The sequence below is a fragment of the Pseudocalidococcus azoricus BACA0444 genome, from assembly GCF_031729055.1.
Taxonomy (GTDB): Bacteria; Cyanobacteriota; Cyanobacteriia; order Thermosynechococcales; family Thermosynechococcaceae; genus Pseudocalidococcus; species Pseudocalidococcus azoricus.
The window spans coordinates 171,526-213,979 of the sequence record NZ_JAVMIP010000004.1 but is presented as its reverse complement, the minus strand read 5'-3'; the positions used below and the strand labels follow the sequence as shown (position 1 = coordinate 213,979).

The 42,454-nt window shown below is 47.6% G+C and carries 41 protein-coding genes and 1 pseudogene (1 of these 42 cut by a window edge); 32 read left to right on the top strand and 10 right to left on the bottom strand.

Annotated features, from left to right (window positions below; all coding sequences use genetic code 11):
• Positions 1–30 precede the first annotated feature (30 nt).
• Positions 31–336 (bottom strand): type I restriction enzyme subunit R domain-containing protein, encoded by a 306-nt coding sequence (locus RIF25_RS07085; protein ID WP_407682356.1) that lies wholly within the window; start codon positions 334–336, stop codon positions 31–33.
• A gap of 49 nt (positions 337–385) precedes the next feature.
• Positions 386–1,103 (bottom strand): annotated as a pseudogene (locus RIF25_RS07080) (type I restriction endonuclease); the annotation flags it as partial.
• A 205-nt stretch (positions 1,104–1,308) separates the two neighbouring features.
• Here RIF25_RS07080 and RIF25_RS07075 point away from each other — a divergent pair.
• Positions 1,309–1,677, top strand: coding sequence for a YccF domain-containing protein (locus RIF25_RS07075; RefSeq protein ID WP_322877846.1), 369 nt, complete (start codon positions 1,309–1,311; stop codon positions 1,675–1,677).
• Here the strand turns inward: RIF25_RS07075 and uvrA are convergent.
• Positions 1,674–4,676 (bottom strand): excinuclease ABC subunit UvrA, encoded by a 3,003-nt coding sequence (gene uvrA / locus RIF25_RS07070; RefSeq protein ID WP_322877845.1) that lies wholly within the window; start codon positions 4,674–4,676, stop codon positions 1,674–1,676. The two genes, RIF25_RS07075 and uvrA, sit on opposite strands and share 4 nt — an antisense overlap.
• 317 nt (positions 4,677–4,993) lie before the next feature.
• Here uvrA and RIF25_RS07065 point away from each other — a divergent pair, with 317 nt between their 5' ends.
• Positions 4,994–5,548, top strand: coding sequence for a glutathione S-transferase family protein (locus RIF25_RS07065; RefSeq protein ID WP_407682355.1), 555 nt, complete (start codon positions 4,994–4,996; stop codon positions 5,546–5,548).
• Positions 5,548–5,973 (top strand): DUF3531 family protein, encoded by a 426-nt coding sequence (locus RIF25_RS07060; protein WP_322877843.1) that lies wholly within the window; start codon positions 5,548–5,550, stop codon positions 5,971–5,973. Before RIF25_RS07065 ends, RIF25_RS07060 begins: the two co-directional genes overlap by 1 nt.
• 382 nt (positions 5,974–6,355) lie before the next feature.
• Here the strand turns inward: RIF25_RS07060 and RIF25_RS07055 are convergent, their stop codons facing one another.
• On the bottom strand, positions 6,356–7,984 hold the full coding sequence (locus tag RIF25_RS07055) for a peptide chain release factor 3 (protein ID WP_322877842.1): 1,629 nt from the start codon (positions 7,982–7,984) through the stop codon (positions 6,356–6,358).
• A gap of 247 nt (positions 7,985–8,231) precedes the next feature.
• Between RIF25_RS07055 and RIF25_RS07050 the strand changes: the two genes are divergently transcribed.
• Complete coding sequence (locus RIF25_RS07050; protein WP_322877841.1) at positions 8,232–8,699, top strand: class I SAM-dependent methyltransferase; 468 nt, start codon at positions 8,232–8,234, stop codon at positions 8,697–8,699.
• Positions 8,692–9,108 (top strand): VOC family protein, encoded by a 417-nt coding sequence (locus tag RIF25_RS07045; RefSeq protein WP_322877840.1) that lies wholly within the window; start codon positions 8,692–8,694, stop codon positions 9,106–9,108. Before RIF25_RS07050 ends, RIF25_RS07045 begins: the two co-directional genes overlap by 8 nt.
• 38 nt (positions 9,109–9,146) lie before the next feature.
• On the opposite strand, the gene RIF25_RS07040 is transcribed toward RIF25_RS07045, so the two are convergent.
• Together RIF25_RS07040 and RIF25_RS07035 are read right to left on the bottom strand one after the other, a co-directional pair.
• On the bottom strand, positions 9,147–10,262 hold the full coding sequence (locus tag RIF25_RS07040) for a glycosyltransferase family 4 protein (RefSeq protein ID WP_322877839.1): 1,116 nt from the start codon (positions 10,260–10,262) through the stop codon (positions 9,147–9,149).
• A gap of 25 nt (positions 10,263–10,287) precedes the next feature.
• Positions 10,288–11,046: an HAD family hydrolase gene (locus RIF25_RS07035; protein WP_322877838.1), complete on the bottom strand. Its 759-nt coding sequence runs from the start codon at positions 11,044–11,046 to the stop codon at positions 10,288–10,290.
• 202 nt (positions 11,047–11,248) lie between these two features.
• On the opposite strand from RIF25_RS07035, the gene RIF25_RS07030 reads away from it, so the two are divergent.
• The 3 genes from RIF25_RS07030 to RIF25_RS07020 all read left to right on the top strand — a co-directional run bounded on the left by RIF25_RS07030 (position 11,249) and on the right by RIF25_RS07020 (position 16,005).
• Positions 11,249–12,796: an NAD(P)H-quinone oxidoreductase subunit N gene (locus tag RIF25_RS07030; protein ID WP_322877837.1), complete on the top strand. Its 1,548-nt coding sequence runs from the start codon at positions 11,249–11,251 to the stop codon at positions 12,794–12,796.
• A 141-nt stretch (positions 12,797–12,937) separates the two neighbouring features.
• Complete coding sequence (locus RIF25_RS07025) at positions 12,938–15,382, top strand: endonuclease MutS2 (RefSeq protein WP_322877836.1); 2,445 nt, start codon at positions 12,938–12,940, stop codon at positions 15,380–15,382.
• A 59-nt stretch (positions 15,383–15,441) separates the two neighbouring features.
• Complete coding sequence (locus RIF25_RS07020) at positions 15,442–16,005, top strand: Uma2 family endonuclease (RefSeq protein WP_322877835.1); 564 nt, start codon at positions 15,442–15,444, stop codon at positions 16,003–16,005.
• Positions 16,006–16,117: 112 nt separating this feature from the next.
• On the opposite strand, the gene RIF25_RS07015 is transcribed toward RIF25_RS07020, so the two are convergent.
• Entirely contained in the window at positions 16,118–17,119 is a 1,002-nt protein-coding gene (locus RIF25_RS07015; RefSeq protein ID WP_322877834.1) for a phosphoribulokinase, read from the bottom strand.
• A 361-nt stretch (positions 17,120–17,480) separates the two neighbouring features.
• Complete coding sequence (gene nrdJ, locus RIF25_RS07010) at positions 17,481–20,996, bottom strand: ribonucleoside-triphosphate reductase, adenosylcobalamin-dependent (protein ID WP_322877833.1); 3,516 nt, start codon at positions 20,994–20,996, stop codon at positions 17,481–17,483.
• A gap of 70 nt (positions 20,997–21,066) precedes the next feature.
• On the opposite strand from nrdJ, the gene RIF25_RS07005 reads away from it, so the two are divergent.
• Positions 21,067–24,966 (top strand): Eco57I restriction-modification methylase domain-containing protein, encoded by a 3,900-nt coding sequence (locus RIF25_RS07005; RefSeq protein WP_322877832.1) that lies wholly within the window; start codon positions 21,067–21,069, stop codon positions 24,964–24,966.
• Positions 24,967–25,001: 35 nt separating this feature from the next.
• Here RIF25_RS07005 and RIF25_RS07000 read toward each other — a convergent pair whose 3' ends face one another.
• On the bottom strand, positions 25,002–25,373 hold the full coding sequence (locus RIF25_RS07000; protein WP_322877831.1) for a HesB/IscA family protein: 372 nt from the start codon (positions 25,371–25,373) through the stop codon (positions 25,002–25,004).
• A gap of 271 nt (positions 25,374–25,644) precedes the next feature.
• Here RIF25_RS07000 and wecB point away from each other — a divergent pair, with 271 nt between their 5' ends.
• The 3 genes from wecB to RIF25_RS06985 all read left to right on the top strand — a co-directional run bounded on the left by wecB (position 25,645) and on the right by RIF25_RS06985 (position 27,318).
• A complete protein-coding gene (wecB, locus tag RIF25_RS06995; protein ID WP_322877830.1) occupies positions 25,645–26,766 on the top strand; it encodes a non-hydrolyzing UDP-N-acetylglucosamine 2-epimerase in 1,122 nt (373 codons plus the stop codon).
• Between the two features lie 151 nt (positions 26,767–26,917).
• On the top strand, positions 26,918–27,094 hold the full coding sequence (locus tag RIF25_RS06990; protein WP_322877829.1) for a hypothetical protein: 177 nt from the start codon (positions 26,918–26,920) through the stop codon (positions 27,092–27,094).
• 2 nt (positions 27,095–27,096) lie between these two features.
• Entirely contained in the window at positions 27,097–27,318 is a 222-nt protein-coding gene (locus RIF25_RS06985) for a hypothetical protein (RefSeq protein ID WP_322877828.1), read from the top strand.
• 97 nt (positions 27,319–27,415) lie between these two features.
• Here the strand turns inward: RIF25_RS06985 and RIF25_RS06980 are convergent, their stop codons facing one another.
• Positions 27,416–28,333, bottom strand: coding sequence for a ChaN family lipoprotein (locus tag RIF25_RS06980; protein WP_322877827.1), 918 nt, complete (start codon positions 28,331–28,333; stop codon positions 27,416–27,418).
• A gap of 157 nt (positions 28,334–28,490) precedes the next feature.
• Between RIF25_RS06980 and RIF25_RS06975 the strand changes: the two genes are divergently transcribed.
• The 20 genes from RIF25_RS06975 to RIF25_RS06885 all read left to right on the top strand — a co-directional run.
• Positions 28,491–29,792 (top strand): DHH family phosphoesterase, encoded by a 1,302-nt coding sequence (locus RIF25_RS06975; RefSeq protein WP_322877826.1) that lies wholly within the window; start codon positions 28,491–28,493, stop codon positions 29,790–29,792.
• Positions 29,793–30,301: 509 nt separating this feature from the next.
• On the top strand, positions 30,302–32,092 hold the full coding sequence (typA, locus tag RIF25_RS06970; protein WP_322877825.1) for a translational GTPase TypA: 1,791 nt from the start codon (positions 30,302–30,304) through the stop codon (positions 32,090–32,092).
• A 205-nt stretch (positions 32,093–32,297) separates the two neighbouring features.
• Positions 32,298–32,735 carry a hypothetical protein gene (locus RIF25_RS06965; RefSeq protein ID WP_322877824.1) on the top strand — a complete coding sequence of 146 codons (438 nt, stop codon included), beginning with the start codon at positions 32,298–32,300 and terminating at the stop codon, positions 32,733–32,735.
• A gap of 115 nt (positions 32,736–32,850) precedes the next feature.
• On the top strand, positions 32,851–33,858 hold the full coding sequence (locus tag RIF25_RS06960; RefSeq protein ID WP_322877823.1) for a DUF262 domain-containing protein: 1,008 nt from the start codon (positions 32,851–32,853) through the stop codon (positions 33,856–33,858).
• Between the two features lie 84 nt (positions 33,859–33,942).
• Positions 33,943–34,374, top strand: a complete 432-nt coding sequence (locus RIF25_RS06955; RefSeq protein ID WP_322877822.1) for a DUF2442 domain-containing protein — start codon at positions 33,943–33,945, stop codon at positions 34,372–34,374.
• Between the two features lie 70 nt (positions 34,375–34,444).
• Entirely contained in the window at positions 34,445–34,720 is a 276-nt protein-coding gene (locus tag RIF25_RS06950; protein WP_322877821.1) for a BrnT family toxin, read from the top strand.
• Positions 34,683–34,958, top strand: a complete 276-nt coding sequence (locus RIF25_RS06945) for a BrnA antitoxin family protein (RefSeq protein ID WP_322877820.1) — start codon at positions 34,683–34,685, stop codon at positions 34,956–34,958. The genes RIF25_RS06950 and RIF25_RS06945 overlap by 38 nt, the downstream gene beginning before the upstream one ends.
• A 121-nt stretch (positions 34,959–35,079) precedes the next feature.
• Positions 35,080–35,319 (top strand): antitoxin, encoded by a 240-nt coding sequence (locus RIF25_RS06940; RefSeq protein WP_322877819.1) that lies wholly within the window; start codon positions 35,080–35,082, stop codon positions 35,317–35,319.
• A gap of 9 nt (positions 35,320–35,328) precedes the next feature.
• Positions 35,329–35,733 carry a type II toxin-antitoxin system VapC family toxin gene (locus tag RIF25_RS06935; RefSeq protein WP_322877818.1) on the top strand — a complete coding sequence of 135 codons (405 nt, stop codon included), beginning with the start codon at positions 35,329–35,331 and terminating at the stop codon, positions 35,731–35,733.
• Between the two features lie 25 nt (positions 35,734–35,758).
• Entirely contained in the window at positions 35,759–35,890 is a 132-nt protein-coding gene (locus RIF25_RS17210; RefSeq protein WP_407682354.1) for a DUF2442 domain-containing protein, read from the top strand.
• A 146-nt stretch (positions 35,891–36,036) separates the two neighbouring features.
• On the top strand, positions 36,037–36,591 hold the full coding sequence (locus RIF25_RS06930; protein WP_322877817.1) for a restriction endonuclease: 555 nt from the start codon (positions 36,037–36,039) through the stop codon (positions 36,589–36,591).
• Positions 36,588–37,139 (top strand): hypothetical protein, encoded by a 552-nt coding sequence (locus RIF25_RS06925; RefSeq protein ID WP_322877816.1) that lies wholly within the window; start codon positions 36,588–36,590, stop codon positions 37,137–37,139. Before RIF25_RS06930 ends, RIF25_RS06925 begins: the two co-directional genes overlap by 4 nt.
• A gap of 9 nt (positions 37,140–37,148) precedes the next feature.
• Complete coding sequence (locus tag RIF25_RS06920) at positions 37,149–37,625, top strand: DUF2442 domain-containing protein (protein ID WP_322877815.1); 477 nt, start codon at positions 37,149–37,151, stop codon at positions 37,623–37,625.
• Between the two features lie 192 nt (positions 37,626–37,817).
• Positions 37,818–38,108 (top strand): hypothetical protein, encoded by a 291-nt coding sequence (locus RIF25_RS06915; protein WP_322877814.1) that lies wholly within the window; start codon positions 37,818–37,820, stop codon positions 38,106–38,108.
• A gap of 126 nt (positions 38,109–38,234) precedes the next feature.
• Positions 38,235–39,533 (top strand): threonine synthase, encoded by a 1,299-nt coding sequence (gene thrC, locus RIF25_RS06910; protein WP_322877813.1) that lies wholly within the window; start codon positions 38,235–38,237, stop codon positions 39,531–39,533.
• 48 nt (positions 39,534–39,581) lie between these two features.
• Positions 39,582–39,857, top strand: coding sequence for a MoaD/ThiS family protein (locus RIF25_RS06905; protein ID WP_322877812.1), 276 nt, complete (start codon positions 39,582–39,584; stop codon positions 39,855–39,857).
• A 13-nt stretch (positions 39,858–39,870) separates the two neighbouring features.
• Positions 39,871–40,029, top strand: coding sequence for a hypothetical protein (locus RIF25_RS06900; RefSeq protein ID WP_322877811.1), 159 nt, complete (start codon positions 39,871–39,873; stop codon positions 40,027–40,029).
• A 38-nt stretch (positions 40,030–40,067) separates the two neighbouring features.
• Positions 40,068–40,493 (top strand): BLUF domain-containing protein, encoded by a 426-nt coding sequence (locus tag RIF25_RS06895; protein WP_322877810.1) that lies wholly within the window; start codon positions 40,068–40,070, stop codon positions 40,491–40,493.
• Positions 40,494–40,534: 41 nt separating this feature from the next.
• Complete coding sequence (locus RIF25_RS06890) at positions 40,535–41,062, top strand: YceD family protein (RefSeq protein ID WP_322877809.1); 528 nt, start codon at positions 40,535–40,537, stop codon at positions 41,060–41,062.
• Between the two features lie 19 nt (positions 41,063–41,081).
• Positions 41,082–42,454, top strand: the 5' portion of a protein-coding gene (locus RIF25_RS06885) for an AAA family ATPase (protein ID WP_322877808.1). Its footprint extends 127 nt past the window's final position; 1,373 of the gene's 1,500 nt are visible here — the first part of the coding sequence; it begins with the start codon at positions 41,082–41,084; the stop codon falls past the right edge of the window.

Sequence of the window (42,454 nt, the reverse complement as noted above, 5' to 3'; positions counted from 1 at the left end):
TAGGGTTATCCAAGACACATTCTTATTTTCTCATATTTGAAAACGGATTGCTATATCCAGCTTTTTCATAGATGTTGCTAACTTCGAGATCACGACCGGAGCCGGATACACCAGCCAGATTTCCCTTGCCTTCTCCTTGAAGTTGCCCGAAAATAGCTCAATGGCCTGGTTCACCGCTTCCTGCTGCTGCCGAAAATCGAGGATATTACCGTAGGGCTTCGTGTCATTGAGGATGCGATTGGTGCGGGAGAAGGCCTGGATCAGTCCGTCATACTTCAGGTTTTTATCCACATAGAGCGTATTCAAAAAGGGCGAATCAAACCCCGTTAGCAACATATCCACCACAATAGATTTGGTAGGGCCGCATCATCATCAGCTTTTGTTAACTGGCCACCAGTACCATGTAGCGGCTAATCATCTGCCCCAGCGTACATTTAGCCAAAAAGGTTTCAGCAAAGCTATCCAGGTGGGTGATTTTCCGATTGTCCTGACCCGCAAATTGATAGAGGGGTAAAAATTGCTCATCGGCATTAAAGCTAAAGTGGCGGGGGTTATTGTTGGCAAAGTACCACGTATCACTACGGTTGCTGACGATGAACAACTGGATAAAACAAAGCAGCGTCCGAGTGTAGCCATTCCCTGGGTCATTTTTGTAATCCACAATCTGCTGCATCGCCCGCCGGGGGCTAATGGTTAGGGTCTTGAGTTCAATGTGAACCGCCGGAACCCCATTAATCAAAAGGATTACATCATAGCGGTGGTGACTGCTGGCCGTATTGATCCGCAGTTGGTTCACCACTTCAAAGGACTTCTTACACCAATCTCTGATGTTGACCAGAGTGTAGAACAACGGTGTTCCATCATCTCGCTCAAAGCTATTCCGTTCCCGCAAATGTCGGGCCGCTGTAAACACATCGGACGTAATGATTTGGTCTAAAAGTCGGGAAAACTCGCCATCACTCAGGTGGACTTGGTTTAAAGCTTCAAACTTGGCCTGGAAATTCTGCTCTAGTGCGGCTAAATCTCGAATATTGGGGCGGTTAGGTGTACTTCAAGTCACCCAGCTTTTCGATTAGGGCTTGTTCAATTTGCTGCTCTATCATACAAGCAATTGGAAAGTCATTGATTGGAAGCGACTCAGTCTAGATTGAACGATAAAATAAATGGTTTAAGCCTTATTTTAGATACTTTAAAGCTTTGATGTCCCAGGCCTGGATCGGCTGTCCCGACTATCGCTAAATTTCTAGGCTTGACGGGGAAATTATAGAATGAGAGTCAGGGTGTTAAGTTCATGAGGAAAGTCGGACAATGAGCTTAGTTGGGAACATAATCTGGTTGATCTTTGGTGGTTTTATCAGCGGCGTAGCTTACATTATTGGTGGTATTAGTCTTTGCATTACCATTATTGGGATTCCCTTTGGCTTAAAGGCGATTGACTTGGGACTCAGTACATTCTTACCCTTTGGAAAGGAGGTGATTGAGAAGCCCGCTGCCAACAGTACCCTAGGAATGATTTTTAATATAATTTGGTTGGTTGTCTTTGGTTGGGGAATTGCCTTGAATCACCTCGTCTGGGGATTGATTATGGCGATTACGATTGTCGGTTTACCCTTTGCTCGCCAGCATTTTAAGTTAATGATTCTGGCTCTGCTGCCTTTTGGACGGGAACTGAGTTAATCTGCCCGGGGTGGGTGTTGGCCCAGAATAGTTTTGAGGTATTGGCCAGTGTAAGAGTTGGGGTTGATAGCCACTTGCTCCGGTGTCCCAGTTGCAACCAATTGCCCCCCCCTTGCCCCGCCTTCCGGCCCGAGATCAATAATCCAATCGGAGCAGCGAATGACATCCAGGTTATGTTCAATCACCAGCACCGAGTTACCTTTATCCACCAGCCGTTGGAGGACATCTAGGAGCTTGTGAACATCGTAAAAGGAGAGTCCTGTGGTTGGCTCATCAATTAAATAAAGGGTTTTACCTGTGGCCCGCCGTGAGAGTTCCGTAGCTAGTTTGACCCGTTGGGCCTCTCCCCCCGAAAGAGTGGGTGCAGTTTGTCCGACTTTGACGTAGCCCAGGCCCACATCCACTAAGGTTTGTAATTTACTCACGGCTTTGGGAATATTGATGAAAAACTCCAGGGCTTCAGCGGCGGTCATTTGCAAAACATCGGCAATGGATTTCCCTTTGAACTTGACTTGCAGAGTTTCCCGGTTATAGCGCGCCCCTTTACAAACATCACATTGGACATAGACATCGGGGAGGAAATTCATCTCGATCACGTTTACCCCTTGTCCGCCACAGGCCTCGCACCGCCCCCCTTTGACATTGAACGAGAATCGGCCGGGTTTATAGCCCCTGGCTTTGGCTTCTACGGTTTCGGCAAAGACCTCTCGGATCACGTCAAACACGCCAGTATAGGTGGCCGGATTAGAGCGGGGTGTGCGGCCAATGGGAGACTGATCAATCACAATGGCTTTATCTAGGGCGTTCAATCCCTTAATTCCGGTCATTTCTTTGGGCAGCGGAACCTTATGACCAAAATGGTGTTGCAAAGCCGGGTAGAGGAGTTCATTCATCAAGGTGGATTTACCGGATCCGGACACCCCCGTAATGCAGATCAATTTGCCCAGAGGAATTTCCACGTCAATGTTTTTCAGGTTGTGGCGATGGGCGTTTTTAATTTCGATGCTACGGTTATTCCCCGGCCGGCGCTCTCTGGGCGTTTCAATCGCACTCCGACCCGATAAATAAGCTCCAGTCAGAGATTCGGATGATTCCAGAATGTTTTCTAATTGCCCTTGGGCGACTATTTTTCCGCCATGCACCCCAGCCCCCGGCCCAATATCAACTAAATGATCGGCGGCGCGAATCGTTTCTTCATCGTGTTCAACCACAATCAGGGTGTTGCCCAAGTCCCGCAGCTTGAAGAGAGTGTTGAGGAGTCGGGTATTATCGCGCTGATGCAGGCCAATGCTCGGTTCATCCAAGACATACAAGACCCCCGTTAAGCCTGAGCCAATCTGAGTCGCAAGTCGGATCCGTTGGGCTTCTCCGCCTGAAAGTGTGGCCGCACTGCGATCCAGGGTTAAATAATCCAATCCGACATCCAGCAAAAACTGCAACCGGGCCTGGACTTCTCGGAGGGCTAAATCGGCAATCTGGGCCTGGCGCGGCGAAAGTTTCAGATTTTGGACTCGCTCTTTGGCTTCGAGAACCGACACACTGGTTAAATCCGGTAAGGCATATTGACCCAAGCGCACCGCCAAGGCTTCTGGTTTCAGACGTTTTCCTTCACAGACTTCACAGGCCTGGTCAACGAGATACTGCTCTAGCTTTTGCTTAAATAACTCTGAGGTGGTTTCGTCATATTGATTTTGGAGGATGGCCAACACCCCCGGAAATTTTTTGTAATAGCCGCGCCGTTCCCGATAGCGAGAATCCACTTCGACAAAAATGGGGTCTTTAGTGCCGTAGAGTATGATTTCCTCTTGGAGTTTAGTGAGTTTGTTCCAGGGGGTCTGAATATCAAACTCAAAGGCCTGGGCAACACTATAAAGCAAGGAAAAATAGTAACTGTTATCTTTCTCGGCCCACGGCGCAATCGCAGCATAAACGGGGAGTTCGGGGTTGGGAATGATCAAATCCGGCGAAAAACAACGCAAGGATCCCAGGCCATGGCAGTTCGGGCAAGCTCCATAGGGGGAATTAAACGAAAATAACCGCGGCGACAACTCATCCATGACGGCCCCATGTTCGGGACAGGCAAAATTCTCGGAAAAGACCAACTGAGTTGGGGTCTGATACTGGCCTGGGGGTTCCGCTGCCGTTAAGGTGATCAGGTCTTCGGGATTGGGTGACTCGCTGGATGCGGAAACAACCGTTAATTGGAGTTTGCTCTCAGTCATTAAATCAATGATGGCAATCCCTTCGGCGTGTTTCAGGGCGGTGGCTAAGGAATCGGTGAGGCGTTCTTGAATCCCCAGTTTTTTAATCAGGCGATCAACGACAATTTCAATCGTATGGCTGTGGTTTTTGTCCAGTTCAATCGAGTCGCTCAGTTCCCGGATTTCCCCATTAATTCGCACCCGACTGAAGCCCTCACTGGCCAAACTGGAGAGGAGTTTTTTATGAGTCCCTTTCTTGCCCCTGACCATCGGCGCGAGAATCAGAAACTTTTGTCCATCCGCCAGGCCAAGAACTTGATCCACCATCTGATCAATGGTTTGGGGAGAAATGGGCCGATCACAATGGGGACAATGGGGTTCACCGGCCCGGCCATAGAGCAGACGCAAATAATCATAAATTTCGGTGACGGTGCCCACAGTTGAACGGGGGTTATGGCTGGTGGACTTTTGATCAATAGAAATCGCCGGACTTAAGCCCTCAATCGCATCCACATCCGGTTTATCCAGTTGTCCTAAAAACTGTCTGGCATAGGCACTCAAGGACTCCACATACCGCCGCTGCCCCTCGGCAAAAATCGTGTCAAAGGCCAAGGAAGATTTTCCCGACCCCGAAACCCCAGTAAAGACAATCAACTGATCCCGCGGGAGTTCCAAATCAACATTTTTGAGGTTGTGTTGGCGGGCCCCTCGAATCCGGATCAAATTAGGAACAGCAAGCAAAGCAGGTGTGTTCAGGGTTGCGTTGGGTGCTGGTTGAGACTGGCGGTGTTTGGGCATAAGGAATTCTTGGCCAACAAAAGACGCGGTAAAGCTAGAACAGTTCTCTGGGGCTAGGGAGAATATACACGATTTGTAGAATAATTAACCGCGCTCTGTAGATTATAGAGCATTCCCCACTGAGGGCTGGTTTGGAGCTAGTCAAGGGGGGGCATCAGACCTGTCTAGCAAAATAAAATGTTGCTTGAGCGGAAAAAGGCTTCTTAGTCCGTTGCGGCAAACTCAAACTGAGGCGGATCCCAAAGAAAAGATTGTGACTGTCATGCTGTGGCCTGGTTTGCGGTAGGTTAGCTATGGCGCAGTTCAAGGGAGTTTTTATGATTCAACTGTATGGTGGCCAACAAACCCGAGCCGCAATTGTCCGCTGGTACTTAGAAGAACTGGGCATTCCCTACGAATTTGTCGTCATGGACATGAAAGCTGGGGCCCATAAACAGCCGGATTTTCTGGCCATTAACCCGATGGGCAAAGTTCCGGCCTTGGTGGATGGCGAGGTGAAACTTTGGGAATCTGGGGCGATTTTGCTCTATCTCGCTGACTCTCAGGAGAAAATGCCAGAGGATGCAGGGGCACGTGGACAAGTTTACCAATGGGTGCTTTTTGCCAATTCCACTCTCCCCCAGGCCATGACGGGAGAAGCAAAAGAAACTCAACTCCCCAAACTCCTAACAGCCTTAGATGCAGCGTTGACTGGAAAAGAATTTTTAGTGGGAGATACCTTAACAGTAGCCGATGTGGCAATGGCTAGTATCCTTAGTTATGCTCAGATGCTCTTTCAGATAGATTTTTCTCCCTATTCGGCAGTTCAATCCTACTTGGGGGGGATGACTGAGCGGTCAGCATTTCGGAAAGGGATTATGGGGCAAGACTAATGGAGATCCAGTTTCGGGAATTTAACCCCTTTGATGTCTGGATTTGGGTCGAGCTGGCGGATTTTCCCACCCCCGTTGAGCAACAGTACCTGGAAGAGGTCTTTAATTCCTGGTTTTTCCTCGGCAAGTTGGGTGGATTTAATGCCGAAAACTTACAAGTCCAAGATACGGGCCTGGAACTGAGTTTTATGGACTATGACAGCCAGGCCCAATCCCATTCCTTAGTAGCCTTAATGCACAATATGGGCGAGTTTGAATATCAAGACCTCTGGGCTAGATGTTGGTTTGATCTCGGTACCAGTGACGCTTTGGCTCTGGATGTTTTGATTAATGCCCTGAATCAGTTTAGTTTAGATTACCTACCCTTAAGGCGACTGATTATTGGGGGTGAAAATGCGGATTGGCCGATTGAAGAACCTTCCTAACCTGTTCCCCATCCAGGATTCTCATCGCATCGGATAACGTCTGTAACTATAGCGTTACGCAGGCTGTTCTGAGGGAGTAGAAATGTCAAAAAGACTGCCCATAAAGCATTTTCTGACTTGTCCCCATCTCATCCTAAATGAGTAACCCTATATCTGGCTGAAACCGACCCTGAAAATTTTGCCCGATGGTTAATCTCAGATTCAAAGGCAATTAGATTCTGCTTAAAATGCCTATTCTCAGAGTCACATGCACCAAGCTTTATAGCGTTACACAGACTGTTCTGACGCGTGAAAATGTTCAAAGTTTCACCAGTGAGAGGTTTTCTGACTTGCTCTTAAGCGGCCCTAGAGGTCAAATTACTAACTACTAAGATACCCATCCTTAACGACTTCTGACGGCTTCACTGGCGAACCCAATCGGGGCAATCCGACTTAATCGTAACTTAGGATGATCGGTTTCCATCTGTTGGACATTCCATTCATTTTTGAACAGTAAAACCGGCCGCTCCCAATTATCCTGAACTGTTAAGGCATTAAAAATCCGTCCCGCCGCTTCCAAAGCTGGCCAGCCATCCACAACCCAACGGGCCACGGTATAGGGCAAGGGGTCTAGACGAGTTTCCACCCCATATTCATTCATCAAGCGAAATTGTACAACTTCAAATTGGAGTTGCCCCACCGCGGCTAAGATGGGTTCTCGTTTGGTTGGATCCGTGGCATACATAATTTGCACCGCCCCCTCTTCCCGGAGTTCGTTCACCCCTTTTTGAAATTGTTTGAATTTGGAGGGGTTGGGGTTGCGGAGATAGGCAAAAATTTCCGGGGAAAAACAGGGAATCCCTTCATACTCCAGTTTGGGGCCGACATAAAGCGTATCGCCAATCGCAAACATTCCCGGATTGTTGAGACCAATGACATCCCCCGGATAAGCGGTTTCAATGGATTCCCGGCCTTGGGCAAAGAGTTTTTGAGGACGGGATAACCTGAGGCTTTTGCCAGTCCGAGCATGGGAGACGTTCATATCTTTTTCAAACTTGCCGGAGCAAACCCGAATAAACGCCACCCGATCCCGATGTTTTGGATCCATGTTGGCCTGGAGCTTGAAAACAAAGCCGGTAAAGTTTTCGGTGGTAGGTTCAATGGCCCCCTTGCTGCTGCGATAGGCAATTGGTTTCAAGGCTTTTTCAAGGAAATGCTCTAAAAACAACTTCACGCCAAAATTAGTCATGGCACTGCCAAAGAACACCGGAGTCATTTTGCCCTGATGGATTAAGTCTAGATCTAACTCAGCCCCGACTCCATCCAGTAACTCTAACTCATCCTTAAGTTGGTGATATAAATGGGGTTCTATAAGCTGATCAATGCGGGCATCCCCCATCGGAATAATCGTTTCTTGGGCTTCTTTACGGCCATGCTCGCTGCGTTCAAACAGATGAAATTCCTGTCGCAAGCGATCATAAACCCCGCGAAATTGATCCCCAATCCCGATTGGCCACAGGACTGGAAAGGTTTGCAGGCCGAGTTCTTGTTCAATTTCATCAATCAGTTCCAAGGATTCCTGCCCCGGCCGATCCATCTTATTAATAAACGTAAAAATCGGTAAAGCCCGCAACTGGCAGACTTCAAAGAGCTTCCGAGTTTGGGGTTCCAGGCCCTTAGCCGCATCCACCAACATCACCGCATTATCCGCCGCCGCCAGAGTCCGATAGGTATCTTCACTAAAATCTTGGTGGCCGGGAGTATCGAGGAGATTGATTTGATAGCCTTGATAGTCAAATTGCAACACGGTTGAAGTAATCGAAATCCCCCGCTGTTGTTCCATTTCCATCCAGTCTGAGGTGGCATGGCGTTGGGCGCGGCGGGCTTTGACGGCTCCGGCCTGGTGGATGGCTCCCCCGTAGAGCAAAAGTTTTTCGGTCAATGTGGTTTTACCCGCATCGGGATGGGAAATAATCGCAAAGTTACGGCGGCTGGCGACTGCGGCTTGAATTTCCTGGGCTAATTCGCTCATTGTCTCTATTTGGGTGCTCTAATCCGGTTGCTACTCTTTCTTGAACCTAGCAGATCTGGGGATAGACTTTGTTAAGATGATTTTCTCGGTCTTAATCTTTATCGCCCTAGCCCCAATTACAATTGGCCTGGGGAATAAATCGTGATCCTTGGTCTGTCATGGGTTAGAATTCAACCTCGTCTAAGCTGATATTGTCGGATCGTCGTTAAATCATGTCGCCGGGACTCAATTAAAGGACTTGTGATTCATGCTCAGTAAAGCAGAAACCATCACCAAAGTGACCACTATGTTTAACTCTGCTGCTGATTATTTTGATGCTCCGGCCCTATCGTTTTGGCATTGTTATGGGCAAAAAACCATTGATTACCTTGCGCCCAGGCCTGGGGATCGGGTTTTACATGTGTGCTGTGGTTCGGGGGCTTCGGCAATTTCCGTCCCGCGTGCTGTTGGGGCTTCTGGGCGGGTGTTGGGCGTTGATTTGGCTGAAGCCTTACTGGAGTTAGCCCGGCAAAAGGCCGAATATCAGGGCCTGGCAAATATTGAGTTTAGGGCCGGAGACTTTGAAAATTTGGGTTTACCGGATACCAGTTTTGATCGGGTGATCTGTGTTTTTGGCATCTTTTTTGTCCCAGATATGGCGGCGGTGCAATCGAGGTCTGATATGCAGTTGCTCAAAAATCTAAATTCGCAAACAGGACTCAACCGTGATGATTGATATTGGCCTGACTCATGTCGCGCTCCCGGTGACTGATGTTGAACAAAGTATTAGGTTTTATTCGACATACGCTGGAATGCAGGTTATTCACCGCCGCATTGATCAGGAAACAGGTGTTAATTTTGTCTGGCTTTCGGATAGCACCCGGCCGTTTGCCATTGTGCTCATTCAAACCAACCGATTACAAACGATTTTGTCGCCCCTGGCCCATCTCGGAGTTGGCTGCCCAAGTAGGGAGATGGTGGACTCTCTTTGTTCAAAAGCAAAACAGGAGGGTATCCTCATTCAGAAACCACAAGACTCAGGCTATCCAACCGGATATTGGGCTTTTTTGCGAGATCCGGATGGTCACACCCTTGAATTATCCTATGGACAAGAAATTGGATTGACTCTTGAACAATCTTCATAAAAGGATGCTCTAATGTCCAGTCGCCATCTTGATTGGGGTCAACAGGATGCAATAACCTTCATCGCCTGCTGGACTGAATTTTTCCAAGTCAGGGCCTGGGCTTGTTCATATCCTTTGCGGCGTAACTCTCGTTGTAGTTCTGGATGATTAATCAGTTTGATAATGGCTTCTGCAATCGTTTCTGGAGAACTGGCCTGGCAATAGATCGCAGCCTCCTGACAACGCTCTTTCAAAGCAGGAATATCCGAGACAATCACTGGACAACCACAGGCCATGGCTTCCAAGGGCGGCAATCCTGAAGCTTCATAAAAAGAGGGATAAACCAGGCCTTGAGCGGCTTTGTAATAACTAATTAACGTCCGATCATCGACCGTGCCGACAAAATGAACGCGATCTTTTAATGATGTGGGTAGCTCTAACTGAATGGCTTGATAAATACTTGGCCGGCCCCCAACCATGACAAAATCCAAGCTCTTTTGTTGATTGACCTGTTCCGCCGCCTTGAGAATGCCAGTTAAATTCTTCCGGGCTGACAGCGTTCCCACCGCCAACATAAACGGGCGACCGATTGGTTTCATTGGAGCAATCGCTTCTAAATCTAAATCATCAGGCCAGTGACCATTGGGGATGGGGTATAGGCGTGACTTGGCCTGGGGATAGACATCTAAAATTGCCTTGGCTTCGGTTTGCGACACGGTGAGCATAGCATCAGCTCTGGCCATGATCAGGGGAGTGAGGAGGTTATAGGTCAACTGATACAGCCTTGAGTAGGATTCGGGAAATTTTTGGAAGGATAAATCATGGATGGTTACGACTGTCTTTTGGGGACTGATTAATGACAGGATCGGGGCCATATTGCCCAAATTAATTAAGACCTGATCACGGGCATAAAGGGGTAACTCCAACTGCTCCCAGAAATAACCATTGCTAAAACCAACTTGTTTAATTTGAATTGCTTGAAGATTTAACTTACCCAGGCCTGGTTTAATATGCTGCCCCCTAGGAACATAGAGAGTAACCTGCCAATCCGATCCGGCAATTTCCCCAGAGATCAAGAGGTGATCAAGGGCTTTGACCCAACAGCGAGCATACCGTTGCACCCCTGTTAACGGCTGACTAAGAAAGCGGCCATTGATCCCCAGAGAGTAGTCCATCTAGTTTTGAAGCTATACCATTCAGTTAGCGGGGCAAGGCCTGGCAGAGGTCAAGGTTAAGATAAGTACGGCCTTGGGGATTACCGGCCAAAACTCGAAAGGGCTGATCCGGCTCCCCTAGGCAATCCAAGACTAAGGCTGCTCCCGAGAAATCATGGGACTGGGTATAGCCATTCACCGTCACCACCGTAGCCAGGCCAGCCTTTTGGGCCGAAATTAACCCATTCTCAGAATCTTCAAAGGCTAAACAATCTTCAGGGGCAAGGCCCATCTTTTCTAGAGCATAGTGATAAATATCAGGCGCAGGTTTTTTGGCCGGAACAATATCCCCCGCGGCAATGACCTCGAACCAAGCAATACTCTCTGAACCAAGGGTATGTTCTAACAGGGCTGTGACATTGGCCGGGGTGGTGGTGGTGGCAATGGCCAGACGGTATCCAGCGATACGGGCTTCATTTAAGAGACGCTTGACCCCAGGCCGGAGAGGAATTGCCCCAGTGGCCAGAAGTTCCGTGTAATGTTTGGTTTTAGCTTGATGGAGTTGGGCAATTAAATCCGTCAAGTTGGCAGGTTGGGGCCAGTCGCGCCGAAATTGATCCAGGTAATAGCGCATCCGTTCTTTGCCCCCAGTGACCGCCAAGAGTTGCCCGTACAGATCAACTGACCAATCCCAGTCCAGGCCAGCCTCTTGAAACGCCCGATTAAAGGCGACCCGATGCCCATCCCGCTCCGTATCTGCCAATGTGCCATCCACATCAAAAACTAGGGCTTGCCACTTTGCCATGCTTGTACTCAACCAGAGGTAATCACCCTTTTTATTAAACGATGAAAGTGCCGCCTTCTCCCCTGCCCCACTTGCCCTGCTTACCCAGCCATTGTTGAATTTAATTACAAGATTAAGAACTCGCAATATCAGCTAACCATCTCCCCTGGAGCCTTTGGGGTAAGATACATTTGACCAACAGTGCAACTCGGAACAACATCCCATGGATCTCACCACCCTAGCGACCCAATTGAATGTCGGGGCGATCTTGCCAGAAACTATCGTGATCCTGACTCTCCTAGTGGTTTTAGTGACCGATCTGATCATCGGCCGACAGTCGGATCGCTGGACTTCATACATTGCCGTGACTGGCTTACTAGCCTCTGTGGGCGCAATGGTCTTGCAGTGGAACCAAGTGGAAACCGCTTCATTTTTAGGCAGTTTTCGCAGTGATAACCTCAGCTTGCTATTTCGGGGAATTATTGCCCTCTCCAGTGTGGTGACAATCTTGATGTCCATGCGCTATGTCGAACAAACGGGGAGTGCCTTGGGTGAGTTTTTAACAGTCCTGTTAACGGCCACAGTCGGGGGGATGTTCCTGGCCGGAGCAGAAGAACTGGTGATGATTTTTGTTTCCCTAGAAACCTTGAGTATTGCCTCCTACATCATGACGGGTTACATGAAGCGGGATTTGCGCTCCAATGAAGCCTCTTTGAAATATCTCTTAATTGGGGCGGCCAGTTCGGCAATTTTCCTCTATGGCTCCTCCCTGCTCTATGGTCTTTCGGGGGGTTCAACCTCATTGGTGTCCATTGCTGGGGCGATTTCGGGACAATCCTTGGGCCTCCTGATTGCCTTGGTGTTTGTGATTGCGGGGATTAGTTTTAAGATTTCGGCGGTTCCCTTTCACCAGTGGACTCCTGATGTCTATGAAGGTGCGCCGACTCCGGTGGTGGCCTTTTTATCGGTGGGGTCTAAAGCGGCTGGGTTTGCCTTGGCAATTCGCTTCTTAACCTTAGCGTTCCCCAGTTTAGCGGCCGACTGGCAGGTGATTTTTACGGTCTTAGCCATCCTGAGCATGATTTTGGGAAATGTGGTCGCCCTGGCCCAAACCAGCATGAAGCGGATGTTGGCCTATTCCTCCATTGCCCAGGCCGGGTTTGTGATGATTGGCTTTTTAATTGGCACAGAGGCCGGTTATGCCAGCATGATGTTTTATCTGTTGATTTACCTGTTCATGAACCTGGGTGCTTTTACTTGCATCATTCTTTTCTCACTGCGGACAGGTACAGATGACATTAATGAATATGCCGGTTTGTATCAAAAAGATCCACTCTTAACCTTGGGTTTAAGCCTCTGTCTTCTCTCCCTCGGCGGGATTCCCCCCTTGGCTGGGTTCTTTGGTAAGCTCTATCTCTTCTGGGCAGGTTGGCAAGCCGGGGCCTATGGCCTGGTATTGTTGGGCTTGTTAACCAGCGTGATCTCGATCTACTACTACATCCGAGTGGTCAAGATGATGGTGGTTAAGGAACCCCAAGAAATGTCGGAAGCGGTGAAAAATTACCCTGAAATTAACTGGAAAGCCTTTGGGATGAGGCCGTTACAGGTTGGGTTGATTGTCACCGTAATTGCCACCTCTTTGGCCGGTATTTTAGGCAATCCCTTGTTTAATCTGGTCAACGCCTCCGTCACGACTATTCCCACCTTTAATGCCATGATGCACCCCCCAGCGATTTCTGTAGCTGCCCTACCGCCAAAAGAGGATCTCTAGACTCAAGGGCATCAGGGTAATTTCGGCCGGGCCGGGGTGGCTCATTCCCTCAGCCAGATCAGCGGGTCTGTTGGGGATCAGTCTTTTTTGCCGATCACGTTAATCTAGTAAGAGCGGAGTTTGGAGCTAGGGCTAGAACAGTTGCCAGAATTCTCACCATCTCTAGAAACAAGTTTTCGGGCCATCAACCACCACCTGGAGCGCAAAACACAATCACGTTTAGACTGGCCACGGCTATGTCAACATCTGGCAACGTTTACCTCGACTAAATTGGGAGCCGAACAGGCCCAGGCCTGGCAACCAGCCTCCAGCCTATTGGCCTCTCAACAACTCCTAGCTCAAACTGAAGATGCCTATAAACTCTGCACCTACTATTTACGGGAATTAGACTTTAGCCAGATCAAAAATATTCACTCCGGTTTAGACCGTGCCGCTCACCAAGGAGTCCTCACCCCAGCGGAATTATTAGAGATTGCCCAAACCCAGGCCGGGAGCCGGAACTTACGCCGCGTTGTAGATAGCTATGCCGACCTCAGCGCACTCCAGGCCCTTCTGGCCGATTTACGCACCTTTCCCCAACTGGAGCAAGAAATCCATCGGTGTATTACGGAACAAGGTGAAGTTAGCGAGCGGGCTAGCCCTCAGTTAGGGGCAATCCGGCAACACCAACAACAAATTCGCGGGCAAATTCACCAACAACTCCAGCAGCTAATCCACCGCAAACATACCGCCCTCCAAGATACTGTCATCACCCAGCGGGCCGAGCGTTATGTCTTACCCGTGAAAGCCCCCCAACGCGATGCTGTCCCGGGGATTGTTCATGATGTCTCCACCAGTGGCGCGACCCTCTATATTGAACCCCAGACCACCGTTGAGCTTAACAATCGCCTCAGACAATTAGCCCGCCAGGCCGAACAGGAAGAATACCGCATCCGGGAAATCCTCAGCCAGCAAGTCACCGAAGTCGTTCTGGAATTGCAGCAAGGGCTAGACATGATCACCCAACTGGATCTGGCCGTTGCCCGGGCCCGCTATGGACTTTGGTTGAATGGCAATATCCCCCGATTTGTCCAACTGGATGAACCGATTCACCTGCGGAATTTACGACATCCCCTCCTAATTTGGCAGCAACAACAGGAACAGGGGGCCACAGTCGTCCCAATTACCATTGATATTGCTCCCCCGATAAAAGTTGTCACCATTACCGGCCCCAACACGGGGGGGAAAACCGCAACCTTAAAAACCTTGGGCCTGGTGGCATTGATGGCCAAGGCTGGCTTGATGATTCCGGCGGCTGAACCCGTAGAACTGCCCTGGTTTAGACAGGTATTAGCAGATATCGGCGATGAACAATCCCTACAGCAAAACCTTTCGACCTTTTCTGGGCATATTCGCACCATTAGCCAAATTCTCCAGGCCCTCGGGGAGCAATCTCACCTGAATCATGCGGCCCTTGTGCTATTGGATGAAGTTGGGGCCGGGACAGATCCCAGTGAAGGAACCGCCTTAGCCATCGCCCTCTTAACCCACTTGGCAGACCAGGCCCAACTCACCATCGCCACGACCCATTACGGGGAACTCAAGGCCCTCAAATATCAAGATGCCCGGTTTGAAAATGCCTCCGTAGAGTTTGACCCAGAGACCCTCGCGCCCACCTACCGGCTTTTGTGGGGAATTCCCGGTCGCTCCAATGCCCTAGCTATTGCCCAACGCTTAGGCCTGAACCCAGATGTGATTGCCACTGCCACCCAGGCCCTGCCCGCGGATCAAGATCAAGTCAATCAAGTTATTGCTGGCCTGGAAGCCCAACGCCGCCAACAGGAAGCCAAAGCCAGCACCGCCAGTCAACTCCTTGCCGCCACAGAAAAACTACACCAGGAACTCTTGACTAAAACCGAGCAACTTCGGCAACGGGAACAACATCTCCGCCAGCATCAGGAACAAACCATTGCCCAGGCCATCGCCCAAGCCCAGGCCGAGATTGCCCAACTCATTAAAAAACTCCAAGCCGGCCCCCAAACTGCCCAAGCCGCCGCCCAGGCCCAGAGCCAACTTAAGACAATCCAAGCTGAATATACCCCACCCCCCCCAGAACCAGTTCCAGGCTATCTACCCCAAATCGGTGAGCGGGTTCGGATTCCTAAATTGCAACAAACGGGGGAAATCATTGGCCTGGAAGACGATGCCATTGCGGTGCGCCTGGGGTTGATGAAAGTAACGGTGAAGCTAACTGATATTGAATCTTTAACAGGTGAAAAACCCCAACCCCCAGCCAAAATTACAGCCCCTCCCCCAGCCAACCCAGTTAGGGCCGAAAAAGCCCAGGAAACAATTCCAACCCTACAAACTGAGCGCAATACCCTGGATATTCGCGGACAGCGGGTTGCCAGCGCAGAGATTTTACTCGATGAAGCCTTAAATCACGGAGGGTCTGTTTTGTGGGTGATTCATGGGCATGGGACAGGCAAACTACGGCAATTTGTCCATGAGCATCTCCGCCATCATCCCCTGGTTGAGAAGTTCGAGTTTGCACCGCAAAATGAAGGCGGTCGGGGAGCTACAATCGTATATTTTCGACAATTTTAAATTGTAAGGATAGTTTAGGTAAGATTGAGACAGTTTGTTTTATTCACCTTGGCCTGGGTATGGTGACAACATCTCTGCCACTCCTCGCACTCCGAGACTTCCTAAACCTACCCGAAACAACCCCTGCTAGTGAGTATATTCAGGGTCAGATTATCCAAAAGCCAATGCCCCAGGGAGAACATAGTGCGATTCAGACTGACTTAGCGGCGGCGATCAATGCAGTACTAAAAGTAAAACAGATTGCGCGAGCCTTTACAGAGCTACGTTGTACATTTGGTGAGCGTTCAATCGTCCCAGATATTGCCGTATTTAGGTGGGAACGGATACCCCGAAATCAGCAGGGCAGAATTGCCAACATCTTTACTCTCGCGCCAGATTGGACGATTGAAATCCTCTCACCGGATCAGAGTCAAACTAAAGTCACAAAAAATATTCTCGCTTGCCTTAACTATGGCTCTCAGATGGGCTGGTTAATTGATCCTGATGAGCAATCCGTTTTTGTTTACCAACCGAATCAAGCCACACAAGTTTATGAGCAGCCCCAAGCCCAATTACCAACTCCCCTGTTTGCCCCAGAATTTAACCTAACTGTGGCGGAATTATTTAATTGGTTAATGAACTGAAAAACAATAGGCCGATCCAGTCTTACGCACCTCAGGTATAGATACATCGTTACCCCTCAGATCATTGACTCCAGCAACAACCCAAGGGGCATGATGATCAGGTTTGGGTAACTTAAAACTGGGCGGCCTGGAGCTCAGTGGCGGTTAAGCGTTCATAGGTGGCCCGCATTTTCAGGCCGGTTAAAACCTGGAATAAGCCCGTTCCATTATCGGAGCCAGGGTAATCCCGATGTTGCAGCAACAAATGTGTCATTTCGCCATAGTGCTTGGTGCTGGTATTGCTCAAATGGCTTTCGATGTAGATGACCTCGTCTAACTTGTCAAAGCGACCATCTACTTCCAAAACAGAAACACTATGACCGTAATATTCATCGGGACCATAGGCTAAACGAATTCCCGGATAGGAACAGGTCAGCTTCCGGCCACAGGGAATCCAAGAAATGGTCGAGCCTTCATCAAACAAATACACCGGATCAAAGCCCTGCACCCCATCTCGCTGTAACATCCGCACCCGGAGAATATTACCAATTTTCTCTTCTTTCACGAGTTGCGTGGGTAGAATTTGAATGACCACATCGGCATATTGCTTTTGGGGGTCAATATAAGCCATAAAATCAGGACGGCGGGCGTTAATGGAGGCTAAAACATCCTCATAGGTGTGGCCCCGTTCCGCCATATCCCGCTTGATTTTCCAGGCAATTTTAACTTCATCACTGATGTCAAGATAAACACTGAAATCCAGAAGACTGCGCACCCGTTCATCATAGAGGGGATGTAACCCTTCCAAAACAATGACGTGATTGGCTTCAATTAACTCGGGTGGATCAATGAGGCCCGTTTCATGGTTATAAATGGGCTTCATGATTGACTTGCCGTTCTTCAAATCTTTGATCTGCTCATACATCAAATCAAAGTTGTTCGCCCGAGGGTCAAGGGCCGTAATCCCCGTCTCTTTCCGCTGTTTACGATCTAGACTGTGATAGTCATCTAAACAGATTACGGTGAGGAAATCTTCGCCAAACAGATCAGTCAGTCGGCGCAAAAATGTTGATTTACCACAGCCGGAATCCCCAGCTACGCCGATTAGAACCACACGATCTGGCTGAGTGCTCATAGCGAACGGTTTCCTTAATATCCTTACAACAAGCTATAGGGGACAATACTCACTGGATGATCCCTTACTGATATTACCGGAAAACCTGTTCCAAAGCCTTGCCGTTCCCCAGAGACTTTTGATCATCAAAATCCGGCCTGGCCTGAACAACTTACCCAGCACGGGAATCTAACCTGAGCTATCCAAGGGCAGTGAGTTTCCCCTCCTTTGAGCAGAGATTTCGCCATCGCCTTACCCAGACTATTCTGAAAGGGCATAAATCTTAAAAAGACTGCCCATCGACCATGATCTCACTTATCTCCGTCTTACCCTAAATGAGTAACGCTGTAGTATCGGGCCAGACAATGACGCTTAAGGCATCCTAGTTGGTGGGTTTGGTTTCCGGCATCATGCACTTATCCGAATCACAGCCCGCTGGCCCCGCTTCCATGGCCGGTTGGGTATATCGTTGGAGGGCCCCATAAAAGTCTGCGGTGCGTTGCCGATTGAGCATGGCTGCCACTTCTGCTTCATAGCGGGCCTTATCCACGGGTTCAAAGGGTAAGCGGGGGAAGGTCTGTAAATCATCAAACCGCGCTAAGAGGGCCGCCGAAATATAGCCTCGGTCTTGGTCAATGGCCTGGTGAATGGCCTGGGCCAGTGGCTCAACTTCTGCTTCCCGTAACTCAATGGTGGCGGAGGTATTGTGGCGGGTGTAGTGGGTTTGCACCTGCATATAGAAGTCAAATTGGGCTAGGGCTGAAAACTGGGAAATATCCACCTGATCGGCTCCGGGAATATCGGCCCAAGAAACGGCGACCGGAATTTCCACCAGCCACTCGGTGCAGCGGGGATCGAAGGGATCATTGAGGAGATTGCCGGTCTCATCTTTATCCGATTGGGAAGGAATGACGTTGTAGCCGTAGTCATAACAGGCCAGGGCAACGGGGTCATTTTTACGGAAGGTAATCCGGCGAATGAAGCGTTGGGCTTTGGGGGGATGCCAACCTGGGGACGCGCCTGTGAGGAGAGATTTTGTCCCCGCCGGTTGCACAGTTGTACAGCGATTGGGGCGACGTAATCCATGACGATCACAGTAATCCCAGACTGCTTGATGCACTATATCTCGCCACTGATTGAGGTAAGCCGCTTCTTTATCTTTGAAATCAAGCCCCTGCACCGTATCGGGTCGGCCTATTGCCCACCAATTCAACCACTCCACCCCAAAGGCCTGGACAAAGAAATCAAACAGGCCGGTAAAGGACACGCCGACAATCGGATCAATTTCGCGACTGTAACGATAGCGTGGTTCTTGAAACTGGTGATTGAGAAGAGCCGCAACGGATAAGGCCCCAGCTTTAAAGGCTTTTTCTTGGGATTTCGTATCTTTGGGATCAAGCTGATTTAAGTGGATCTCCGCCAAATTACAATGAAAATCCGCCCCAATAATTTCCCCGCAAGGATTTAAACCATAACGACCAAGCCGATGTTCTAGTTCAGTTTGGGACTGGCTGGGGTCTAATTTTTCTAAGAATTCTTTAGCTTGCCCTTGATCGTAGGCCTGGATAAAGGCTTTTTTGAGTTCCGGTGTAGTTAGCAAATCCGCATTCGCCCGCGCCACCGCTTCCCCGGCCCATTGAATCGCCCCTTCCCCGGAATAATACTGTTGACGGACAGCGGCCGTAGTTTCTTCTAAGTTGGGTTTGCGGTGAAAGACACGGGTATGGTTGGCCATCCGCAGGGAGTCCCGCTCGGGATCAATCCGCCAGTTGCCGTTTTCGTCCTGTTGCCAGAGGTTTTGTTTTGCCGCCGTAAATTCTGGATCATTATTCCCGCCCTGACGCATCCCCGCCGAGTTGTGGGTGAGATAACCATCGCAGTAGAAACAATGGGCTTCAGCCACTTCAATGTCGTAGGTGGCTACATGGTCATAACTCCCCAGGCCCCGCACTGTCACCGGAATATCGAGGCTAATATCGGCTTGAGCGACATAGGTTTCATAGTTAGCATCTGTTGTCCGGCTGCCTTCAAACCCCATGCCGCGCATTTGGCTGTAGGTATAGGTCTGCCGCATCATCGCCCCAGGAATCGTATAGCCGTGAGTTTTTAACCCTTGGCGAATTTCACCCTTGAGGGAATGGGTCGCAATCAAACTGTTATAGCGGGCCTTGAGGGCCGGGAGTTTGAGGTTATATTTCGGTTGCCAATTTTCTGCTTGTGGCTTTGTCAGGCTCATCCGGGCGGCAATTCCCAAACTTGAAAGCAGCACTCCCACTTCTCGGGCAAACTCACGATACACCGTTGTTAGCAAATAGGGCGGCCGGCATTGGGCAGCACCATCACTATCCATTAATCCGGCCAAGTAGGCACAGCGGATATCAACAGTTCCTTGCAAGATAAAATTAGGGACTCGTAACGGCTGTTTCGGTTGTTTAATGTGGCGATGGAAATATTCGGTTAAGCGAATGGAGGTGACCCGCGAGCGGAGGGTGTTTTCGCCTTCAATTTGCTGCTGGCTGGCCTGGACTCCAAAGAGAGCTAGAGCACGGTTGATTTTGGCATGGATTTGTTCAGCCAGTTGAGAATCCAGACTGTTATAGGCCCAAGAAATCGCCCCAAAGGGTTTGTCATGTTTATTCCGGCCCAAGCTGACATAGCCATCGCCGTGGGTGAAACCAATTAACCAGGCTATGTCTGGCGTTAGCTCAGGAATTGTAATCTCGCTGGCATTGCGGCTGTTTTGGGGGCGGGACTCGGTGAAATCGGGTGGTAGATGGGTGACTGTCCCTGGCAAGACTTGCGTATTATGCAGCAGCCGATCATTTTCTTGCAAGGCTGAAACAAACTTCCAGGCCACGTCTCCGGTTGCATTAGCCAAGGTGGCAATCCGATGATTGAGGGTGGCGCGGGCCGGGGTGGCGTTGGTCTCAATTTCGTAAACGTCTTGTTCACCCTGCTCAAATTTGTTTGTGACTGGCCGAAAACCCAGAGGTGTTTGGACAAAATCGCCAATTTGCACGTCTTTAATCGGCACTAAACCCTTGCTGGTATGGACGAGGGCATCTTCCGGTAAACACCGCCGTACATTACCGGCTACGACAACCACCGCCGCTTCATCAATTAGCAAACAACACTCCACAGAATTGAGTTGCCGCCCGACTGCTTTGTTGAGGATATTGGCACAGCGTTGATACATCTCCGGGAGTTTTACGGGATTGGCCACACCACCAAAACCCTTCAGGGATTCCCCCGTCGGCCGAATATCAGAAATATCCACAACAAAATGAACCAGGCCGGTAAATTGCGGATCTGTGGAGGTTTCTAAAAGGGTTTGATAGGACTTGACCCAGCCTTGGCGACTATCTCCGACTTTGACATTGACTTGATTGCCATTGATTTCAACCTGGGTCAGTTCATGGCGTTCGGCTGCGGGAGTGTTGCCAATGTCGCCGATGACTGCCACGGTGATCGGATTCCGAATGGCCGGGAGTTGCTGAATATATTTGTCTTCGAGAACAGCCCCAGTCCCACAGCCCTGCATCGCCAAATCCATCATCAGGCCAAAGGCCCGCCAATCAATCACGTTGGTACTGGTGCAGTTATAGCCGCCCGAGAAGTTTTCCGGTTTTTTGACCCAATCTGTGCCACCGACCCAAAGCCAACGCCCGGAGGTTAAGGCCTTGAGTTCCTGTTGCATTTGGGCGATTAGGGCCACCTCGGCATCGGTCAATTTGCCTAATTCTTGTAAACCCGCCAAGGTACGCTGAGAAACTTCTAGCCAGCTTTCCCTCGTTCCTTCTTCATTTCGGCGACTATAGGTGCGATAAAACACGGGGTAGGCGGCCGGGGCGGTAGCGGGAAATGTGCCAGTTAGGGGCCGGGGAAGATTTTGCACCATAAAGACAGATAAAACTGGTTAAAGTAGAGATTGGCCAGAGTATAGCGTAACATCACTTACCCCAAACTAGATGTCTCTAGAGAAATTTTCTGATACGGTTGCAGCCCTGTGTGATATAGCCACTGAACTGATCGCCACTCGAGGTCTGGGAAAACCGGAAGAGACTACGAAAGATCGCCTAATCGAGCCAGTTTTAGATGCTTTAGGTTACACTCCCCCCTATCGCACATTGGAAGGAACGATTCGCAGTCTATTGGGAACAGCGACTTGGGTTGATTATTTACTTTTGCCTGAGAAGAGACACCCCCCCAAGTTGATGCTGGAAGCGAAAAGTATTAAAGACACCAACATTTGGGCAAAGAATCAGCAACAGGTTTTAGAGTATTTACGCAATTACAGCTTAGATATTGACCGAGATGAGCCAGTTTTATGGATTATTTTGACTAATTTTCGCGAGTGGTCTGTTTTGCGTCTGCAAGATCGAGAGCCATTTTGGACGTTCACGCTGGCTGATTTGCAACAGGATCCAGAATTAGTACGGCGTTTCTATGCTTGTCTCAGTCGGGAAAGTTTGCGGGCAGAGCGATTAGAGGCTTTTTACACAGAGAAAACACGAGCAGAACTGGGGGCCAGATTCTTAGCCGATTTGAAAGTATGGCGGGTGATTTTAGCCAATGGCATTAGACAGTCACAACCAAATCTGGGTCTAGAAAAAGTACGAGAAGCAGCTCAGGTCATTTTGAATCGGTTTTTGTTGATTCGCCTTCTAGAAGCATTTAGTCGAGAAATGCCTTTTAACTATTTGGGACGGGTTTATCATAACTGGCAGCAAACCTTTCCAGACTTACCGTTTATTGAAGACTTAAGGCGAGCTTTTTATAATACCTGGGTGGGTTACAACACTGAATTGTTTCAACGGTCATGGATTGATGAACTTTTTATCGAAATTGATTATTTAGAACCCATTATTGTTTTGAATGCGATCCCCAGAGAAGGAAGGTTATGGCAGATTACAGGAACATTGACTGATTATCGATCACTTTACAATTATGACTTCACGACTCTGACGCAGGATATTCTCGGAACTGCCTATGAGCAATTTTTGGCCCATGAGTTAATTCTAGTAGATGATTTAGTGAAAGTTCTAGAGAATCAACAGACTCGCAAACGGGAAGGAATCTTTTATACGCCTGACTATATTGTTCGTAGAATTGTTTATCAAACTCTTCAGCCCCTAGTTAAACTAAAAATTGACCAGGCCATTGAGCATTTACAGACTAAGGAGTTTGAATTAGCCTATACAGTCGCTAGTGAAGTGTTAGAGATTACAGTCATTGATCCGGCCTGTGGTTCGGGATCATTTTTGTTAGGAGCTTTTGATTATTTACTAGGCGAATTAAAACGTTACAACCAGGCCTGTACTACTGTTTCTCTTCCTGATAACTTTGATTTATTTAATCATGCAATTCCACAACCGCTAGTTAATCCTGAAGAACTGATTTTAGTAAAGGTTTTGCATGGCGTTGATCGAGACCCACAAGCGGTATTATTGGCAAAATTATCCTTGTGGACACGTTTATTACGAGCCAGGCCTGGGGAATATGGCAGACGTAATGGATCAATTTATTCGCGTTTACCCGCTTTAACTTTAAATATTCGAGTTGGAGATAGTTTAATTCATGCACCTGTTAGCTTAGAGCCGTTTGAATCAGACTTAAACCAGGCCAGGGATTTAGCCAATATTGCCCGCGATCCAAATCAATCCGATGCCCAACGTAATCAAGCCGCCCAAGATTTGGAGAAAATTATTGACAATATTAACGCTGAAATTAACCCGGTTTTAGCTTATTTCTTTGCCAGTGATGCCAGTATTCAGTCAGCCGTAAAAGTTATTAAAAAACGAGACGCAAACCCAGAAGAATTAGCTAAAATCCGTGAGTTTATCCGTCCAGGCCAGCTTGCGACCGCTATTTACGAACGATGGGTTGAACAGCATCTTCCCAATTGGACGGTGAATGAATTATCTCGATTAAAAACAGACTTAGTTAGCCTCGAAACTGCTCTTGGCGATGTGGTGATTAAGCGACCCTTTAACTGGCCTGTAGAATTTCCCCATATCTTTGACTGCCACCGCCCTGAGAGTGAGCAAGGATTTATGGTGGTGATTGGAAACCCGCCCTATTTTAATGTGGATGCAACTTTTGGACGAGGGGCGTTGGAGTTAGATTGGTTACGATTTGCTTATAGTGATATTTACACAGACAAGACTGACATTTTATTTTACTTTATTCGCTGGGGCTTTGAATTACTCAGATCTGATGGCTATCTTAGTTTTATTGTTTCCCGTGCGTTTATCCAAGGTGATAAATCCGAACGATTACGAGATTTTTTAAGAACTCATACCAAAATCATCAGTATCATAGATTTCCTTGGAAACAAAGTATTTAATGCAGGGATCGCGACTTGTATTCTTGAAATTCAGAAATTACTGCCTGAGTCTAGTCATTTTGTAAATAGCTTAAACATTTTGAACTTAAATCAAGCCAAGCAACTACTTGATCGTCCTATTGACTTATTACCCTCTAGTATTGTTGTAAAAACAAATATTTCTCAATCTCAATTATCTAATGCTCGCTGGGAAATATCTCCTTACATTCATATTTTTAGACTCATAGATGAACATGGAGTAAAAATTAGAGAATCGAATCTAGTCAGCTATACTGAAGGGATTACATCAGGCCGGGACTCTATTTTTGAAGGAGAATTTCAAGACAGATTTCCAAAGGATTTCTTGTTAGATCGCGTTGCCGGATCTTTAATTGATTGTTATGGTTGCCAAAAACTCCAAACCCAGATACTTTACTATACTCACCAAACAGATTGGGATGATTTACCAAAGTCCATAAAAAAGTATCTTAATTCGCACAAAGTAGAACTAGAAAATCGAGATGTTTTTAAGAATGTTACTAGCCATTATAATTGGTATCACTTGCATCGTCCCAGATATGGCATGAGAGACGCAAAAATAATATTTCCACGTCGGTGTAGTTCAAATAAGTTTTTTGTTGATGAATATGGAACGATTGGATTTAAGAGTGATGTGGCTGCATTTATCAAGGAAGAGGGTGCTTCACTAAATGATCTATTTTATTTATGCTCATTACTAAATTCTAAAGTCATTCAGTTTCGTTACCGCTGCTTGGGGGGTATTGGTAAATTAACAGGCCAGGGGATGTTTGAATATTTTGAAAATCAAGTCGGTGATCTGCCAATTCCAGTCATCTCAGATCCAGATAATAACCCTAACTATCAAGCCTTAGTTCGTCTAGGTCGAGAAGCCCATCAGGCCTGGCAAGATCGCTATCAAATTCTTATGGCTTATCATGCCCAATCTACTGCGCTTCCCCATCAAGAAAAACCATTAAATTTATACTTTGATTTGCTTGGGGATTATGTTTCTGATCTGGCCTGGTCAAGTCCAATTCCCAATCAAGAAGGGTATTTATTAAAGTTTCGAGTTGATCCCAAAGCAGATGGATTGATAATTTGGGCTGAGGTAACTGATGAGGAAGACTGGCGTGACGGTAATCGTAATTGGGTAGAGTTATTGCAAGTTAAAATTTCTAACACCCACTTGAGACGGTATCTTTTGGCTCAATTAATTTATTTAACAGAATTTGATTCTACATTTCGGCGCAAACAAAAATTATCCTCAACCTCAGAAAATTTGATTCATAGCGTCCTGAATGTAATTAAACTCCCTTATTTTGATCTGGATCGGTTTAATAATTTACGCATTTTAGATCTTCTTGAAAAGCGAGTGAATCAAAGTGTTGGCCGCTCAGATATTGAAGCAATTAGCCTAAGACAACTAGAAATTCGCCATGAGATTGACCAAATTGCCTACCGCTTATATGGCGTAGCTGAATATATCGAAACCATTGAACAGGCCTTGGCAACTGTTTTGTGAGCCTTGATTTACTTGATATACCCTTTATTGACTCATTAAGTGGCAAAGGATGTCCCACAACCACAGGTTTGACTGGCATTGGGATTGGTAAACTTGAACCCACCCCCAATCAACGCATTACTGTAATCCAGCACCAGGCCATAGATGTAGAGCATACTTTTGGGATCCGAGACGACTTGGAAGCCATCGTAGTCATAGACTTCATCATCGGGACGGATATTGCTGGGGTCTTCAAAATCCATCGTATAGGACATCCCTGAGCATCCCCCCCCACGGACTCCCACTCGTAAACATAAATCCCGTCCCTGTTTGGCCCGTAATTCGAGGACATGGGCAAGGGCAGAATCTGTCATCAGAATTCCCTTTTGGGGTTGGGTTGCCGGTTTGGTTACAGTTTCAGTAGTCATAGGGTTTTTAGGATGTGAATGGATTGTAATTCTGGGGTGTCAGGTCGGCAGGTGACAGCTTTGAGGGAAAGATTTGTTTGTATTTAGGCTTTAATATCCCCACTATACTACAGCCATTCTCCAGCGGGACTGACTGACCGCATCAAAGGGCTTATCGTCATGATTGATTGCCCTAGGGAGTGGTGCGGGGGATGGGGAGTAATCACGTTAAACTGGCCTGGTGTGACTCTAATCTCTGACCCCGTTACGGCTGCCTCAACAGAAACTATCCATGTCAACCATTCCAATTTGTATTACCTTGGGAACTCGGCCGGAAGCAATTAAGCTGGCTCCAGTGATTCAAGCCTTTCGTCAACAACCCGACTTTAGAACCCAAGTTGTGTTGACGGGGCAACATCGGGAAATGGTCGAGCAGGTAATGGGGTTGTTTAACTTGGCCGCTGACCAGGACTTAGAGATCATGCAGCCAAAACAAACCTTGACGGAAATTACCTGTCGCAGCTTGCAGGGCCTGGAAAAGCTGTATCAAGAGCATCAACCCAAACTGGTGATTGTCCAAGGGGATACGACAACGGCCTTTGCTGCGACCCTAGCTGCTTTTTATCAGCAAATTCCGGTTGGCCATGTTGAGGCGGGTTTACGGACTGATAATCTGTTCAATCCCTACCCAGAGGAAGCTAATCGCCGCTTAATTTCCCAATTAGCCCAGCTACATTTTGCCCCCACCGGCCTGGCGGTCGAAAATCTCCAGAAATCGGGGGTGACAGGAGCGATTCATCATACGGGAAATACGGTGATTGATGCTCTCTTGCAGGTGGCCGGGAAAAATCCTGATTGCCCCATTCCAGGCCTGGCCTGGGAAAACCATCGAGTTATTTTGGCCACTGTTCATCGGCGGGAAAATTGGGGCGCGCCCTTGACAGATATTGCAGCCGGATTTTTAGGCATTCTGGAAAACTTTCCCGACACGGCTCTGTTGCTACCCCTGCATCGTAATCCGACTGTCCGGGAACCCCTGCAAGCGGCCCTTGGTGATCATCCCCGCGTTTTCCTGACGGAGCCATTGGACTATACCCAACTGGTCGCAGCCATTCAACGCTGTTATTTACTCCTTACAGATTCCGGCGGTCTCCAAGAAGAAGCCCCCAGCCTCGGAAAACCTGTTTTAGTCCTGCGGGAAACTACGGAACGCCCAGAAGCTGTCTCAGCCGGAACCGCCAAACTCGTGGGGACTAATCCAGAAATCATCCAAGCGACTGCGGCCGAACTTTTGAGCAATTCACAGGCCTATGGGGCAATGGCCAATACAATTAACCCCTTTGGGGATGGGCAAGCGGCCGGGCGGATTGTCAAGATTACCCGTGACTTTTTGCACTCAGATGTGGCTCCTTAGACTCAACCTAATACAGTCATTTCTGCCAAAACAGAGATATTCTAAGATACCAGTTGTAAAGGTTTCTAATATTTTTGTGTTTCATTCCCTCGCGAAATGACTATAATTTGCAAATCTCAAGCTTTTTAGATATGGTTAGAAAGGGTTTGGTTTGAGTCCTACTGATTCTCAGTTGCTAGTATTTGAAGCCTACCAGGCCATTGACATTATTTTCCGAGACACTTTTTATCCTCAATCTGGTACTTGGTTTGTCTGGTTGAGCTTGCCTGGTAGCCCTGTTGTTGCGATTCGTCCCAATGGTCGGGTTAGTTTTCCGAGGGTGAAGTAACGATGTCAACTACAGTCCCTGAGTATCCTCTTGAGCGTGCTAATTATCTAGCTGACGTGGCTGTGGAAAGGGCTACAAAAGCAGGACAGACTAAGCACCCCATTAAGATTGAGGCTTGGTTATCCACTGATGAATACGATGACCTTGTGACTCATTTGAATCAGTTAGAGTGGGAAGACTTTGTTCCTGATGAGCTTATCGTTTCAACTCTTCCTTTAGCGTAATCGGCAGGAAGCTCCACTTAACTTCTCTGTCCACTTTTTCCAGGCCAGGTCGCGATCTGAGTTCTGTTTACTCGATGGAGACAATTATCGGGAGTTATCACTGGGAATACCAAAGCACATCCGCAATGGGTTGATCCGTGGGAGATTGCCAGGCCAGGCCCGGATCAGGATTTAGTAGTACCGTCACTTGTCGAAATTGAGCCATAGTCGCTAGTCGCCGTTGTACCCGCTGCGGAATCCCATCACCGTAATGCAAATGTCCTTGGCCAACCAAAACGATCAGGGTTTTCTCTGGATGTTGTTTAACGTAATCGGCAATCACCGCTGCCATCGTCTCATCCCAAAGGACTTGGGCCTGGAAAAAGCGATCTAAATCCAAACTGTGGCTTTGGCCTTGGTGGTGGGCCTGGAAAATCTCGGCCAGGCGTTGACGATAGGCCTGGTTCGTCAGATCAATCGCCTCTAAGGGGGGAATATAGGTAAAATCGGTAGAAATTAAGCTCTCCAGCCCATTCCGGGCCACTTGGCGGGTGATTTCTGTGGGGGTGTTCAAGGCCAGCACAGGGAGTTGATGTTCTTTGGCCAAGCGTAAAACGGGGGCGTAAGATGACCAGGGAAATCCCCAGCGTTGGGCATACTCACTCTCCTCCTGAAGTTGTACCTCGGTGAGTTGACCGGCCAGATAGCGATCCAAAACCCCTTGGAAGGGCCGCTGAAACATCTCCAGGCCGAGAGCAATCCCTGGCTTTTTTTGCAATAGAGCTTGGATAATCTCCATTTGGGCCTGATGGTCGGCGGGGCGGTCGTGGGTTTCGCCTAAATAAATCACCTGGGCCTGGGCCAGTTGCTTAACCCACTGTTGGAAATTTGCATCGCGGCTGCCTTTAATGGTTTGAATCATCGGAGTCGTGGTGGGAGCGGCCCAAACGGAATAACTCGGCCAACAAAGGAGCAGGATTAAAAGGAATTGGCCCCAGGCCTGGGGGGGAAAACGGCGTAATAAAAAAGGGGACATGGGGAAAGAGGATGTCAAATTAAAAAATATCTGCGAAGATCAGCATTGGGGGTCGGCCCGGCTCAGATTTAGTGGGACAATGATAACCTCATCTTTAATTAGGCTATTTTTCGGGCATGATTGCTATTTCATTATTTTTTGCCTACAATAATTAACCATGCAAAGCAGCACCTTGGATGTCTCAGACCTAATCGAATCAGATGTAATCCTATCCACTCCAGTCAGTCCACCGGACGTTAACCAACCGACCCTAACCCACGGTCATGGCAACGGGACGATAACGGTTAATGGTAACGGTCTTCCCCCCACCCCGACCCCAGTTCGCCCCATTGAACGCCCCACAGACCAGCGAATTGAAGCCTTAAAGCAAGTTTTAGAGCATCATCGGCAGTCACGGTTACTGATCATTCTCCAAGACTTTCCTGACCCCGATGCCCTCTCCTCGGCCTGGGCCTTGCGGATGATTGCCGAAAAGTATGAGATTCAATGTGACATTGCCTATGCCGGAGCCTTAAGCCATCAGGAAAATATCACGCTAGTTCGCTTAACCAACTTGCCTCTGATTCGCTGGAATCCCCAGGCCAAGGGTAAGGATCAACGGGACATTAGTATCTATCAAGGCTACATTTTGGTGGATAACCAAGGCACTACCAGTCAACTTTTAGCCATTGCCAAACAAGCTAACCTACCCGCCATTGCCATCATTGATCACCATGCCCTCCAGGACAACCTCACGGCTGAATTTACGGATATTCGTCCCAATATTCGAGCCACCGCCACCATCCTGACCCAATACCTCCAGGCCGGGCTACTGCAACTGGATAGTAGTAAAACCGACCATGTCAAATGTGCCACCGCTTTAATGCATGGATTGCGCTCAGATACCGATTGTTTAAAACAGGCCCGCGAAGAAGATTTTCTCGCCGCTGCCTATTTGAGCAAGTTTTGTGATTGCCAATTGCTAAATACGGTATTACTATCCCATCGTTCCAAGCAGGTCATGGATGTGATTGAACGATCCTTAAAAAATCGCTCGATTCACAATAACTTTCTGATTGCGGGTGTGGGCTATCTACGCTACGAAGACCGGGATGCCATTCCCCAAGCTGCCGACTTCCTCGTGACTGAGGAGAATGTTCATACCGCCGTAGTCTATGGCCTGGTGCATGACGAAGATGAAGAAGTGGAGTTAATCGTGGGTTCCTTGCGGACAACTAAAATTACCCTAGATCCCGATGAATTTATTAAAGAAGCCTTTGGCCAAGATAGTCAGGGTCGTTTCTTTGGCGGGGGACGTTCCCAGGCCGGTGGGTTTGAAATTCCGGTGGGCTTTTTGGCGGGCCTCAATGCTAATCCCGAATATGCCAAGCTGAAGTGGAATGTTTACGACACCCAAATCAAACAAAAACTTCTACATCTCGTCAATCCTAAAAACAACGTTCTCCATACGACTGAATAGACCTGACTCCCTCGATAAAAGGGCTGCCAAACCGCCTCAGAATAAATCAAAATTTGATACCCAAGAAGCAAGCTTTATAAGTTTATTCCTTGCGTTACCGGCAGATAATCTGCTCGTTGATAAACGTTTGGGCCGACAAGAAGCCATCCATCTAGGACTTTCAATCATCGGTATTCTGGATATTATTTAGTTGTATCCAAAATCAGAAATCTCATCTCTCAGATTCAACCAGTTAAAGATAACTTGATAAATTTGGCTGGCTTTCCTGTCAGTCCTTCCCTATCTCAATGAATTTTAAGCCTGGCTCAAGAACTTTCAAGGAGCATAGCCACAGCGTCTTGACTTTTTGCCTAAGCTATTACTGCCTACTTCTCCGTCCCAAGTTATTGTTCAGCGAAGGGAGAAGCTATGGTGTAAGATTGTAAAGGTTTGTGGCTAATCGTTGCGGATTTCTCAATCTCTGGCTATCCGGCCCTCACTCTCACCTACTCACAGTTTTTGATACTTTTATGAGTCTGCCCATTCGGAATGTTGCGATCATTGCCCACGTTGATCACGGTAAAACTACACTTGTTGATGCCTTGTTGCGTCAGTCCGGGACATTTCGTGAGGGAGAAGACATTCCCGATTGTGTGATGGACTCCAACGACCTGGAGCGGGAACGGGGGATTACGATTCTGGCCAAAAACACGGCGGTGCGCTACAAAGACACCCTGATCAATATTGTCGATACCCCCGGCCACGCGGATTTTGGCGGTGAAGTGGAGCGAGTTTTAGGGATGGTCGAAGGCTGTCTCCTGATTGTCGATGCCAACGAAGGGCCAATGCCCCAAACTCGATTTGTCTTGAAAAAAGCCTTAGAAAAAGGGTTGCGCCCGATTGTCGTCGTCAACAAAATTGATCGTCCCCAGGCCGAGCCGTACAAAGCGATTGATAAGGTCTTGGATTTGTTTTTAGAACTGGGGGCTGATGATGACCAGTGTGAATTTCCCTATTTGTTTGCTTCGGGGTTAGCCGGGTTTGCCAAGGACAAGCTGGAAGACGACAGCGATAATATGCAGCCCCTGTTCAATGCAATTTTGCACCATGTGTCCCCGCCCGTGGGCGATCCCAATAAACCGCTCCAGTTGCAAGTCACCACTTTGGATTACTCCGAATATTTGGGTCGGATCGTGATTGGCAAAATCCACAACGGCACGATCACCATGGGACAACAGGCCGCGCTGGTGCAGGATGGCGGCAAAATTGTCAAAAGCAAAATTTCCAAACTCTTGGGCTTTGACGGCTTAAAACGGGTCGAATTGCAAACCGCCTCAGCGGGGCACATTGTGGCCGTGGCCGGATTTGCAGATGCCAACATTGGCGAAACCATCACCTGTCCCAACGAACCCCAGGCCCTGCCCCTGATCAAAGTGGATGAACCGACCTTACAAATGACGTTTGCGGTCAATGATTCCCCCTTTGCCGGCCAAGAAGGGCAATTTGTTACCTCGCGGCAGTTGCGGGATCGGCTCTATCGGGAATTGGAAACCAACGTGGCGTTGCGGATTGAAGAAACCGACTCTCCGGATCGGTTTGCGGTCTCAGGCCGGGGTGAATTGCACCTGGGAATTTTGATTGAAACGATGCGGCGGGAAGGCTATGAATTCCAAGTGTCTCAGCCTCAGGTGATTTATCGGGAAGTGAGTGGCCAACCCTGTGAACCGTTTGAGTGCCTAGTTTTAGATGTGCCGGAAGAAGCGGTGGGGGGTTGTATTGAACGCTTGGGCCAACGCCGGGGGGAAATGCAGGATATGCAGGTGGGCGGAAATGGTCGCACCCAATTAGAGTTTGTGATTCCAGCGCGGGGCCTGGTCGGGTTTCGGGGGGAATTTATGCGCCAAACTCGGGGTGACGGAATCATGAACCACAGCTTCTTGGACTATCGGCCCTTGGCTGGAGACATTTCGGCGCGACGCAATGGGGTGTTGATTGCCTTTGAAGAGGGAGTCAGCACCTTTTATGCGATGAAAAATGCCGAAGATCGGGGCGTATTTTTTATTGTTCCCGGAACCAAAGTTTATAAAGGCATGATTGTCGGGGAACACAACCGGCCCCAAGATTTGGAATTGAATGTCTGCAAAGCCAAACAGTTGACTAACTTCCGTTCTTCGACAGGGGATGAATTGGTGCAGTTGCAGGCCCCGATTGACATGAGCTTAGAGCGGGCGTTGGAATACATTGGCCCGGATGAGTTAGTGGAAATTACACCCCAATCAATTCGTCTGCGGAAGGTGAGTAAAAAACTGGCCAGACGCTAGTCTCATCTCGCACTTATGAAGGTGAAGTTTCCAGCTGATTTCCATATACAGGGTATTAGGTGGAAATTTTTTCAGTCCTTATAATAAGTTCGGATAGAAACTTGATTTTTAGCTTGAATGTCTTAACACCCCTTTTGGGTAAAATATCTAGCGCAACAAATAGGTAGTCATACAATATTTCGTAAATATTTGAAAATGTTTAGAGATGATAGAAGAGTTTCAGCAAGACCTTCATATTCTGAATAGTCTCCAAGTGTACCGAAAGTATGTACTTGGTGGTACGAGTTACGCTCTCAACCATGATCAACATTACAAACTTCGTGAAGAGGTTTGCGAAAAATTCTCTGTAGACTTTAGTGATGTAATTTTAGTTGGCTCAGGAAAGTTAGGGTTCAGCCTCAAGCGAGATCGAAGATTTGGTTTATTCAATGATGACTCAGATATTGATCTAGCAGTTGTCTCTAGGACTTTATTTGAAAAAGTTTGGGAAGATGTTTTTCTATTCAAGAAAAGTAAGGCAGATTGGCCAAAATCCAGGCACTTTTTTCAGTACCTTTCGGAAGGTTGGATTCGTCCAGATAAACTACCTTCCAGTGAATACTTTAAATTTTCAAAGGAATGGTGGAATTTTTTAATGACCTAACAAGCAGCAATAAGTATGGCCCGTATAAGATTAGGGCAGGATTATATTATTCACACTTCTTTCTTCAGCAATATCAAATGATATGTATAGACCAGTGTATTCAAGAGGTTAGCTAATGGATACATCAGCTTCAAATAGACGACTTAGAGTTTTACTAACTGCAATCGGAAACTCGACTCTTATTCCTCAACCTGACTTTCAGCGTAGATTAGTCTGGACAAATAAAGATAAAGTTGAATTTATCAGAACTGTACTTGAAGGATACCCTTTCCCAGAAATATATATAGCTGCTGGCAAGGTAGATCCTAAAACTGGTGAAGGTGCGGAAGTTTTGGTTGATGGGCAACAGAGAATTACGACTCTATACCAATACTTCAAAGGATCTCCTGATATCAAACTTGGAAATAGCATTCCGTCATATTCAGACTTGGAAGAAGATCGGCAAATTGAGTTCTTAGAATACAAAGTAGTCGTTCGAGATATGGGCAATATGCCACTAGACGACATCAAAGAGGTCTTTAAGCGCATTAACTCTGCTAGTTACGGGTTGAATGCCATGGAGCTTCACAATGCTCGCTTTGGTGGAGAGCTAAAGGCTTTTGCAGAGAAGGTCTCAATGTTGGATTTTTTTGATGAACATAGAATATTTACTGCCGGTGATATTAAGAGAATGAATGATGTCAAGTATTGCCTGGGCTTGATCATTACGGTTATAAGTACATATTTTAATCGTGACAATGAACTTGAATTTTATTTAGACAAATACAATGAAGAGTTTCCTGATAGTGAACACTTATTAGATGAATTTAATACGGTTTTATCATTTATTGACAGATTGAATTTTGACAACTCTTCAAGGATATATAAAAAAGCAGATTTTTACACCTTATTTGTTGAAATACATAGAGCTATCTTTAAAGATTTACTAAATTTAGATGTGACAATTCTGCGTGCGAACCTTGATAGGTTTTATGCTTCTGTGGAGCTAGTTGCTTCTGGGCAAACTAGTGATTATGGGGATGCTGTAAGATATTACAAGTCTGCTTTACAAGCTAGTAATGATAGGAGCAGCAGAATTCTAAGAGGAAATATAATTTCTCAACTTATTCGACAAAAAAGCTGAAAATACAATTACTATCAGTTGTATAAAAACATAATTCCCAGAGTTTAAAATATTGCTACTCATAGAAGAATTGGAGACTAAGTTATGAGTAGTAATTACTCCGACTTTTTCACCTGTGAGCCTATCCCAGTTGCCTCAGATATCCAACAGCAAATTGATCATGCTCGAAAAGTGGATGAAGTTCTGGAAAAAAGTGAGCCACGGGCAAAGCGGGCCTGGTTTAATCCGGTTGATAACACGATTAAAATTGAACTCAAGACGGGGGTGAGGGCTTCTTTTCCGGTTCATTTGCTCCAAGGTTTACAAGGTGCGACTTCCGAACAGTTAGCTGAGGTTGAAATCTCTCCCTCTGGCTATGGCTTACATTGGGAATCCTTGGATGCAGATTTGGCGGTTCCGGCGTTGATGTCTCAGATTTTTGGTTCCGGGGCCTGGATGGTGGAATTAGAGAGAACGGGAAAATTATTTCAGCCTCTAAACGCCCACTCAGGCAGGAAGTCTATAAATTCACAATAGAAATTGCTTAAATTCAATGCCGTAACGACAATTTGTAACTACAATTGACCAATATAGCAGTCGTTCGGTTATGGACTATCAATGGGATGAAGCAAAACGCCTTACTAATCTTCGTAAGCATGGAATAGATTTTATTGATGTTCCAGTCGTGTTTGATGGCGATATTCTCACAGTTGAGGATGATCGTTACAGCTATGGAGAGCAGCGTTTTGTTACATTCGGCTTGTTGCTAGGGCGAGTTATTGCTGTTGTCCACACCGAAAGTGAAGATTGCATCCGTATTATTTCCGCAAGAAAGGCAACCAAATATGAACAACAAACCTACTTCGAGCAACTCTCAAACTGATTGGCAACGACTGGATGCAATGAACGATGAAGAAATTGATTTATCTGATTGTCCAGAGATTACACCCGAAATGTTTGCTAAAGCGATTGTGCGGCGGGGTTTACCTGCTACAAAAGCCAAGGCTCAAGTGACACTCCGCATTGATCATGATGTTCTGGAGTGGTTTAAGTCACAAGGCCGGGGCTATCAAACCCAGATTAATCAATTACTCCGAGCGTATATGGAGGCTCATCAATAACTGGCAGGTCGCTGTTGATTTCGTAATGCAGGGTTGATGTTTCAAATTTTTGGTTCTAGGGCCTGGCCTGGCAGAATTAGAGAGAACTGATCTGATGATTCTAAGAACAAGGAGCCTCCTCATGCAAAACTCACGTCATGCTTCCCTACTAACAAGTGGACAAGATCAAGTCCTCACCATTCCCCAGGAACTTGCCCTATCAGGTACAGAGGTTTTGTTGCGGAAAGAAGGTCATCGCTTAATCATTGAACCCATTCCTTCTAGCTCCCTACTTTCCTTACTAACTTCGTTGCCAGACATTACAGATCATTTTCCTGACATAGATGAGGCCCTACTCCCTCTGGATGACATCACACTTTAGTAAGCCCAAATGAGCTATCAGTACCTCCTGGATACGAACATCCTGTCAGATTTGCTCAGGCATCCTCAAGGTCAGGTTTTCCAGCATATTGCAGCAGTTGGAGAAGACAGCGTTTGTACGAGCATCATTGTGGCCTGTGAACTTCGTTTTGGAGTGGTTAAGAGTGGTTCATCTCGTCTAGACCAGCAACTCGAATACATTCTTGAAGTCTTGCCAGTGCTGTCCTTAGAACTACCTGTAGATGAGCACTATGCTGCAATTCGTACTTATTTAGAACAAGCAGGAACTCCCATCGGGCCGAATGATTTACTAATTGCTGCTCATGCCCTAGCCCTTGACTTAACCCTTGTCACAGCAAACACTCGTGAATTTGAACGTGTACCCAGTTTAAGTTTGGATAATTGGTTGCTTTAAGGATTTATAGGGCCTACATGACGCTATACCCACACAATTAGCTGAAGTTGAAGTTTCTCCCTCTGGTTATGGCTTACATTGGGAATCCTTGGATGCGGATTTAGCAGTTCCGGCGTTGATGTCTCAGGTTTTTGGTTCCGGGGCCTGGCTGAATTAGATCAGTCGGTAGAATACATTGGCCTGGGTGAGGCGGAAATTTCCTGCCTTTAATCTCTACAAGGAACCTAGACAAAAACTTGACATATGGGATAACGTTGCAAACTAGGTCAGGAAACTCGCAAGCCAGTGCTTGGAGGATTGGAATTGACTGTAGCAGCAAAATATAAAGCAATAATTCAATCTCTGCAATGGCAAGGTTTGCGATCGCTTTGGGAGAGCATTGAAAATCGCTGCACCCCAGAATGGGACTCAGGAAAAGCTTTTGAATACTTGGTTCTGCGAGCCTTTCAGCTTGATGGAGCAGATGTCAAGTATCCGTTCAGCGTCAGATTATTTGGCGAAGAGGTTGAACAAATTGATGGTGTAATTTACTGTTCAGGCTTATCCTGCTTAGTCGAGAGCAAAGACTTTGCCGATAAGGTCAATGTTGACATTACGCCAATCGCTAAACTTCGCAATCAACTTTTGCGTCGTCCTGCAAGTACGCTTGGTTTAGTCTTCAGCCGGACAGGATTTACTGATCCAGCCCGCCATCTCTCCTATTTTTCATTGCCTCAGACGATTCTACTTTGGAGTGGAGAAGAGCTAAGATATGCCTTAGAGCAAGAATCAATTTGCGAACTGCTTCTTCTTAAATATCGCGTTTGCGTAGAAGATGGCCTACCTGACTATGATGTACGAGAGCGAGGTATTCCATGACGACATATATTGTCTGTGAAGGGGCACACGACGCACAATTATTGCAGCGTCTTCTTCCAGAAGAATTAGTTAGTAATGCTGAAATTGTTGCAGCGGGCGGATTCTCTGCTGTTAAGTCCTTAGCTCGTTCTTTGGTTGCGCGCCGACAGTCCCCTGTGCTGATCGTGGCAGAGGCGGACACAACTGTCCCTGAGCAAGTTGAGCAACGATTAAAAGATACTGAAGAACTTGTTGGAAATATTGCTGTGAATACGCCAGTCAAAGTAGTATTGGCTGTTCCTACTCTCGAAATCATTTTTTTCCAAGATACTTCCCTGCTTTCCCGTCTACTGGGGTATCCGCTCTCTGAAGACATACTTAGATCGGCAGCCTACCAGCCTAAGCAAACTTTAGAAAAATTAATTTCAAAATCTAAAAATTTTCAAAATCAATCTCAATTGGTTGATAACCTCACAAATGAAGATATTAAAGTTTTGCGTAAAGCTTCAGTTATTCAAGATGTAATTGAGTTTCTTCAGTCTGTGCAGGAAACTGTAGGTGTCATGTAATAATGCTTCATGACTAGTGACTCTTTCACAATTGCCCTAGATATCCAACAGCAAATTGATCATGCCCGAAAAATGGATGAAGTTCTGGAAAAAAGAGAGCCACGGGCAAAGCGGGCCTGGTTTAATCCGGTTGATAAAACGATTGAAATTGAACTCAAGACGGGGGTGAGGGCTTCTTTTCCGGTTCATTTACTCCAGGGTCTACAAGGGGCGACTTCCGAACAATTAGCTGAAGTTGAAATTTCTCCCTCTGGGTATGGTTTATATTGGGAGTCCTTGGATGCGGATTTGGTAGTTCCAACGTTGATGTCCCAGATTTTTGGTTCTCGGGCCTGGCCTGGCACAAGTAGTAAGAATCGAAAAGTTAATACCCTCACCCAAGCACCCGCAAAACTGAGCCTGAAAAGCTATACATCAGGCCATGTTTGCCAATTCAAGAAAACAGAAAAATGTAAAGAATCACGAAAAACCATTACGGAACATTGAGAAAACCAATTCCAAGTTAAGCTCTGAGGCAGTATCAAAGCCGATGTAACTTTCTCCAGGTCTGGATTTCAGCCATTTGAGATCATTAGGAAAAATCCATCGACCTATTAAGTCTTTTTGCAGGATTGACCATTACCCTAAGCTTCTGACGTTCAATAAAATTAGTCGGGAATCAAGCCGTGGGTCGAGTCTATGCCAATCACGTCACAACTCTGTCAACTCATTTTTGATTACTATCGGGAATCCCCAACGGATTTACTCCAGCTTCAGCCCTTAATGCATTGTCAAATCTCGCGGGCCTGGGGAACGCTACGGATCAATTGCCCCGATGCCTCCACCTTGGCCCGCGTCAAGCAAATTTTCCCCCTTTGGCAAGACCCCCTCTCCCTACTGCGAGTCTCGAAAAAGGTCAAACTGCAAGTTAATGGCCAACTCGACTCCATTCTGCCCCTCAATGGCCTGCCCCTGACTAAGAATCTATAACCTCCATCGGGGATCAAGCCCTTGACGCAAATATCTAATCCCGACTATTTTTATCGGGTATGTTTGACAACGTTTTTGGCCTGGTGTTAGCATCAGGGGAATCTTGGAGGAGAGCTTCTCGCACCTATGACTGCAACCATCACCGCCCCCAGCCGCCAAGCCAACTTCACTGGACTTAAATGTAAGGAATGTGGAGCCGAGTACGAAGCCCAGGCCATCCATGTTTGTGAATATTGCTTTGGCCCTTTGGAAGTCAAATACGACCTCAGTCAACTAGCTAAAACCATCACCCGTCAAACCATTGAAGCCGGGCCGAACTCCATTTGGCGGTATCGCAGCTTTTTACCCGTGGAAACCAATACACCCATTGATGTGGGCACGGGCATGACCCCCCTGTTAAAGGCGAATCGCTTGGCACGGCAATTAGGTCTGAAGCATCTCTACATTAAAAATGACGCGGTGAATATGCCCACCTTGAGCTTTAAGGATCGGGTAGTGTCGGTGGCACTGACTCGGGCCCAAGAATTAGGCTTTACCACGGTCTCCTGTGCCAGTACCGGAAATTTGGCAAATTCAACAGCGGCAATTGCAGCGCGGGCGGGCCTGGATTGCTGTGTGTTTATTCCCTCAGATCTGGAAGCGGGCAAAGTCTTGGGCACTTTGATCTATGGGCCAACGGTGATGGCGGTAAATGGCAACTATGATCAGGTGAATCGCCTCTGTTCTGAGGTGGCCAATACCCACGGTTGGGGGTTCGTTAACATCAATTTGCGGCCCTACTATTCGGAAGGCTCCAAAACCCTTGGCTATGAAGTGATTGAGCAGTTGGGCTGGGAATTACCGGATCACATTGTGGCTCCCCTGGCATCTGGCTCCCTATTTACCAAGATTTATAAAGGCTTCCGGGAATTTATTGAAGTCGGTTTAGTGGCCGATAAAGCCGTGCGCTGTAGTGGGGCCCAGGCCTTGGGATGTTCCCCGATTGCTTCTGCCTTTAGTGAAGGACGGGACTTTATCAATCCGGTTAAACCCAGCACCATTGCCAAATCCATTGCCATTGGTAACCCGGCCGATGGAGTCTATGCCCTCGATATTGCCCGCAAAACCAACGGAAATATTGAATCCGTTAATGATGATGAAATTGTTGCCGGGATTAAGCTCTTGGCCGAAACTGAGGGGATTTTTACGGAAACTGCGGGCGGCACTACCATTGCTGTGCTCAAAAAACTGGTGGAAGCGGGTAAAATTGATCCAGAGGAAAAAACCGTAGTTTACATCACCGGTAATGGCCTGAAAACCCAAGAAGCGGTGCAAGGGTATATTGGCGAACCCCTGACCATTGAGCCGAAACTGGATGCCTTTGAACGGGCTTTGGAGCGGTCTCGGACTCTCGAGCGGTTAGAGTGGCAGCCGGTTTTAGTCTAGTTTGCTTGATTTACTGAGTCACTGCTTGAATTGAGGTCATAAGTCAGAATGTCTATCAAAGTTTTAATTCCCACCCCCCTGCAAAAACTCACCCGCGACCAGGCCACCCTTGAGTGTCAGGCCACTTCCATTAGTGAATTACTAGATTCCCTTGAGGAGGACTGTCCAGGGATTAAAGGGCGGCTCTGTGATGAATCCGGGCAACTGCGGCGGTTTATCAACTTCTACGTCAACAACGAGGATATTCGCTTCCTGGATGGCCCCCAAACTCCCCTCCAAGATGGCGATGAAGTCAGTATCGTTCCAGCCATTGCAGGGGGTTAAGCCTCGTCACTGATTGAGTTATTTAGAAAAAAGTCAGCGAAATCCAGAATGGCTTAACGGCTCAAATTTAGCAGGGGTCTCTGGCCTGGAAGTCATTTCCGTAACTCGAGACTTACAAATTTTCATGGTGGGCAACATACCTACAGACCCGGCCAGCAACGTGCAAAACTAGAAAAGGACAACCATCAGCAGGATAAAGGAAGGTGGGGGATGAGCTTGCATCGGCTGTTGTATTTAAGTACCGGGCGGCCCGACTTAGCCTATCCAGATTTGCGGGACATTATGGCCAAGTCAGAAGTCAATAATGAGCGGGATGGGATCACCGGGATTCTTTGCTTTGGGAATAATCGCTTTGTCCAGGCCTTGGAAGGTGATCGGAAACAAATTAGTGAAACCTATGCCCGTATCTTGAATGATCCCCGCCATACGGATCCAGAATTAGTAGAATTTGGGCCGATTGATTGCCGGGCTTTCACGAAATGGTCAATGCGTCTGATTCAGTGGGACATTAACGAACCCGCCACAATCCGGGACATTCGGATGAAGTACTGCTCCGGTGCGTTGTTTGATCCCTCGACGATGAATGCTAAACAATGTCTGAGTTTGTTGATGGATATGCATGCGTTACAAGGTTAGTCAGGGAGATAGGGATCAAGGAGACTGAGGAGAATACAATCATGGCACTGGCTCCCCTCTCGATTCCGGGCTTAACCAAGCTCCCCCAGCAAACCTGGCGACAGGACTTTAAGTTCATTTTGGATGAGTTTGTCAGTTTAACCCCGATTCAAGGCTGGATCACGGTGCAACATCAGGGTTCCTACTTACGGGTCGCCACTGAGGCTAAAACCATCATTAACCTGACCTGTGATCGGTGTCTGCAGCAGTATAACCAGCGAATTTTGTGCCAGGTGGAGGAGTTAATTTGGTTGGAATTGGATGACTTAGACGCAGGGATCGAAACGGGTAGCCAAGAACTGGATTTATTAGAACGTTTACCGGCCCAAGGGGAGTTTGATCCCCAAGATTGGCTCTATCAGCAGCTATGTTTAAGTTTGCCCCATCCCCAAATTTGTCAGGTGGATTGTCGGGGCCTGGATGTGGAACTCTCGCCAACTCATGGACAATCCGACTCAACTGAACTATCAGAGCGAGTGGATCATCGCTGGGCTAGTTTGGCCGCCTTAAAGCAACAGTTAGAGCCTTAGGGCGAGGGATGGGATACAGATGGGATTTCGAGCGGATTTGGATTTACTTTTACGGGCCAGATACCCTCTCCTGTTTATCCCCACGGGAGAAGAAGAACGCTTAGAAGCCATTCTCAAGGATCTGCAACCCCAACGGGCTGTCTATATTTGGGACTTTGTTGAGGGCTATCAAGGTAATCCCAATGATGTGGGCTTTGGTAAACGGAATCCACTCCAGGCCTTGGAATTTGTTGAAAAGCTCCCCACTGCTGCTACGGCCATTTTGGTCTTACGGGATTTTCAGCGATTTTTAGAGGATGTGGCCATTTCTCGGAAACTGCGGAACCTAGCCCGACTCTTGAAAGCCCAACCGAAAACAATCCTGATTATTTCTCCAAATGTCAACATTCCCGCCGACTTGGCCGATGCGATCACGGTGGTGGAGTTTCCCTTGCCCCAGGCCAGTGAAATTGAAACCGAAATCCGTCATCTTTGGCAGCAACTCGGGCAAACCATCCCAGAAAAGGGCCTGGGTGCTCTAGTCCGGGCTTGTCAGGGGTTAACCCTGGAACGAATTCGCCGTGTCTTGGGCCAGGCCATTGCTAAAAATAATGCCCTCAGTCTGGAGGATGTGGATCTAGTTCTGGCAGAAAAGCGGCAAATTCTCCAGCAGACTCAAATTTTGGACTATTCCCCAGCCACAGAAACCTTGGCAGATATTGGCGGCCTGGAAAATCTGAAGGATTGGCTGTTGCGGCGGGGTGGCTCTTTTTCAGAACGGGCCCGGCAATATGGTCTTCCCTATCCGCGGGGATTACTGCTGGTGGGGATTCAAGGTACAGGTAAGTCCTTAACCGCGAAAGTGATTGCTCACCAATGGCAGTTACCCCTGTTGCGCTTGGATGTGGGGCGATTGTTTGCGGGCCTGGTGGGAGAATCGGAATCTCGCACCCGTCAAATGATCCAAATTGCTGAAGCCTTAGCTCCCTGTGTTCTTTGGATTGACGAAATTGATAAGGCCTTTATGGGCGTAGATGGGCGGGGGGATGCGGGTACGAGTAGTCGGGTCTTTGGCACTTTTATTACTTGGATGGCGGAGAAAACATCCCCAGTCTTTGTGGTTGCCACTGCCAATAATATCCAGGCCCTCCCCCCGGAACTATTGCGGAAAGGTCGCTTTGATGAGATTTTCTTTGTTGGCCTACCCACCAGTGAAGAACGAGAAGCCATTTTCCACGTCCATCTGACCCGACTACGGCCCCAAACTATTCGCAACTATGACCTGCGCCGCCTGGCCTATGAAACCCCTGATTTTTCCGGTGCGGAAATTGAGCAATGTATTATTGAGGCGATGCACATTGGCTTTAGTCAGGAACGGGACTTCACCACTGAAGATATTTTGACCGCCGCGAG

What these genes read in the sequence shown, in the direction of transcription:
- RIF25_RS06980 (WP_322877827.1), bottom strand. Translation starts at nt 28,333, where the DNA reads ATGTCCCCTTTTTTATTACGCCGTTTTCCCCCCCAGGCCTGGGGCCAA.
- RIF25_RS06965 (WP_322877824.1), top strand. Translation starts at nt 32,298, where the DNA reads ATGATAGAAGAGTTTCAGCAAGACCTTCATATTCTGAATAGTCTCCAA.
- RIF25_RS06920 (WP_322877815.1), top strand. Translation starts at nt 37,149, where the DNA reads ATGACTAGTGACTCTTTCACAATTGCCCTAGATATCCAACAGCAAATT.
- RIF25_RS07015 (WP_322877834.1), bottom strand. Translation starts at nt 17,119, where the DNA reads ATGAGCACTCAGCCAGATCGTGTGGTTCTAATCGGCGTAGCTGGGGAT.
- RIF25_RS07035 (WP_322877838.1), bottom strand. Translation starts at nt 11,046, where the DNA reads ATGGCAAAGTGGCAAGCCCTAGTTTTTGATGTGGATGGCACATTGGCA.
- RIF25_RS07085 (WP_407682356.1), bottom strand. Translation starts at nt 336, where the DNA reads ATGTTGCTAACGGGGTTTGATTCGCCCTTTTTGAATACGCTCTATGTG.
- RIF25_RS06940 (WP_322877819.1), top strand. Translation starts at nt 35,080, where the DNA reads ATGCAAAACTCACGTCATGCTTCCCTACTAACAAGTGGACAAGATCAA.
- typA (WP_322877825.1), top strand. Translation starts at nt 30,302, where the DNA reads ATGAGTCTGCCCATTCGGAATGTTGCGATCATTGCCCACGTTGATCAC.
- RIF25_RS07040 (WP_322877839.1), bottom strand. Translation starts at nt 10,262, where the DNA reads ATGGACTACTCTCTGGGGATCAATGGCCGCTTTCTTAGTCAGCCGTTA.
- RIF25_RS06890 (WP_322877809.1), top strand. Translation starts at nt 40,535, where the DNA reads ATGGCACTGGCTCCCCTCTCGATTCCGGGCTTAACCAAGCTCCCCCAG.
- RIF25_RS07055 (WP_322877842.1), bottom strand. Translation starts at nt 7,984, where the DNA reads ATGAGCGAATTAGCCCAGGAAATTCAAGCCGCAGTCGCCAGCCGCCGT.
- RIF25_RS07000 (WP_322877831.1), bottom strand. Translation starts at nt 25,373, where the DNA reads ATGACTACTGAAACTGTAACCAAACCGGCAACCCAACCCCAAAAGGGA.
- RIF25_RS06955 (WP_322877822.1), top strand. Translation starts at nt 33,943, where the DNA reads ATGAGTAGTAATTACTCCGACTTTTTCACCTGTGAGCCTATCCCAGTT.
- uvrA (WP_322877845.1), bottom strand. Translation starts at nt 4,676, where the DNA reads ATGCCCAAACACCGCCAGTCTCAACCAGCACCCAACGCAACCCTGAAC.
- RIF25_RS07020 (WP_322877835.1), top strand. Translation starts at nt 15,442, where the DNA reads ATGGTGACAACATCTCTGCCACTCCTCGCACTCCGAGACTTCCTAAAC.
- RIF25_RS07075 (WP_322877846.1), top strand. Translation starts at nt 1,309, where the DNA reads ATGAGCTTAGTTGGGAACATAATCTGGTTGATCTTTGGTGGTTTTATC.
- nrdJ (WP_322877833.1), bottom strand. Translation starts at nt 20,996, where the DNA reads ATGGTGCAAAATCTTCCCCGGCCCCTAACTGGCACATTTCCCGCTACC.
- RIF25_RS06950 (WP_322877821.1), top strand. Translation starts at nt 34,445, where the DNA reads ATGGACTATCAATGGGATGAAGCAAAACGCCTTACTAATCTTCGTAAG.
- RIF25_RS06945 (WP_322877820.1), top strand. Translation starts at nt 34,683, where the DNA reads ATGAACAACAAACCTACTTCGAGCAACTCTCAAACTGATTGGCAACGA.
- RIF25_RS07005 (WP_322877832.1), top strand. Translation starts at nt 21,067, where the DNA reads ATGTCTCTAGAGAAATTTTCTGATACGGTTGCAGCCCTGTGTGATATA.
- RIF25_RS07050 (WP_322877841.1), top strand. Translation starts at nt 8,232, where the DNA reads ATGCTCAGTAAAGCAGAAACCATCACCAAAGTGACCACTATGTTTAAC.
- RIF25_RS06895 (WP_322877810.1), top strand. Translation starts at nt 40,068, where the DNA reads ATGAGCTTGCATCGGCTGTTGTATTTAAGTACCGGGCGGCCCGACTTA.
- RIF25_RS06905 (WP_322877812.1), top strand. Translation starts at nt 39,582, where the DNA reads ATGTCTATCAAAGTTTTAATTCCCACCCCCCTGCAAAAACTCACCCGC.
- RIF25_RS06925 (WP_322877816.1), top strand. Translation starts at nt 36,588, where the DNA reads ATGACGACATATATTGTCTGTGAAGGGGCACACGACGCACAATTATTG.
- RIF25_RS06960 (WP_322877823.1), top strand. Translation starts at nt 32,851, where the DNA reads ATGGATACATCAGCTTCAAATAGACGACTTAGAGTTTTACTAACTGCA.
- RIF25_RS06935 (WP_322877818.1), top strand. Translation starts at nt 35,329, where the DNA reads ATGAGCTATCAGTACCTCCTGGATACGAACATCCTGTCAGATTTGCTC.
- RIF25_RS07065 (WP_407682355.1), top strand. Translation starts at nt 4,994, where the DNA reads ATGATTCAACTGTATGGTGGCCAACAAACCCGAGCCGCAATTGTCCGC.
- RIF25_RS06975 (WP_322877826.1), top strand. Translation starts at nt 28,491, where the DNA reads ATGCAAAGCAGCACCTTGGATGTCTCAGACCTAATCGAATCAGATGTA.
- RIF25_RS07045 (WP_322877840.1), top strand. Translation starts at nt 8,692, where the DNA reads ATGATTGATATTGGCCTGACTCATGTCGCGCTCCCGGTGACTGATGTT.
- RIF25_RS07030 (WP_322877837.1), top strand. Translation starts at nt 11,249, where the DNA reads ATGGATCTCACCACCCTAGCGACCCAATTGAATGTCGGGGCGATCTTG.
- RIF25_RS06915 (WP_322877814.1), top strand. Translation starts at nt 37,818, where the DNA reads ATGCCAATCACGTCACAACTCTGTCAACTCATTTTTGATTACTATCGG.
- thrC (WP_322877813.1), top strand. Translation starts at nt 38,235, where the DNA reads ATGACTGCAACCATCACCGCCCCCAGCCGCCAAGCCAACTTCACTGGA.
- wecB (WP_322877830.1), top strand. Translation starts at nt 25,645, where the DNA reads ATGTCAACCATTCCAATTTGTATTACCTTGGGAACTCGGCCGGAAGCA.
- RIF25_RS07060 (WP_322877843.1), top strand. Translation starts at nt 5,548, where the DNA reads ATGGAGATCCAGTTTCGGGAATTTAACCCCTTTGATGTCTGGATTTGG.
- RIF25_RS06985 (WP_322877828.1), top strand. Translation starts at nt 27,097, where the DNA reads ATGTCAACTACAGTCCCTGAGTATCCTCTTGAGCGTGCTAATTATCTA.